At 74.2% G+C, this 56,827-nt stretch carries 50 protein-coding genes and 1 pseudogene (2 of these 51 cut by a window edge); 18 read left to right on the plus strand and 33 right to left on the minus strand.

The window, feature by feature from the left end:
* On the plus strand, positions 1-968 hold the 3' portion of the coding sequence (locus tag ACWDVG_RS02385) for a glycoside hydrolase family 35 protein (protein WP_451695362.1). 781 nt of this gene lie to the left of the window's left edge; only the last 968 of its 1,749 coding nucleotides appear in the window; its start codon lies off the left edge, out of view; the stop codon is at positions 966-968.
* 152 nt (positions 969-1,120) lie between these two features.
* Here ACWDVG_RS02385 and ACWDVG_RS02390 read toward each other — a convergent pair whose 3' ends face one another.
* Positions 1,121-1,906 (minus strand): S1 family peptidase, encoded by a 786-nt coding sequence (locus ACWDVG_RS02390; protein ID WP_451695364.1) that lies wholly within the window; start codon positions 1,904-1,906, stop codon positions 1,121-1,123.
* 193 nt (positions 1,907-2,099) lie between these two features.
* Here ACWDVG_RS02390 and ACWDVG_RS02395 point away from each other — a divergent pair, with 193 nt between their 5' ends.
* Together ACWDVG_RS02395 and ACWDVG_RS02400 are read left to right on the plus strand one after the other, a co-directional pair.
* Positions 2,100-3,155, plus strand: coding sequence for a hypothetical protein (locus ACWDVG_RS02395; protein WP_451695366.1), 1,056 nt, complete (start codon positions 2,100-2,102; stop codon positions 3,153-3,155).
* A gap of 137 nt (positions 3,156-3,292) precedes the next feature.
* Complete coding sequence (locus ACWDVG_RS02400; RefSeq protein ID WP_451695367.1) at positions 3,293-4,777, plus strand: ankyrin repeat domain-containing protein; 1,485 nt, start codon at positions 3,293-3,295, stop codon at positions 4,775-4,777.
* A gap of 6 nt (positions 4,778-4,783) precedes the next feature.
* On the opposite strand, the gene ACWDVG_RS02405 is transcribed toward ACWDVG_RS02400, so the two are convergent.
* From ACWDVG_RS02405 to ACWDVG_RS02435, 7 genes are all read right to left on the minus strand, one after another.
* The gene (locus ACWDVG_RS02405; protein ID WP_451695369.1) at positions 4,784-5,212 is read right to left on the minus strand and encodes a ribonuclease domain-containing protein; all 429 of its coding nucleotides are present in this window, start codon (positions 5,210-5,212) and stop codon (positions 4,784-4,786) included.
* A gap of 74 nt (positions 5,213-5,286) precedes the next feature.
* Entirely contained in the window at positions 5,287-6,912 is a 1,626-nt protein-coding gene (locus ACWDVG_RS02410) for a PE-PGRS family protein (protein WP_451695371.1), read from the minus strand.
* 364 nt (positions 6,913-7,276) lie between these two features.
* Positions 7,277-8,917, minus strand: a complete 1,641-nt coding sequence (locus ACWDVG_RS02415; protein WP_451695373.1) for a DEAD/DEAH box helicase — start codon at positions 8,915-8,917, stop codon at positions 7,277-7,279.
* Positions 8,918-9,050: 133 nt separating this feature from the next.
* On the minus strand, positions 9,051-9,722 hold the full coding sequence (locus ACWDVG_RS02420) for a TetR/AcrR family transcriptional regulator (RefSeq protein ID WP_451695635.1): 672 nt from the start codon (positions 9,720-9,722) through the stop codon (positions 9,051-9,053).
* A gap of 96 nt (positions 9,723-9,818) precedes the next feature.
* A complete protein-coding gene (locus ACWDVG_RS02425) occupies positions 9,819-10,277 on the minus strand; it encodes a pyridoxamine 5'-phosphate oxidase family protein (RefSeq protein ID WP_451695637.1) in 459 nt (152 codons plus the stop codon).
* 234 nt (positions 10,278-10,511) lie between these two features.
* Positions 10,512-10,910 carry a VOC family protein gene (locus ACWDVG_RS02430; protein ID WP_451695375.1) on the minus strand — a complete coding sequence of 133 codons (399 nt, stop codon included), beginning with the start codon at positions 10,908-10,910 and terminating at the stop codon, positions 10,512-10,514.
* An 88-nt stretch (positions 10,911-10,998) separates the two neighbouring features.
* Complete coding sequence (locus ACWDVG_RS02435; RefSeq protein ID WP_451695377.1) at positions 10,999-11,718, minus strand: vWA domain-containing protein; 720 nt, start codon at positions 11,716-11,718, stop codon at positions 10,999-11,001.
* A gap of 168 nt (positions 11,719-11,886) precedes the next feature.
* On the opposite strand from ACWDVG_RS02435, the gene ACWDVG_RS02440 reads away from it, so the two are divergent.
* From ACWDVG_RS02440 to ACWDVG_RS02450, 3 genes are read left to right on the plus strand one after another with little or no spacing between them, the layout of a single operon-like run.
* Complete coding sequence (locus ACWDVG_RS02440; protein WP_451695379.1) at positions 11,887-17,160, plus strand: HD domain-containing protein; 5,274 nt, start codon at positions 11,887-11,889, stop codon at positions 17,158-17,160.
* A complete protein-coding gene (locus tag ACWDVG_RS02445; protein WP_451695381.1) occupies positions 17,157-17,489 on the plus strand; it encodes a hypothetical protein in 333 nt (110 codons plus the stop codon). Before ACWDVG_RS02440 ends, ACWDVG_RS02445 begins: the two co-directional genes overlap by 4 nt.
* The gene (locus tag ACWDVG_RS02450; RefSeq protein WP_451695383.1) at positions 17,486-17,941 is read left to right on the plus strand and encodes a hypothetical protein; all 456 of its coding nucleotides are present in this window, start codon (positions 17,486-17,488) and stop codon (positions 17,939-17,941) included. Before ACWDVG_RS02445 ends, ACWDVG_RS02450 begins: the two co-directional genes overlap by 4 nt.
* Before the next feature lie 153 nt (positions 17,942-18,094).
* Here ACWDVG_RS02450 and ACWDVG_RS02455 read toward each other — a convergent pair whose 3' ends face one another.
* The 3 genes from ACWDVG_RS02455 to ACWDVG_RS02465 all read right to left on the minus strand — a co-directional run bounded on the left by ACWDVG_RS02455 (position 18,095) and on the right by ACWDVG_RS02465 (position 25,457).
* Complete coding sequence (locus tag ACWDVG_RS02455) at positions 18,095-19,555, minus strand: glutamate synthase subunit beta (RefSeq protein WP_451695384.1); 1,461 nt, start codon at positions 19,553-19,555, stop codon at positions 18,095-18,097.
* A complete protein-coding gene (gene gltB / locus ACWDVG_RS02460) occupies positions 19,548-24,113 on the minus strand; it encodes a glutamate synthase large subunit (RefSeq protein ID WP_451695386.1) in 4,566 nt (1,521 codons plus the stop codon). Before gltB ends, ACWDVG_RS02455 begins: the two co-directional genes overlap by 8 nt.
* Positions 24,114-24,728: 615 nt before the next feature.
* Positions 24,729-25,457, minus strand: a complete 729-nt coding sequence (locus tag ACWDVG_RS02465) for a VIT1/CCC1 transporter family protein (protein WP_451695388.1) — start codon at positions 25,455-25,457, stop codon at positions 24,729-24,731.
* Between the two features lie 250 nt (positions 25,458-25,707).
* On the opposite strand from ACWDVG_RS02465, the gene ACWDVG_RS02470 reads away from it, so the two are divergent.
* The 7 genes from ACWDVG_RS02470 (at position 25,708) to ACWDVG_RS02500 (ending at position 33,983) form a co-directional block, all read left to right on the plus strand.
* Positions 25,708-26,703 carry an ADP-ribosylglycohydrolase family protein gene (locus ACWDVG_RS02470; protein WP_451695389.1) on the plus strand — a complete coding sequence of 332 codons (996 nt, stop codon included), beginning with the start codon at positions 25,708-25,710 and terminating at the stop codon, positions 26,701-26,703.
* A 206-nt stretch (positions 26,704-26,909) separates the two neighbouring features.
* The gene (locus ACWDVG_RS02475) at positions 26,910-28,349 is read left to right on the plus strand and encodes an ADP-ribosylglycohydrolase family protein (protein WP_451695639.1); all 1,440 of its coding nucleotides are present in this window, start codon (positions 26,910-26,912) and stop codon (positions 28,347-28,349) included.
* A complete protein-coding gene (locus ACWDVG_RS02480) occupies positions 28,330-29,481 on the plus strand; it encodes an ADP-ribosylglycohydrolase family protein (protein WP_451695391.1) in 1,152 nt (383 codons plus the stop codon). The genes ACWDVG_RS02475 and ACWDVG_RS02480 overlap by 20 nt, the downstream gene beginning before the upstream one ends.
* A complete protein-coding gene (locus tag ACWDVG_RS02485) occupies positions 29,478-31,013 on the plus strand; it encodes an ADP-ribosylglycohydrolase family protein (protein ID WP_451695393.1) in 1,536 nt (511 codons plus the stop codon). The genes ACWDVG_RS02480 and ACWDVG_RS02485 overlap by 4 nt, the downstream gene beginning before the upstream one ends.
* Positions 31,010-31,930, plus strand: a complete 921-nt coding sequence (gene rbsK, locus ACWDVG_RS02490; RefSeq protein ID WP_451695394.1) for a ribokinase — start codon at positions 31,010-31,012, stop codon at positions 31,928-31,930. Before ACWDVG_RS02485 ends, rbsK begins: the two co-directional genes overlap by 4 nt.
* Positions 31,927-33,159, plus strand: coding sequence for a CaiB/BaiF CoA transferase family protein (locus tag ACWDVG_RS02495; protein ID WP_451695395.1), 1,233 nt, complete (start codon positions 31,927-31,929; stop codon positions 33,157-33,159). Before rbsK ends, ACWDVG_RS02495 begins: the two co-directional genes overlap by 4 nt.
* Positions 33,156-33,983 (plus strand): HpcH/HpaI aldolase/citrate lyase family protein, encoded by an 828-nt coding sequence (locus ACWDVG_RS02500; RefSeq protein ID WP_451695397.1) that lies wholly within the window; start codon positions 33,156-33,158, stop codon positions 33,981-33,983. The genes ACWDVG_RS02495 and ACWDVG_RS02500 overlap by 4 nt, the downstream gene beginning before the upstream one ends.
* A gap of 292 nt (positions 33,984-34,275) precedes the next feature.
* On the opposite strand, the pseudogene lgt reads toward ACWDVG_RS02500, so the two are convergent.
* The 11 genes and pseudogenes from lgt to hisI form a co-directional block, all read right to left on the minus strand.
* Positions 34,276-35,094, minus strand: a pseudogene (lgt, locus tag ACWDVG_RS02505) (prolipoprotein diacylglyceryl transferase); the annotation flags it as partial.
* A 93-nt stretch (positions 35,095-35,187) separates the two neighbouring features.
* Positions 35,188-36,006 (minus strand): DsbA family protein, encoded by an 819-nt coding sequence (locus ACWDVG_RS02510; RefSeq protein ID WP_451695399.1) that lies wholly within the window; start codon positions 36,004-36,006, stop codon positions 35,188-35,190.
* Positions 36,007-36,069: 63 nt separating this feature from the next.
* Positions 36,070-36,888, minus strand: a complete 819-nt coding sequence (trpA, locus tag ACWDVG_RS02515) for a tryptophan synthase subunit alpha (RefSeq protein ID WP_451695401.1) — start codon at positions 36,886-36,888, stop codon at positions 36,070-36,072.
* Positions 36,885-38,132 (minus strand): tryptophan synthase subunit beta, encoded by a 1,248-nt coding sequence (trpB, locus tag ACWDVG_RS02520; protein ID WP_451695403.1) that lies wholly within the window; start codon positions 38,130-38,132, stop codon positions 36,885-36,887. The genes trpA and trpB overlap by 4 nt, the downstream gene beginning before the upstream one ends.
* A 197-nt stretch (positions 38,133-38,329) precedes the next feature.
* The gene (gene trpM, locus ACWDVG_RS02525; RefSeq protein WP_451695405.1) at positions 38,330-38,572 is read right to left on the minus strand and encodes a tryptophan biosynthesis modulator TrpM; all 243 of its coding nucleotides are present in this window, start codon (positions 38,570-38,572) and stop codon (positions 38,330-38,332) included.
* 7 nt (positions 38,573-38,579) lie between these two features.
* Entirely contained in the window at positions 38,580-39,389 is an 810-nt protein-coding gene (gene trpC, locus ACWDVG_RS02530) for an indole-3-glycerol phosphate synthase TrpC (protein WP_451695407.1), read from the minus strand.
* A gap of 143 nt (positions 39,390-39,532) precedes the next feature.
* Positions 39,533-40,024: a DUF2752 domain-containing protein gene (locus ACWDVG_RS02535; protein WP_451695641.1), complete on the minus strand. Its 492-nt coding sequence runs from the start codon at positions 40,022-40,024 to the stop codon at positions 39,533-39,535.
* 278 nt (positions 40,025-40,302) lie between these two features.
* Complete coding sequence (locus tag ACWDVG_RS02540) at positions 40,303-40,551, minus strand: HGxxPAAW family protein (protein ID WP_451695408.1); 249 nt, start codon at positions 40,549-40,551, stop codon at positions 40,303-40,305.
* Between the two features lie 138 nt (positions 40,552-40,689).
* Positions 40,690-41,340, minus strand: coding sequence for a TIGR02234 family membrane protein (locus ACWDVG_RS02545; protein WP_451695410.1), 651 nt, complete (start codon positions 41,338-41,340; stop codon positions 40,690-40,692).
* Between the two features lie 26 nt (positions 41,341-41,366).
* Positions 41,367-42,860 carry an anthranilate synthase component I gene (locus ACWDVG_RS02550; RefSeq protein WP_451695412.1) on the minus strand — a complete coding sequence of 498 codons (1,494 nt, stop codon included), beginning with the start codon at positions 42,858-42,860 and terminating at the stop codon, positions 41,367-41,369.
* 11 nt (positions 42,861-42,871) lie between these two features.
* Positions 42,872-43,222, minus strand: a complete 351-nt coding sequence (hisI, locus tag ACWDVG_RS02555) for a phosphoribosyl-AMP cyclohydrolase (protein WP_451695414.1) — start codon at positions 43,220-43,222, stop codon at positions 42,872-42,874.
* 84 nt (positions 43,223-43,306) lie between these two features.
* Here hisI and ACWDVG_RS02560 point away from each other — a divergent pair, with 84 nt between their 5' ends.
* Entirely contained in the window at positions 43,307-43,942 is a 636-nt protein-coding gene (locus ACWDVG_RS02560; protein ID WP_451695415.1) for a TIGR03085 family metal-binding protein, read from the plus strand.
* A gap of 104 nt (positions 43,943-44,046) precedes the next feature.
* Here ACWDVG_RS02560 and hisF read toward each other — a convergent pair whose 3' ends face one another.
* Genes hisF through hisD form a run of 8 tightly spaced genes read right to left on the minus strand, consistent with a single transcriptional unit; the run spans position 44,047 to position 49,817 of the window.
* Positions 44,047-44,802, minus strand: coding sequence for an imidazole glycerol phosphate synthase subunit HisF (hisF, locus tag ACWDVG_RS02565; RefSeq protein WP_451695417.1), 756 nt, complete (start codon positions 44,800-44,802; stop codon positions 44,047-44,049).
* Positions 44,799-45,215 (minus strand): RidA family protein, encoded by a 417-nt coding sequence (locus tag ACWDVG_RS02570; RefSeq protein ID WP_451695419.1) that lies wholly within the window; start codon positions 45,213-45,215, stop codon positions 44,799-44,801. The genes hisF and ACWDVG_RS02570 overlap by 4 nt, the downstream gene beginning before the upstream one ends.
* Complete coding sequence (priA, locus tag ACWDVG_RS02575) at positions 45,212-45,943, minus strand: bifunctional 1-(5-phosphoribosyl)-5-((5-phosphoribosylamino)methylideneamino)imidazole-4-carboxamide isomerase/phosphoribosylanthranilate isomerase PriA (protein WP_451695420.1); 732 nt, start codon at positions 45,941-45,943, stop codon at positions 45,212-45,214. Before priA ends, ACWDVG_RS02570 begins: the two co-directional genes overlap by 4 nt.
* Positions 45,944-45,945: 2 nt before the next feature.
* Positions 45,946-46,593, minus strand: a complete 648-nt coding sequence (gene hisH, locus ACWDVG_RS02580; RefSeq protein ID WP_451695422.1) for an imidazole glycerol phosphate synthase subunit HisH — start codon at positions 46,591-46,593, stop codon at positions 45,946-45,948.
* Positions 46,590-46,754 (minus strand): hypothetical protein, encoded by a 165-nt coding sequence (locus ACWDVG_RS02585; protein WP_451695423.1) that lies wholly within the window; start codon positions 46,752-46,754, stop codon positions 46,590-46,592. Before ACWDVG_RS02585 ends, hisH begins: the two co-directional genes overlap by 4 nt.
* 2 nt (positions 46,755-46,756) lie before the next feature.
* Entirely contained in the window at positions 46,757-47,350 is a 594-nt protein-coding gene (hisB, locus tag ACWDVG_RS02590; RefSeq protein WP_030492957.1) for an imidazoleglycerol-phosphate dehydratase HisB, read from the minus strand.
* Positions 47,347-48,477, minus strand: a complete 1,131-nt coding sequence (locus ACWDVG_RS02595; protein ID WP_451695425.1) for a histidinol-phosphate transaminase — start codon at positions 48,475-48,477, stop codon at positions 47,347-47,349. Before ACWDVG_RS02595 ends, hisB begins: the two co-directional genes overlap by 4 nt.
* Entirely contained in the window at positions 48,474-49,817 is a 1,344-nt protein-coding gene (hisD, locus tag ACWDVG_RS02600) for a histidinol dehydrogenase (RefSeq protein WP_451695427.1), read from the minus strand. The genes ACWDVG_RS02595 and hisD overlap by 4 nt, the downstream gene beginning before the upstream one ends.
* Before the next feature lie 213 nt (positions 49,818-50,030).
* Between hisD and ACWDVG_RS02605 the strand changes: the two genes are divergently transcribed.
* The 4 genes from ACWDVG_RS02605 to ybaK all read left to right on the plus strand — a co-directional run bounded on the left by ACWDVG_RS02605 (position 50,031) and on the right by ybaK (position 54,222).
* Positions 50,031-51,626, plus strand: coding sequence for an oxidoreductase (locus ACWDVG_RS02605; RefSeq protein ID WP_451695429.1), 1,596 nt, complete (start codon positions 50,031-50,033; stop codon positions 51,624-51,626).
* A 178-nt stretch (positions 51,627-51,804) separates the two neighbouring features.
* A complete protein-coding gene (locus tag ACWDVG_RS02610; protein WP_451695430.1) occupies positions 51,805-52,863 on the plus strand; it encodes a hypothetical protein in 1,059 nt (352 codons plus the stop codon).
* 91 nt (positions 52,864-52,954) lie between these two features.
* Entirely contained in the window at positions 52,955-53,692 is a 738-nt protein-coding gene (locus tag ACWDVG_RS02615; RefSeq protein WP_451695432.1) for an LON peptidase substrate-binding domain-containing protein, read from the plus strand.
* A gap of 32 nt (positions 53,693-53,724) precedes the next feature.
* On the plus strand, positions 53,725-54,222 hold the full coding sequence (gene ybaK / locus ACWDVG_RS02620) for a Cys-tRNA(Pro) deacylase (protein ID WP_451695434.1): 498 nt from the start codon (positions 53,725-53,727) through the stop codon (positions 54,220-54,222).
* 95 nt (positions 54,223-54,317) lie between these two features.
* Here the strand turns inward: ybaK and ACWDVG_RS02625 are convergent, their stop codons facing one another.
* The 3 genes from ACWDVG_RS02625 to ACWDVG_RS02635 form a co-directional block, all read right to left on the minus strand.
* Positions 54,318-54,935, minus strand: a complete 618-nt coding sequence (locus ACWDVG_RS02625) for a DUF2567 domain-containing protein (RefSeq protein WP_451695436.1) — start codon at positions 54,933-54,935, stop codon at positions 54,318-54,320.
* Positions 54,936-54,969: 34 nt separating this feature from the next.
* Positions 54,970-55,797, minus strand: coding sequence for an ABC transporter permease (locus ACWDVG_RS02630; RefSeq protein ID WP_451695438.1), 828 nt, complete (start codon positions 55,795-55,797; stop codon positions 54,970-54,972).
* Positions 55,798-55,872: 75 nt separating this feature from the next.
* Positions 55,873-56,827, minus strand: partial view of an ABC transporter ATP-binding protein gene (locus ACWDVG_RS02635; RefSeq protein ID WP_451695643.1) — the 3' portion only. It continues 17 nt past the right edge of the window; 955 of the gene's 972 nt are visible here — the last part of the coding sequence; the start codon falls outside the window, past its right edge; the stop codon is at positions 55,873-55,875.

Below are 56,827 nucleotides of genomic sequence, written 5' to 3' on the forward strand. Positions count from 1 at the left end.
TGGAGTGCGGGGCCTCGGTCAACGTGTACATGGCGCACGGCGGCTCGAACTTCGGGGGCTGGGCGGGCGCGAACCGGGCCGGTGAGCTGCACGACGGGCCGCTGCGGGCGACGGTGACCTCGTACGACTACGACGCCCCGGTCGACGAGGCGGGGCGGCCGACGGAGAAGTTCTGGGCCTTCCGCGAGGTGCTCGCCGCCTACGCGGAGGGGCCGCTGCCCGAGGTGCCGGAACCGCCGGCGCGGCTCGGGGCTCCGGCGGCCGGGGTCCTGGACGGCTGGACGTCGATGGACGGGACGCTGGAGGCGCTCGGCGGCGAGGAGACGGTGACGGGGGTGCCGCCGACCTTCGAGGAGCTGGGCGTGGACCGGGGTCTGGTCCGCTACCGGCTGGCGGTGCCGGGGCCCCGGCAGCCGTACCCGCTCTCCGTGACGGGGCTGCGGGACCGGGCGGTGGTGTACGTGGACGGGCGTCCGGCGGGCGTCCTGGACGCGGAGGACGCGGCGCTCGCCGAGCCGGTGGCGGGTCCGGCGGTCGTGGACCTGTGGGTGGAGTCGCTGGGCCGGGTCAACTACGGGCCGCGGCTGGCCGAGCCCAAGGGCGTCACGGGCGGGGTGCGGCACGAGCGGCAGTACCTGCACGGGGTACGGGCCCGGGGCCTGCGCCTCGACGCCTTCACGGTGGCGGCCGTCGAGAAGGTGCCGTTCGAGGCGGTGCCCGCGGACCGGGGCGCCGGCCTGTACCGGGGGACGGTCGAGGTGGCGGGGGCCGGGGACGCGTGGCTGCGGCTGCCGGGCGGGACCCGGGGCTTCGTGTGGGTCAACGGCTTCTGCGCGGGCCGCTATTGGGCGGTCGGGCCGCAGGACGCGCTGTTCGTGCCGGGTCCGGTGCTGCGGGAGGGGGCGAACGAGGTGTGGGTCCTGGAACTGGAGGGGGCCGGACCGACGGCGGTGGAGCTGCGGACCTGAGGTCGCGGGCGGAGGGGTGGGAAGGCCCGCGGGCGGAGGGGCGGGGCCTGAGGTCGCGGAGGGAGGGGCGGCCGGCCGCGGCCCGGACGGGTACGGGCACGGGCAAGGGCCCCGGGGCGACTGGCCGTCGCCCCGGGGCCCTCACCGTCGGGTCACAGCGTGGCCGCGGCCGACTTGATCGCGGCGGCGAAGGTCGAGACCTCCGTGTAGACGCCGGGGTAGCCGGCCCGGGCGCAGCCCTCGCCCCAGCTCACGATGCCGACCTGGATCCAGGCACCGGCGTTGTCCCTGCGGAACATCGGGCCGCCGGAGTCGCCCTGGCAGGTGTCGACCCCGCCCTGGCTGTACCCGGCACAGATCTCCTCGGACGGGACGAGGTCGCTGCCGTACGAGGCCTGGCAGGAGGCGTCCGAGACGAACGGGACGTTCGCCTTGAGGAGGTAGCGCTGCTGCGCCCCGCCCTCGCGGGCGGCACCCCAGCCGGCGACCGTGAAGGTGCCGCTGTTGTACGCGGTGGTCTCCGCGATCTTGAGCGTGGGCAGGGAGTTGATCGGGCTGGCCAGCTTGATCAGCGCCCAGTCCTTGCCCTTGCCGTTGTAGCCGGGGGCCTGGAGGACCTTGGTCGACCTGACCTTGATGGCGCTGCTCGACTGGAGGTCCACGACACCGGCGGTGGCGGTGATGCTGGTGTTGTTGCCGGAGCCGCTGACGCAGTGGGCGGCGGTGAGCACGATCTGCGGGGTGATCAGCGAGCCGCCGCAGCCCATGGAGAGCCGGACCATCCAGGGGAACTCGCCCTGGGCGGCGCGGGTGCCGCCCACGACGGGCGCGGGGGCGGCGGAGGCCGTGGTGGGCTGGAGGCTCACCGCGGCGAGGACGACGGCGCCGGCCGCGGCGAGTTTCTGGAGGGTGCGGACCAGCCTGTTCTGCTTCTGCATGTGTCTGCCTTCTTCCGTGGGGGGTTCCGGCCTCGTCCGGGCAGCCGTCGGCGATGGCACGCCACCGCTCAATGACATGCGCCCGTCAAGGCATGTCCGGATTATGGACGGCGCCCAACTGCCCCCACAAGAAAGCCTTTTCGGCCAGAAATCGAGGCCTCGGACGTACAGTGGAGAGAAGGGGGAAGCCGGTATGCCGCACCGTTACGAGCGCTCAGGGACCGACGGATCCACGACCGACCGGTCCACCGCCCGACCGACACCGCGCACCGACCGCTCAGCCGACGGAAGCGACGACGGCGAGGGACGCGACGACGGCGACGGACGCGACGACCGCGAGGGGCGCGACGACCGCGAGGGGCGCGACGGAAGCGACGACGGCGGCTACGCGGTCGCCCGCGGCTTCCCGCACCGCGCCACCGTGCACGCCTCGCTCACCGCGCTCCACCGGCGCCTCTCCCCCACCGGGATCGACCGCTACGCGACCTGCGTGCCCGCCGCCGACGTGGCCATCGACCCCGCCGAGGACCTCCACCTCGGCACCCAGCGGGTCGCCCGCGCCCTCGTACGGCACCTGCGGCTGCCCGAGGCCCGGATGGTGGTGAGCTTCCGCCCCCTGGAGCACGCGGCACACGTCGAACTCTCCGCGGGCCCCGAGTACTTCGTCGAACTCCACGACCGGTTCCGCACCCGCCGCAGGGACATCGGTGCCGCGCTCGCCCACGAGATCACCCACGTCCTGCTCCACCGGCTCGGCCTGCGCTTCCCCGGCACCGTCGCCAACGAGCTCCTGACGGACGTGGCGACCTCCTACCTCGGCGCAGGCTGGCTGCTCCTCGACGCCTTCCGCGAGGACGGCGTCGAACGCCAGAAGCTCGGCTACCTGACGCCGGAGGAGTTCGGGTACGTCCTCGCCAAACGGGCCCACCGCTTCGGCGAGGACCCCTCGCCGTGGTTCACCAGCGCGGTGGCGTACGAGGCGTGGGTACGCGGCAGGGCCGAGGCCGACCGGGAGCTGCGGCTCCCGCCGCTCGCCGCCGCCGGCTGGGCGGCGCGCCGGCGGTACGGGCAGGAGCGCCGCAGGGGCCGGGCCGCGCCGGACGCCCCGTACACCTTCGAGGGCGGGAGCCCGGCGACCGCCGTCGCCTTCGCGTGCCCGGTCTGCCGACAGCGGCTCCGCGTCCCCACCGGTCGTGCCCTGCGGGCGCGTTGCGGACTGTGCCGGACCGTCCTGGAGTGCGCCGGATAGCGGCCGCCCGGACAGCGGCGGCTGCGGCGGGGGCTTCGGCCGGGGCTGTGGCGGGAGCTGCGGCCGGGCGCTCCGACGGCGCCGTGGCGCGGGAATCGATTTGCGCCAGGCGGGGGCTCCGGGTCAGGGTCGGGCGCATGAGCACGTTGTTCGACGCGGACCTGTTCGACGTCATCCTGCACGGCGACGAGGACGGGGTCCTCCGCGCCCTGCGCGGCGGAGCCGATCCCGAGGTCCTCGCCGACGGGGAGACCGCGCTGTACCGGGCGGCGGTCGCCGACGAGGCCGGAATCGTACGGATGCTGCTCGCGGCGGGGGCCGACCCGGGGCGGCCGAGCGGCGAGGACGGCGGCGACCTGCCGCTGTGCGGGGCGTCCTGCGGCGGACACACCGAGGTCGTGCGGGCCCTGCTCGCCGGAGGCGCGCGCGCCGACCAGGAGGAGGCGTACGGCTACACGGCGCTCGCCTGGGCGGTCCGGCTCGGGCACGCCGACACCGCGCGGGCCCTCCTGGAGCACGGCGCAGACCCCGACCGGCCGGGACCCGACGGCCTCGTCCCGCTCGTCGCCGCAGCCCGGCGCGGCTCCACCGGCTGCGTACGGGCGCTGCTCGACCACGGGGCGCGGGCCCTGGACCCGGCGCTGCGGGAGGCGCGGCGGTGGATCGGCGTCGACGTCGCGGCGGATCTGCGGCGCGGGCTCGTCGCCGGGAACGAGGGCGGGGAGACGTACGAGGCGGTGGTCCGGCGGATCCGGGAGGACGGCGGGGTGACCGTCGTCGTCGAACTGCTGCGGGAGAACGGCGCCCCGGGGCGCGGGAACGAACGCCAGACCGGCCACGCGGCGATCGCCACCCTCCTGGAGGCGGCGCTGGGGCGGCGCACCCCGCACGAGGAGCTGGCCTCCCGCGCGCTGCGCTGCGCCGACCCGGAGCTCGACGACTGGACGACGGTCGTGGCCGAACTGGCCGGGCGCGCGGACGAGGAGACGTTCGTGTCGGCCGCCGCGTGGTGCGCCTACCGCGATCCGCTGCGGCGGGCCCTCGGCGCCCGGGTCCTGGGCGCGCTGCCCGGTTTCGGGGCGAGCGCCCTGCCGGTGCTGCGCCGGCTGGCGGCGGAGACGGTGCCGCCCGCGCGGGAGCCCGCCCTGTCGGTGGTGACGGCGCTCGGCGCCTGCGGGGATCCGGCGGCCGTGCCCGAACTCCTCGCCGCGGCCCGGCATCCTGACGCGGCGGTGCGGCGGGCGGTGGCGGGCGCGCTGGCCGGGATCGTGCCGCCCGGGCACACGGAGGCGCTCGGGGTGCTCCTCGACCTGAGCCGGGACGGCGACGCGCGCGTACGGGACTGGGCGACGCTCGCCCTCGCCGAACTGCCCGACGACACCCCGCTCGTACGGGAGGGGCTGGCCGAGCGGCTCGACGACGACGATCCGGAGACGGCCGCGGAGGCGGCCCGCGGCCTGGCGATCCGCCAGGACCCGCGGGCGGTCGACGCCCTGGCGGCCATCCTGGCGGACGCGGACCCGGAGGGCGCGCCCCGCGAAACGGCGCTCGCCGCGCTGGAGTTCGTCCGCGACGACCGGATCAGGACCCGGCTGGAGTGGACGTCGCCACGGCGCCGCTGAGCGCGGTCAGCAGGCGTGGTCGATCAGGTCGAAGGACGCGTAGTGGTCGGCGGTGTAGTAGTCCTCCTGCCACGCGGAGCCGGTGACGATCCGGCGGGCCCCGCGGGTGGTGACGCCCGGCGTCTTCACCGTGTACTCGTGGTAGTAGCCGGTGGAGTGGGCCGGCAGGAGCCCTTCCCTGTTCTGGAAGACGGCGCCGTCCTGCCGGTACGGGAAGGGCCCGCCCGCGTCGATGAGGCGGAGGGTGTCGTGGGCCTGGACGGGCAGGTCGGAGAAGCAGATGTCGCCGTACGCCGCGGTGGCCGCGGCCGCCGTGGAGGAGACGGCCACGGGCGCGGGCGCCGGGGCGGCGGTGGCCGGGGCGCCGAGGAGGAGGGAGGAGACGAGGGCTGCGGTGGCACCGCCGGCGAGGGCGATGCGCGTGGGGGTGCGCATGCTCCGATGCTGACGCGCGCGGACGCGCCCGCGGAACCCCGACTCCCGTCCCTTCCCCGGACGTTCACCTCCCCTCACCCGCCGTTCGCGGACCTCCGCAGGGCGGTCACAGGTGTGTCGAGCAGGTCGACGATCCGCCGCGTCACGGGGGCCGGAAGGGCCGGGTTCAGCACCGCGTCCTCGGCGGTGGTCCCGTCCCCGAGGAGCCGCAGCAGGACGCCCCTCGGGAGAGCGGGGTGCCGGGCGGCGAAGGCCCGTACGGAGCGGTCGGGATCGTCGAGAAGCCGGCGAACGGTCTCCGGCCGGAGCCGGGGGTCCCGGGCGGCGTCCTGACGGACCTCCTCCGACGGGTCGCGGCTGAACTCCTCGACGAGCTCCGGGGTGGCGGCGGGGTCGTCGAGGGCGAGACGCCGCAGGCGGGGATCGGGATCGGCGGCGAAGCGCAGCAGCCCGTCGCGGGGGAAGCGCGGGTGAGTGCGGGGGCGGCCGGGGAAGCTGAGGCTGCCCGTCCACCAGCCCCAGACCTCCAGGAGCAGCTCGGGGGGCGCGTCGTCGCAGGACTCGGCGAGGAACAGCCGCACGGCCCGGTGCTCGTCGCGGGCGAGCAGGGCGACCGCGTCCGGCGGGAGGCGGCGGGCGCGGGCCACGCTGCCGCGGACGTACGGGTGGGGGGAGGCGGCGAGGCGGCGCATGGCGTCGGGGTCGTCGTGCAGGGCCGCCACCCACGGCAGGGCGTAGGGCCACCTGGATTCGGTGTCGAGGTGGATCCCGGCGACGACGGCGGCGCGCTCCTCCTCCGTGAGGTCGGGGCGCAGGGCGACCGCCTCGCGCACGCCGTCGTCGGGGTCCTCGGCGAGCCGGGTGACACCGGCGGGCGGCAGGTCCGGGTGGCCGGCGACCCGGTGGCGCACGTCGGGGTCCTCGTGGGCGGCGAGCCGCAGCGCGACCGCGGGCGCGAGGCGGCACTCGGCCAGGCCGCGGAAGCCGTCGCCGCCGAGGGTCGCGAGGCCCTCCTCGCCGAGCGGGTCCTCGCGGTGGCGGGCCGTCAGGGCGGCGGCCGCGACCCGCTCCTCGGGGTCGGCGAGGAGGGCCTCCCGCGCGGCGGGGTCCAGGTGCGGCCAGGCGGGTCCGCAGACGGCGGCCCGCACGGCGGGGACGGGGTCGACGGCGAGGGTACGGAGCAGCCCCGCGGGGAGCCCGGCGAGCCGGGCGGCCTCGGCCCGTACGGCGGGAGCGGGATCGGCGGCGAGACGCGCCAGGGCCTCCGGGGGAAGGGCCACGCGGGCATGGGCGGCGTCCTCGACGAAGAGGGCCCGGCGGACGGCCGTGGGCTCGGCGGCCAGGTGCCGGTCCCACTGGGCCGGAGTCAGCGCGACCCGCGCCTCGCAGAGGACGGCGCGCACGTTGCGGTCCGGGTGGGCGACGGCCGCGTCCACGACGGCCGGCGGCAGGTCGGTCCGGAAGAGCAGGCCCGGGTTGCGCGGCAGCAGGCGGATCAGCAGCTCGTCCGGGAGGGCCCGGTTGAAGGCGATCCGCTCCCACCCGGGCACGTACGCGGCGAGCGGGTGGGGGGCGGGGCCGGGCGGCTCCCCGGCGGGCGCGCGGTCCCCGGGGCCGTCCCCGAGCGGCACGTCGCTCGCCGGGGATGCGACGGCCTCCGCCGCCGTGCCGTCCGGGTCCCGCTGTCCGGCCTCGTCCATGTGCGCGCCGCCCTCCTTCACGTTTCGGCCCCCTCCTGCCCTCCCTCCGTCACGGCCGTGCGGGGGAGGCGCAGGCTCGGCAGGGCCGCCAGTGCGAAGACGGCGGCCGGCGAAGCAGGCGGTGCCGGGGGCGACGCCGAACTGCTGGGTGGGGGAAGACCCCGGAGGCGCCGCGGTCGGCTCGGCGGGGGCGGCCGAGAGGACGATGTTCACGAGCGGGACGACGGGGAGGCCGCGACCGGTACCCGCGACGGCGAGGCCGGGGACAGCGGCCGGGCGCCGGTGTGGGCGGGATCGCCTGTTCCCCGGCGTACCGGCCCCAGCCGCAGCTGATCGGCCCCCCCCGGGGGGGGCCGGTCGGCCGTCAGCCCTCGGTCGGGCGGGTGCCGCGCGAGCGCGTGGCGCTGCGCGAGCGACCCGCGCCGCTCGCGGCCTGGCGGCCACCCGCGGACCGGGCACCCGAGCCGGTACGCGCGCCCGAGCCGCCGCGGCCGGAGGCGGAGCCGCGGCCCGTGCCGGTGCCCGCGCTCCCGCCCGTACCCGTCCCCGTGCTCGTACCGCCCGGGGAGCCGGCGCCGGACGGGCGGCGGCGACGGCGGCCGGAACCGCCGCCCTTCGCGCCGGGCTCCGCCGCCTTGCGGGGCTGCTGGGCCGGCTGCGGGGTCTCGATGACGACCGGGACGCCCGAGGGCTCGCGGGCGCCCGTCAGCCGGGACAGCTCCTCGTCGCTCGACTTGATCTGGGCGGCGCGGGGGCGGATGCCGGCGTTCGACATCAGCTTGCCCATGTCCCGCTTCTGCTCGGGCAGGACCAGGGTCACGACGCTGCCGGACTCGCCCGCGCGGGCGGTCCTGCCGCCCCGGTGCAGATAGTCCTTGTGGTCGGTCGGCGGGTCGACGTTCACGACCAGGTCGAGGTCGTCGACGTGGATGCCGCGCGCCGCCACGTTCGTCGCGACGAGGGCCGTGACCTGCCCGTTCTTGAACTGGTCGAGGGTCCGGTTGCGCTGCGGCTGGGAACGGCCGCCGTGCAGCCCCGAGGCCCGTACGCCGTGGGCGAGGAGCCGCTTCACCAGCCGGTCCACGGACCGCTTGGTGTCGAGGAAGAGGATCGTGCGGCCGTCGCGGGCCGCGATCCGCATCGTCACGGCCTTCTTGTCGGTCTCGTCCATGACGTAGAGGACGTGGTGCTCCATCGTCGTCACCGCGCCCGCCGACGGGTCGACGGAGTGCACGACCGGGTCGTCGAGGAACATCTGCACGAGCCGGTCGATGTTCCGGTCGAGGGTGGCGGAGAAGAGGAGGCGCTGGCCGTCCGGCTCCACCTGCTTGAGCAGCTTCGTGACCTGCGGCAGGAAGCCCATGTCGGCCATCTGGTCGGCCTCGTCGAGGACGGTGACGGCGACCTGGTCGAGGCGGCAGTCGCCGCGGCCGATGAGGTCGTCGAGGCGGCCGGGCGTGGCGATGAGCACCTCGGCGCCGCGGCGCAGCGCGGAGGCCTGCCGGGTGATCGACATGCCGCCGACGACGGTGGTCAGCCGCAGGCGCAGGGCGGCGGCGTACGGGGCGAGGGCGTCGCTGACCTGCTGGGCCAGCTCGCGGGTGGGGACCAGGACCAGGGCGAGCGGCGCGGTCGGCTCGGCGCGGCGGCCCGCCGTGCGGGCGAGCAGGGCCAGCCCGAAGGCGAGGGTCTTGCCGGAGCCGGTACGGCCCCGGCCGAGGACGTCACGTCCGGCGAGCGAGTTCGGCAGGGTCGCCCCCTGAATGGGGAACGGCTCCGTGACGCCCTGGTCGGCGAGCGTCTTCAGGAGCGCGACCGGCATGTCCAGGTCCTCGAACGAGGCCACGGGCGGCAGCGCGGGCGTCACGGTCTCCGGCGGGGTGAACTCCTGCGGCGGAGGGGGCGTGGCGGGGCGACGGCCACCGCGGGAGCCCTTGGGCTGCGAGGTGGTCTTCGCCTGGGCGGTGCGGGGGCCGCGCTTGTGGGGGCGTTCGGAGCGGGTCATGCGTGCCTTCCTGGCCTGTGCGCGGCACGGCCGGGGCCCGCACCCTCGCGAGGGTGCGGGCCCCGGCCGTTTCTACCAGGAACAATAGTGCGCCCCCGGACCTTCCCGCCCCTGCCGCCCGGTCCGCCGCCGGTCACGGCCTCGGGGCGTGACCCGAGTCACAGCCGCTCGGCGGGTTCCCGGCAGGTCGGGCGGGCCGCACGGCGATCCCGTCGAGCACCATCGACAGGTACTGACGGGCGATCTCCTCGGGGCTGTGCCGCCCGCCGGGCCGGTACCAGGACGCGGCGACCCAGACCGTGTCGCGCACGAAGCGGTAGGTGAGCCGGACGTCGAGGTCGACGCGGAAGACGCCGTCCGCGACCCCGCGCTCCAGGGTGCCGAGCCAGGCCTTCTCGAAGCGGCGCCGCGCGTCGGCGAGGTAGTGGAAGCGCGGCTCCTCGGTGAGGCGGCGGGACTCCTTCTGGTAGATGGCGACGGCGGCGCGGTGCCGGTCGATCTCGCGGAAGGACTCGGTGACGAGGGCCTCGACGGTCTCGCGGGGGCCGAGGCGGGCGGCGAGGACGGCGTCGTACCCCTGCCACAGCTCGTCGAGGAAGGTGGAGAGGATCTCGTCGAGCATCGACTCCTTGGAGTCGAAGTGGTAGTAGAGGCTCCCTGCGAGCATCCCGGCGGCGTCCGCGATCCTGCGGACGGTGGTGGCGTCGTACCCCTGGGCGGCGAACACCTCCGCGGCGATGTCCAGGAGTTCTCGGCGCCGCTCGGGCGCGGCAGCCGTCCGGGGCTTCTTCTTGCTGGGGCTCAGGGGGGTCTTCGGCACGCGCCCATTCTCGTCCCAGGGGTCCCTGGCCCGAGACCCCTGGGACGGGACCTCGCGCCACGCGACGTCCACGGCACAGCCTCACGCGTCCTCGCGCGGCGGGCTGTCGTCGTTGCCGCGCCGCAGGGTGCGGGCCGGGCGGCCGGGGCGCCAGGTGCGGAAGCAGATCTCGTCGCCGTCCACCCAGACGCGTACGACCTCGGTCGGCTCCACCCGGAAGAGGTGGAACGGCAGCGGGGCGCCCGCGTCGGCCGCGTGCCGCGCGACGGCCTCCCGGTCGGTGATCTCCACCGCCCGCCCGGAGACGCGGACGTCCCCGCCGCCCATGCCGGTGCCCTCGCCGGGGTTGGCGAGCAGCGCGAAGCGGGGGTCGCGCCGCAGGTCGAGCGCCTTGAGCGAGTTCGGCATCATGCCGAGCCACAGCTCGCCGAAGCGGAAGTCCACCTCGATGCCGCTGAGCCGGGGCGAGCCGTCCTTCCGCACGGTGGCGAGCGCGTGGTGGGGGTGCTGCCCGAAGCGCTCCCGTACGGTCGCCGCCAGCTCGGGCTCGGCGGCCGCGAAGGCCGCCCAGGTGGTTCCGGTGTCCGCCGTCGTCTCGGCGTCCGTCGTGGTTCCGGTGTCCGCCGTCGTCTCGGCGTCCGTCGTGGTTCCGGTGTCCGTCGTGGTTCCGTCTCTCGTGGTCACGGCACCAGGGAACACCGGATACCCGACATCTTCTGTCCGGATTTCTCCGGCCGCTCCGCCGGCCTCAGGAAGCGGCTTCAGGAACCAGCGTCAGGAGGCGGCGGCGGGAGCGGCGCCGGCCGCCCGCTCGGCGGCGCTGCGCTCGACGCAGAACTCGTTGCCCTCCGGGTCGGCCAGGGTCGCCCAGCCCGTCCCGTCCGCGTTCCGCCGGTCGTCGAGCAGGGTGGCGCCGAGGCCGATGAGCCGGTCCACCTCCTCGTCGCGGGTGCGGTCCTGCGGCTGGAGGTCGAGGTGGACGCGGTTCTTGACCGCCTTCGGCTCGGGGACCTGGATGAAGAGGAGACCGGCGCCGGGCGACTCGACGAGCGCCTCCTCGTCGCCGGGCTTGTCGTCGTCGGAGAGCTTGGCGCCGAGCGCCTTCGCCCAGAAGCCGGCGAGGGCGTAGGCGTCGGCGCAGTCGATCGTCACGTGTCGTACGAGAGAGGTCATGGCGTCATGATCTCCCGCACCGGAACGCCGGGCCACCCCCTCCGCCCCGGCCCCGGCCCAGGCCCCAACCCCGACCCCGACCCCGGCCTCAGGAGCGGACGATGCCCTGGGCCCGCGCGGCGGCGAGCCAGGCCGGGAACTCGGAGACCAGCCGGTCGTACAGCTCCTCGTCCGAGACCCGGCTCGGGTCCTGACCGGCGTGGAAGAAGCCGGAGTTGTCGACCGGGCGCTTCGCGGGCACGGCCAGTTCGTCCAGCCGGCGCAGGAAGTCGAACTGCTTGCTGCCGGGGTCGCCGAAGCCGACGAACTGCCAGAAGAGCGGCAGCCTGGCCGCCTTGCACACGTACCGCTCGGCGGCGAGCCGGTTGATCGGGCCTCCGTCCGTCTGGAAGACGACGAGCGCGGGCGCGGTGGAGCCGCTGTCGAGGTAGTGGTCGATGACGGCGTCCATCGCGAGGTGGTAGCTCGTCTTGCCCATGTGTCCGAGCCCGGCGACGATCCGCTCGATCCGCCCGACGTGGTCGTCGACCCGGATGTCGGTCTCGGCGTCGACGTCCGTCGAGAAGAACACGACCGGCACCCGCCCGTCGTCGTCGAGCTGCGCGGAGAGCCCGAGCACCCGGTCGGCCAGGGCCTGCACGCTGCCGTTGTTGTAGTACGGCTTCATGGACCCCGAGTAGTCGACGACGAGGTACACCGCGACCCGCTGCCCGTCGATCCCGTGCTTCCGCAGCGAGACCCCCGCCTGCTTGTACAGGCTCACCAGCGCGGGCGCGGTCTCCTCGACCTTCTGCAGGCTCAGTGCCATGGACGGTTCCCCCTCGTTCCTTCGACGTGCTCGGCGCACGCGACGTGCTCGGCGCGCTGTCGAAGATACGGCCGATCGGGGCTGCCCGGTTCCCGTATGACCATCCGTCAGTCCGTGGAATCATGACGTTCTCGGGGCGGAGCGGACGGAGAGCGGGGGCGCGGGCGCGTGAGCACGACGACGGGGGCCGGTGGTACGCGGGCGGACACCGGTTCGGGTTCCGGTACGGGGACGAACGCGGATCCAGGCACGAATCCAGGGACGGATCCGGGGACGGATCCGGGCTCGGGCACAAGCACGGGAACGGGTGGCGTTCGCAGGGCCCTCCTGATCGGCATCGGGGACACCGAGTACCTGGCCCGCAACCCGCGCCTCGCCGCCGCCTACCCGCCCCTGCCCTGCGTCGACGAGGACGTACGGCGCGTCGAGGCGGCGCTGCGGGCGTCCGAGTACGAAGTGACGTCCCTGCGTCCGGGCCACCCGGACGAGGAGCGCCGCGACACCAGCAAGGACATGATCGTCGCGGCCATGGTCGACTTCTTCGCCTCCTGCGCCGCCGGGGACACCGCCCTCGTGTACGTCTCCGGACACGGCGTCGTGATCGACGGTCAGGACTACGTTCTCCCGTGGAGCGCCCGCGCCAGCGCCGGCGGCACCCTGATCCCCGGGACGCTCATCGAGACGGTCGCCCCCGAACTCCTCGGCAGCGTCCCCGAGGGCGTGTCGGTCGTCGTCTGCCTGGACACCTGCCGGACGGAGAGCGCCGGTTCGGTGGGGGCCAAGGGGCCCAAGCCCCTCGTGGGCGACGAGTACGACGACGTGGTGTGGCTGCGGGCCGGCAGCCGGGGGCAGGCGGCGTTCGCCGACCCGAAGCGGGGCAGCCACTTCGGCTTCGCCCTCTCCGAGGCGCTGTCGCCGGAGCGTCCCCCGCAGACCCTCGGGGAGGTCGCCGCCTTCGTCCGGACCCGTGTCAGGTCCCTCACGCAGAAGCTGGGCGTATCGCGGCCCGACGTCGTGCTCAAAGCCGCCCGGGGGCGCGAGGACTGGGCCCGGGACCTGCGCCTGTGCCAGGGCTCCGAGGAGACCGACCGCTGGGCGGAGGTCCTGAGGACGTCCGGGCTCTGGACGTACACCTCGGGAACCCCGGAGGTGCACGCGCGGGTGAAGGAGGCGCTGGCGGAGCTGGCCGCCGAGGTCGCCAGAAGCCGCACGGACACGCAGTCGGAGCTCGCCACCCCCTGGCACGACCCCCGCTACCTGGAACGGGTCGTCCACGTCCTCGAACGGCTCGTCGAGGACGCGCGGCTCCAGCCTCGCGATCACCTCTCCCCCGCCGAGACGGCCGCCCTCCTCGCCGCTCCGCTGCTTCACGAGGGCGTCGTGGCCGTCGCGCTCGGCGAGCTCGCCTCCCTCCGCCCGGACCGACTCGACCGCATCGAGGACAACCGGGGCCGGGACCCCGAGGACGGCCACGACCGGCTGGTGTGCGACGCCGCCGCCGACGTCTGCCGGGCGCACTCGCGCGTGACCGTCACCGCCGAGACCCTGCGGAGGCGCAAGGAGGACGGCGCCGCCAGGGCCGCCGACCACTGGCTGCGCCACCGCTTCATCGCGGACTGGGACCGGCTGTGGGACCGGAGCCACGACGACTACGGGAGCATCCACCGGCTCCTCGACATGGTCGTGAACGCCGTCGCCGCCGGGGCGGTCGGCACGAGCACCGACCTCGTCACCGTGGACCAGCACGTCCGCCGGGTGCTCCCCCACATGACGGTCGCCCCCGGGTCGGGCCCGCGCATCGACGACACCGGCAGCCCGAAGTGGAGCCGTACCGAGAAGCCCGTGCCCGGCAACGCCTGGCGGGACTTCGAACTCGCCTACCTCCTGTGGCTGGCGGCTCTCCTCGCCGCCGACCCGCGCCGCATGTCCAGCGTGCTCGTCGACCACCTGGGCGCGCACGTGCCGCTCGCCCCCGCCGACGTGGTCGACGCGCTCGCCCGGACCGACTGGGAGAGGGAGGTGCGCGACGGCCTCACGCACCCGCAGTACGCGCTCCGCCTCTCCTGCCCGCACCCCGCGCTGCACGCCGCGCTCGAAGAGCTGGCGGCCACCGCCGACGCCTCCGTGCGCGACCACCACCAGCGCGTGCGGGACACCGGGCAGCCCGCGCCCGACCTGCTCAGGGGCATTCCGCTGCGGGTGACCACCGACCACCTCAAGCCGGTCGACCGCACCGCGTACAGCAAGCCGCTGGAGCGCTTCCGTCTCGCCGAGGACGAGATCCGCCCGCTGCTCATGGGCACCCAGCTGTACGGCGACCGGATGCTGGCCGTGCGCGAGCTGTACCAGAACGCCCTGGACGCCTGCCGGTACCGGAAGCAGCGGACCGCGTACGGCCGCAGCCGGGAGGCGTTCCGCAGCGCCGACCCCGACCTCAGGATCACGTTCCGCCAGGGGTACGAGGGCAACCGCGCGTACATCGAGTGCGAGGACAGCGGCGCGGGCATGAGCCGCGAGAAGCTCACCTCGATGTTCGCCCGCGCGGGCAAGCGGTACGCGCAGGACCCCGACTACGTGCAGGAGCGGCGCGACTGGCGGCGGGCCGGGATGCAGCCCGTCCCGTTCAACAGCCGCTTCGGCATCGGCGTCTTCAGCTACTTCATGCTGGCGGAGGAGGTCACGGTCGACACCGCCGCCGTCGACCGCCACGGCAACCTCGCCCGCTCGGTCCTCCCCCTGCACGCCACCGTCCAGTCGGGCTCCGGCCTCCTCCAGGTCCGCGAGGTCGAGGGCGGCGAACCGAAGGACGGCGGCACGGTCGTGCGCCTCTACCTGAGCGCGGAGCAGGACGGGGAGCAGTCGCCGTCGGTGGTGGAGACGCTGCGGCGGCTGCTGTGGGTCAGCGACTTCCACGTGACGGCGGAGGAACGGGACCGCGACGGCAACCTCGTCCGCTCGGAGAACTGGGAGCCGGGGGTCCTGCGGGCGCCGGAGCACCGTACCGAGGACTGGTACGGGAAGCCGGTGAAGGCCGGCGAGGTGAGCTGGATCGTCCAGGGCCCGGGGCAGCTGCTCCTCGACGGCCTGCTCGTGGAACAGGCACCCTCTGTCTACGGCTACGTGTTCAACCTGCAGGAGAGGCATCGACCGGAGCCCAGCGTGAACCGCAACTCTTTGATCAGTTATGCGACAAAAACCGTCAGAGAGGACCTGCTGGGCGCAGTAAGGCTCGCGGCCCCTCAGCTCGACGCGCTGTCACTGGACTGGCTGTGGGACTTGGCCGAACGCGAACCCCAGCTGGCGCTCCGGTTGCTTCAGCACGCGTCGCCGGAAGCCGAAGGCGTCATCGGCATGGACACGACCGACCACGTCGTGGCATCCGACCACGTCGCCCTGCGCCGTACGGGCGTGCTCGCGCTGGACGCCACCTGCCTCGGAGACGGGCACTATCCCTTCGCCTGGCCTCGGGGCGGCGCCGCGGAGCGCACCCTGCTGCGGAGATGGCGCGCCACCGTACTGGGGGTGGCGAGCCGCGACGAGGAGCCGTTCGCGCCCAAGGGCTACCCCGACCCCACTGGTCTGGACTCACTGCTCTTTTCCCGGGCCGCCTTTCAAAGCGAGTGGTCGTCTCCGCTGACGGCGGCCGCGAGGGCGAACGTGCCTTTGGCGGACGCCCTCAGGGCGCTCCGCAGGTACGCGATCACCGGTGTGCGCGTACCTGCGGTCCCGAGCATCCGGGGACTGGCCGAAATCGGAGCGCCCACACTCCGGATGGAGACTCTCCACCGGACCTACGACCTGGCAGCGCGGGCCGCGGAGCCGCCCAACCCCGACTTTCCCGCCGCCCACGCCCCTCTCGTCGCCGTGGCGGCCGACCACGAGGTGCCCCTCTCCCACCTCTTGGACGACGTGGATGCTCTGGCCCGCATCGGCATCGAGATCCCGGACCGGGGCCCTCTGCGCTCGGCCGACCTCGACATGAAGCTCCTCGCTTCCGAGGCCACGCTGCTGGCGAAGCGTTCGTCCGAGGGGGAAGCCTGGCGCGACGGAGTGGTCCATCCCGCCGACCTCCTGGCACGCACCGAGGCGCCTGCGCAGCGGCGTCGGCTGGCCGAGTGCATCCGAGCGCTGCGGCCACTCGGCTTCGCACTGTCCGAGGCCGTGAGCGAGGAGACCCTCGACCACCGCGCGCTCACCCCTGTGGAGCAGAAGACGGTCTCCCTCGACATCGACGGAATGGCCCCATGGCTCGCCGCAGGCCCTCTCACCATGTGGCAGCTCATCGATCGGGCATCGGTGTTGAACCGCCCCCTCGGCACGATGGCGGACGAGGTGAACGCACTCGCGCCCGTCACCGGCATTTCCGCGCCGGTCGTGCCGGCGGAGTGCCGGAACTGGGTGCCGTCAGCGTGGATCCACAACCCCTGGGGGCTCCCCGTCTACCGGGCTCCCTCGGTCGAAAGTCGGCGCGGGGACTGGCGCCTGGTCTTCGGCGCCCACCGGGCGGAACCACGACCGTCTCCGCAGGAACTGCGGACGGAACTGTCCCAGCTGGAAGCCTGCGGAGTGCTGACGGCGTCGATCGACGATCTGGTGGAGCAGATCGGCGACATCGCCCCCATCCTCGCCACGCTGCTCGGCGAGGCGTTCCCCCAGTGGCCGCTTCAAGAACCATCGTGGACGCTGGCCGACGGAGGGCTCTCCTGGCCGTTCCTGCTCAGGCTCGCCGCCGGTCGGCATGCCGTTCTCGGTGCTCTGTTCGACGAACTGGTAGCGGCCGGCACCCGGCTTCCGCTTCATCTGCCGGACCTGCCGGAGCAGGCGCGATCCATCAGGCCGGTGGAGGCGGAGCTGACGCGCGTACTTCATCACTCACCCACAGGTGAGCCGTCCTTCAAGGCCACCCTCGCCGTCCGGGACCTCCTCGCGCTCGCCCGTTCCCGCCGCTGCACCCTCCGCCAGGCCGCCGACGCCCTCGGCGCGTACCGCTGTCTCGGCGGGCCGGAGCTGCCCGGGGTCCTGGGGGACGGGCCGCTCGCCGACCTCGAACCCACGCTTTTCGACCTCGTGGCCTTCGAGGAGAGCCTGCTCGGGCCCGGCGTCCTCGGGCCGCTCGAACTGGTCCTCGTCGCGGGCCGGTTCGGCCGGCCGCTCGGCGAGGTGTACGACCGGTACGCGCCCTTCGAGGCGCTCGGGCTGTCGGTCCGGGTCGAGCCGAAGGGCGAGGAGCGGGACATCGTGCCCGGCTGGGCCGATGTCGTCGTGCTCACCGAGCAGTTGACCGGGCGGTCGCCGGCGCTCTCGGGAACCGTGACGGCGGAGCACGTCGTTCTGTGTGCGGAGGAGACGGAGCGCACCGAGGACGAGGTCCTCGGCCTGCTGCAGCCCTACGTGCGACTGTTCGAGCTCGACCTTCCCGAAGCCGGAGGACCGCGTCCATGAGTGCCACCGCGCAGTACAACGAGGACGACCGGCCGCCGGACCAGGCCCTCACCACCTTCCTGTGGGAGGTGCTGGCGCCCGACCGGGTCGAGGCCACGGGAGAGTGCCCGCAGTGCCGGTGCGCGCTCACCCTGTCCTGGACGCCCGTGCAGTACGTCACCAAGGGGCCGGGCAGGCCCGACCGGCGGACGTTCGACAACGGGGAGCCGAAGTCCGTCGTGTGCGAGTGCCGGGCCTGGCACGTGGGCCGGCCCGCCTCGGTCCCCAGCGGCTGCGGGTACCTCTTCTACGTCGCGATGCCTCCGCGGCGCCTGGGCGTCTCGTGGTGAGCCCGGAGTTCACCCCGGACCAGATCCGCGAGGCCCAGCGGCGCGTACGGGCGATGGAGGAGCCGCCCGAGCGGTTGCGGGCGGCTCTGCGGCAGGCGGAGGGGTACCGGAACTTCCTGACCTCCCTCACCGGCCTGCTGACGGTCGTCTTCGTGCTCAAGGGGCAGGAGAACCTGAGCAAGATGACCACCGGCCCTCGGTGGTGGGTGATCGGACTGCTCGCCGGGGGGTTCCTGCTGCTGCTCGTGGCGTCCTGGCTGATGGTCTCGGCCGTCCACGAGCCGCCGGGGCGGAAGCTGCCCGCAGGCGGGGAGTACCTCCTCCGGTACGAGAAGGACCGCGCGAAGTCCGTCGTCCTCATGACGGCCTGGTCCCGCTGGATGGCGGCCATCGGCGTCCTCGCGGTCTCGGCGGCGTCGCTGATCACCTGGATCTGCCCCGGCGAGAGCTGACCTCGGCCGACACACCGCGCGGAACGCCCCCCCGCGGGCCTCCTCCGAACGCGCCGCAGCGCCCCCAAGTCGTCCGGTCGGGGACATTCGGGGGGCGCTGCGCTCAGTTCCGCACGTCGTTGTACGGGACGTTCAGGGGGTGATCCGGCGGGATCAGACCGTCAGTGCGCGGTCCGTCGGGCGGATCGGGGCCGGCAGGGAGCTGGCGCCGGTCAGGTAGCGGTCCACTCCGCGGGCGGCGGAGCGGCCCTCGGCGATGGCCCACACGATGAGGGACTGGCCGCGGCCGGCGTCGCCGGCGACGAAGACGCCATCGACGTTGGTGGCGAAGTCCGCGTCACGGGCGATGTTACCGCGCTCGTCCAGCGCCAGGCCGAACTGGGCGACCAGGCCGTTCTCCACGTCCGTGCCGGTGAAGCCCATCGCGAGCGTGACCAGCTGGGCGGGGATCTTGCGCTCGGTGCCCGGCTTCTGGGTCAGCTTGCCGTCGACGAACTCGACCTCGACGAGGTGGAGGAACTGGACGTTGCCGTCCTCGTCGCCCTCGAAGTGGGTGGTGGAGACGGAGTAGACCCGCTCGCCGCCCTCCTCGTGGGCCGAGGTGACCTTGTACAGAATGGGGAAGGTCGGCCAGGGCTGACCGGGGTTCCGCTCGTCGCCCGGCTTCGGCATGATCTCCAGCTGCGTGACGGAGGCCGCGCCCTGGCGGTGGGCCGTGCCGACGCAGTCGGCGCCGGTGTCGCCGCCGCCGATGACGACGACGTGCTTGCCCTCGGCGGTGATCGGCGGGGCCACGAAGTCGCCCTCGACGACCTTGTTGGCGAGCGGCAGGTACTCCATCGCCTGGTGGATGCCGTTCAGCTCGCGGCCCGGCACGGGCAGGTCGCGGGCGGTGGTGGCGCCGGCGGCGATGACGACCGCGTCGTACCGGTTGCGCAGCGCCGTCGCCGGCATGTCGCGGCCGATCTCGACGCCGGTGCGGAACTTGGTGCCCTCCGCGCGCATCTGCTCGATGCGGCGGTTGATGTGCCGCTTCTCCATCTTGAACTCGGGGATGCCGTAGCGGAGCAGTCCGCCGATGCGGTCGGCCCGCTCGTAGACGGCGACGGTGTGGCCGGCCCGGGTGAGCTGCTGGGCGGCGGCGAGTCCGGCGGGGCCGGAGCCGATGACGGCGACGGTCTTGCCGGAGAGGCGCTCGGGCGCCTGCGGCTTGACGTCACCGCCGTCCCAGGCCTTGTCGATGATGGAGACTTCGACGTTCTTGATCGTGACGGCCGGCTGGTTGATGCCGAGCACGCACGCGGCCTCGCACGGAGCCGGGCACAGGCGGCCGGTGAACTCCGGGAAGTTGTTGGTGGCGTGCAGCCGCTCGGACGCCGCCGACCAGTCCTCGCGGTAGGCGTAGTCGTTCCACTCGGGGATCAGGTTCCCGAGGGGACAGCCGTTGTGGCAGAACGGGATGCCGCAGTCCATGCAGCGGCCGGCCTGCTTGCTGATGATCGGCAGCAGGGAGCCGGGAACGTAGACCTCGTTCCAGTCCCTGACGCGCTCGCCCACCGGCCGGGTCTGGGCGACTTCGCGCCCGGTGGTCAGGAAGCCCTTGGGGTCAGCCATGGGTCGCCGCCTCCATCATCTTCTCGGTGGTCTCGGCCTCGGAGAGACCGGCGAGCTCAGCGGCGTCCTTGGCGGCGAGCACGGCCTTGTACGTGGTGGGGATGATCTTGCTGAACCGGGCCGCGGAGGCGTCCCAGTCGGCGAGGAGCCTCTCGGCGACCGTGGAGCCGGTCTCCTCGTGGTGGCGGCGCACGACGTCGTGCAGCCACGCCTTGTCGGTGTCCGACAGGGCCTCGATCGCCTCCAGGTTGCCGGAGTTGACGTTGTCCCGGTCGAGGTCGATGACGTAGGCGACGCCGCCGGACATGCCGGCCGCGAAGTTGCGGCCCGTCTCGCCGAGGACGACGGCCCGGCCGCCGGTCATGTACTCGCAGCCGTGGTCGCCCACGCCCTCGGAGATGACCAGGGCGCCGGAGTTGCGGACGCAGAAGCGCTCGCCGGTGCGGCCGCGCAGGAACAGCTCGCCGCCGGTGGCTCCGTACGCGATGGTGTTGCCCGCGATGGTGGAGTACTCGGCCAGGTGGTCGGCGCCCCGGTCGGGGCGGACGATCACGCGGCCGCCGGAGAGGCCCTTGCCGACGTAGTCGTTGGCGTCGCCCTCCAGGCGGAGGGTGACACCGGCCGGCAGGAAGGCGCCGAAGGACTGGCCCGCGGAGCCGGTGAAGGTGATGTCGATGGTGTCGGCGGGCAGGCCCGCGCCACCGAAGCGCTTGGTCACGTGGTGGCCGAGCATCGTGCCGACGGTGCGGTTGATGTTGCGGATGGCGACCTGGGCGCGGACCGGCTGGGCCTCCTCGGCGGAGGCGGCGTTCAGGGCCTCGGCGGCGAGCTGGACCAGCTCGTTGTCGAGGGCCTTCTCCAGGCCGTGGTCCTGCTCGATCAGGGCGTGGCGGACCGCGCCCTCGGGCAGCTCGGGCACGTGGAAGAGGGGCTCCAGGTCGAGGCCCTGCGCCTTCCAGTGGGTGACGGCGCGGCTGGTGTCGAGCAGCTCGGCGTGGCCGACGGCCTCTTCGAGGGTGCGGAAGCCCAGCTCGGCGAGGAGCTCGCGGACCTCCTCGGCAATGAACTCGAAGAAGTTGACGACGTACTCGGCCTTGCCCGAGAAGCGGTCGCGCAGGACCGGGTTCTGGGTGGCGATGCCGACCGGGCAGGTGTCGAGGTGGCAGACACGCATCATGACGCAGCCGGAGACGACGAGCGGCGCGGTCGCGAAACCGAACTCCTCGGCGCCGAGCAGCGCGGCGATGACGACGTCGCGGCCGGTCTTCAGCTGGCCGTCGGTCTGGACGACGATCCGGTCGCGCAGACCGTTGAGCAGCAGGGTCTGCTGGGTCTCGGCGAGGCCGAGCTCCCAGGGGCCGCCCGCGTGCTTCAGTGAGGTGAGCGGCGAGGCGCCCGTGCCGCCGTCGTGGCCGGAGATGAGGACGACGTCCGCGTGGGCCTTGGAGACACCGGCGGCGACCGTGCCGACGCCGACCTCGGAGACCAGCTTCACGTGGATGCGGGCGACCGGGTTGGCGTTCTTGAGGTCGTGGATCAGCTGGGCCAGGTCCTCGATGGAGTAGATGTCGTGGTGCGGCGGCGGGGAGATCAGGCCGACGCCGGGCGTCGAGTGACGCGTCTTGGCGACCCACGGGTAGACCTTGTGGCCGGGCAGCTGGCCGCCCTCGCCGGGCTTGGCGCCCTGGGCCATCTTGATCTGGATGTCGTCGGCGTTGACCAGGTACTCGCTGGTGACGCCGAAGCGGCCGGAGGCGACCTGCTTGATCGCGGAGCGGCGCGCCGGGTCGTAGAGGCGCTCCGGGTCCTCGCCGCCCTCACCGGTGTTGGACTTGCCGCCCAGCCGGTTCATGGCGATGGCGAGGGTCTCGTGCGCCTCCTGGGAGATGGAGCCGTACGACATGGCGCCGGTGGAGAAGCGCTTGACGATCTCGGAGACCGGCTCGACCTCGTCGACGGGGATGGGCGTGCGGCCCTCGGTGGCGAAGCCGAAGAGTCCGCGGAGCGTCATGAGGCGCTCGGACTGCTCGTTCACCCGCTCCGTGTACTTCTTGAAGATGTCGTACCGCTTGTTGCGCGTGGCGTGCTGGAGGCGGAAGACGGTCTCCGGGTCGAACAGGTGCGGCTCGCCCTCGCGGCGCCACTGGTACTCGCCGCCGATGTCCAGGGCGCGGTGCGCCGAGGGGACGCCGGAGACGGGGTACGCCTTGGCGTGGCGGGCGGCGACCTCCTTGGCGACGACGTCGAGGCCGGCGCCGCCGATCTTGGTGGCGGTGCCGTTGAAGTACGTGGCTACGAAGGTCTCGTCGAGGCCGACGGCCTCGAAGACCTGGGCGCCGCGGTAGGAGGCGACGGTGGAGATGCCCATCTTGGACATGACCTTGAGGACGCCCTTGCCGAGGGCGTAGATCAGGTTCCGGATGGCCTGCTCGGGCTCCATGCCCTCGATGAAGGTGCCGGCGCGGACGAGGTCCTCGACGGACTCCATGGCGAGGTACGGATTGACCGCCGCGGCGCCGTAGCCGATGAGCAGGGCGACGTGGTGGACCTCGCGGACGTCACCGGCCTCGACGAGCAGGCCCACCTTGGTGCGCTGCTTGGTGCGGATGAGGTGGTGGTGGACGGCCGCGGTGAGGAGCAGCGACGGGATGGGGGCGTGCTCGGCGTCGGAGTGCCGGTCGGAGAGCACGATGAGGCGGGCGCCGCCCTCGATGGCGGTGTCGGCCTCGGCGCAGATCTGCTCGATCCGGGCGGCGAGGGCCTCGCCGCCGCCGGAGACGCGGTAGAGGCCGGAGAGGGTGACGGCCTTCATGCCGGGCATGTCGCCGTCGGCGTTGATGTGGATGAGCTTGGCCAGCTCGTCGTTGTCGATCACCGGGAAGGGCAGGGTGACGCTGCGACAGGACCCGGCGGTCGGGTCGAGCAGGTTGCCCTGGGGACCGAGGGAGGAGCGGAGCGAGGTCACGAGCTCTTCGCGGATGGCGTCCAGCGGCGGGTTGGTGACCTGCGCGAAGAGCTGGGTGAAGTAGTCGAAGAGGAGCCGCGGGCGGGAGGACAGGGCCGCGATCGGGGAGTCCGTGCCCATGGAGCCGATCGGCTCGGCGCCGGTGCGGGCCATCGGGGCGAGGATGACGCGGAGCTCTTCCTCGGTGTAGCCGAAGGTCTGCTGGCGGCGGGTGACCGAGGCGTGGGTGTGCACGATGTGCTCGCGCTCGGGGAGGTCGGAGAGCTCGATCTCGCCGCTCTCCAGCCACTCCGCGTAGGGCTTCTCGGCGGCGAGGGCGGCCTTGATCTCGTCGTCCTCGATGATGCGGTGCTCGGCGGTGTCGACGAGGAACATCTTGCCGGGCTGGAGGCGGCCCTTGCGGACGACCTTGGCGGGGTCGATGTCGAGGACGCCGACCTCGGAGGAGAGGACGACGAGGCCCTCGTCGGTGACCCAGTAGCGGCCGGGGCGCAGACCGTTGCGGTCGAGGACCGCGCCGACCTGGACGCCGTCGGTGAAGGTGACGCAGGCTGGGCCGTCCCAGGGCTCCATCATCGTGGAGTGGTACTGGTAGAAGGCGCGGCGGGCCGGGTCCATGGAGTCGTGGTTCTCCCACGCCTCGGGGACCATCATCAGGACCGCGTGCGGCAGCGAGCGGCCGCCGAGGTGGAGCAGCTCCAGGACCTCGTCGAAGGAGGCGGAGTCGGAGGCGTCCGGGGTGCAGACGGGGAAGATCCGCGAGAGGTCCTTGCCCGCGCCGAAGACGTCGGAGACCAGCTGGGCCTCGCGGGCGGTCATCCAGTTCCGGTTGCCCTTGACGGTGTTGATCTCGCCGTTGTGGGCGACGAAGCGGTACGGGTGGGCCAGCGGCCAGCTCGGGAAGGTGTTGGTGGAGAACCGGGAGTGGACGAGGGCCACGGCGGAGGCGCAGCGGCGGTCCGACAGGTCCGGGAAGAAGGGCTCCAGCTGGCCGGTGGTCAGCATGCCCTTGTAGACGATGGTGCGGGCGGAGAGCGACGGGAAGTACGTCGCGGCCTCGCGCTCGGCGCGCTTGCGCAGGACGAACGCCTTGCGGTCGAGGGCGATGCCGGTGTTCTCGCCGTCGGCGACGAAGAGCTGGCGGAAGACCGGCATGGTGGAGCGGGCGGTGGCGCCGAGGAGCTCGGGGGCGACGGGGACCTCGCGCCAGCCGAGGACGGTGAGGTCCTCCTCGGCGGCGATCGTCTCGATCTTCGAGACGGTCTCGTCCGTGCCGTCCTCGGGGAGGAAGGCGATGCCGACGGCGTACGCGCCGGCCTCGGGGAGGGCGAATCCGGCGACCTCGCGGAGGAAGGCGTCGGGAACCTGGAAGAGGATGCCGGCGCCGTCGCCCGAGTCGGGCTCGGAGCCGGTGGCGCCGCGGTGTTCGAGGTTGCGCAGTACGGTCAGCGCCTGCTCGACCAGCTCATGGCTGGCTACACCGGTGAGGGTGGCCACGAACCCGACACCGCAGGCGTCGTGTTCGTTACGGGGGTCGTACATGCCCTGGGGGGCGGGGCGACCGTCCATGGGCGACCAGGCGTCGGAACGCATCGGCTCTCCCGTCGTCGTCGTGGCATATGCAGCTGCCGAGGGACGACGTTGGCCCTCCGCGAAATTTCGTGCAGGTTACATGATGGCTGGCTTCTCGCGAAGCGGATAGCTCATTCCAGCATGCGGACACCTCCGACACGGAGCGGTGGTGTGCGTTCACCTGTGGGGTGCGGGAACAGGGGGTGTCCCGCGGGGGGCGGATCGGGGGTCCGGTGGATGGCCCGGAGACCCGGTGGTCCGCCTCTGTGTGGGTGGGCGTCGTTGCCCAGAGACGCTCATGCCTCATTCCCGTTGGTCACGGATTCGAAACCGCCGGGTAACCGGCTACATATGTGGCGTCCTGCATAGTGTCTCACCGCTGCGGCGATTCGGACCAGGGATATTCGTCACAGCATATGCGCACCTTTTGTCATGAAAAGGTGCCCGGAAATGCCTGAAAGGCCCCCTGAGGGGCCTCTCGGGCTGCGGCGCCGGGCACGGAATCCGTTCCGGGGCGGGGCGGTGTCGTACGGGAGCGGGGGCGGCTGCGGGCGGCGGCGGGGTCGGCCGGGTCGACTCGCCGGCTCGCCGAGTCGGCCGGGTCGCCGGCCGGCCGGGGTCCGGGGGCGGGCGGCGCTAGAGGGCGGCGCCGAAGAGCATGCCGAGCCCGTACGTGACGGCCGCCGCGGCCCCGCCGAGCAGCAGCTGCCGCACTCCGCTGAACCACCAGCTGCGGGCGGTCACCCGGGCCACGAGCGCGCCGCAGGCGAAGAGCCCGAGGAGCGCGAGCAGCACGGCCGGCCAGAGGGCGGTCGCGCCGAGCAGGTACGGCAGGACGGGCAGGAGCGCGCCGAGGGCGAAGGAGCCGAAGGAGGAGACGGCGGCGACGGTCGGCGACGGCAGGTCGTCCGGGTCGATGCCGAGCTCCTCGCGGGCGTGGATCTCCAGCGCCTGCTCGGGGTCCTTCGACAGCTGCGCGGCGACCTGGCGGGCCAGCTCGGGCTCGACCCCGCGCGAGACGTAGAGGGCGGCCAGCTCCTCCATCTCGTCGACCGGGTGCTTGCGCAACTGGCGGCGCTCGACGTCCAGTTCCGCCTGGACGAGTTCGCGCTGCGAGGCGACGGACGTGTACTCGCCCGCCGCCATGGAGAAGGCACCGGCGGCCAGGCCGGCCAGGCCGGTGATGACGATCGTCTGCGAGGAGACCGCGCCGCCGGCGACGCCGGTCATCAGGGCCAGGTTGGACACGAGTCCGTCCATGGCGCCGAACACCGCGGGCCGCAGCCAACCGCCGTTGACGTCACGGTGCGTGTGGTTGTCGCGGTGTGCCTCGTGCAGTGGTGCCTGGGCTTCGATGATGGACATAGCTCTCCCCTCGTACCGGCGGGACAGGGTTGCGCCCGCCGCCCCCAACACCTCGAAAATACGCGCGATGTAAGGGGCTCGCCAGCAAGGCAGGCCGTACTTACTAAGGCCGTCCTCACTCCGCGTGCCCGGCTGGCGGAGTGTCACGCGGGTGACAGAGACGTTTCTTCGGCGAGTTCGCGGCCCGTGGTGGCAGAGATCCAGCATCGGGGTGCCATCGGCGCCCCACCACGGAGGAAGGGGCGCGGAGATGGTGACCACGACATGCGAGACGCGCGAACGGGCGAGGGGGGCACTCCTCGGCCTCGCCGTCGGCGACGCGCTCGGCGCACCCGCCGAGAACATGCGCCCCTCCGAGATCCGCCGCCGCTGGGGCCGCATCGAGGGCTTCGTCACCGACAGCCCGGCCGGGACCGACGACACCGAGTACGCCATCTTCTCGGCGCTCCTGCTGGCCCGGCACGGCTCCGCGCTCACCGTCGGCCACGTCGAACGGGCCTGGCACCACTGGATCGCCGACCTCGACGAAGGCCCGTTCCGCGGGGCGGGGTTCTCGGAGCGCGGCACCCTGGAGAACCTGCGCAGGGGCCTGGCCGCCCCGATCTCGGCCCAGCACCGGCACGCGTGGAGCGACGGACTCGCCATGCGGGCCGCGCCGTTCGGGGTCTTCGCCGCGGGGCGCCCCGCGGAGGCCGCCCGTCTGGTCGCCATCGACGGCAGCGTCAGTCACGACGGCGAGGGCATCTACGGGGGCCAGGCCGTCGCGGCGGGCGTGGCCGCGGCGATGGCGGGCGCGGGGGTGGCGTCGGTCGTCGCGGCGGCCCTCTCCGTCGTCCCGATGGACTCGTGGACGGCCCGCTCCCTGCGCCGCGCGGTCGTCGCGGCGCAGCGGATCCAGCCGGACCCCCTCACCCGGGAGCGCCAGGTCCGCTCGGCGGTCGTCATCGGCGGCTACCCGTGGACGGACCTCGCCCCGGAGGCGGTCGGCCTCGCCTTCGGTGCCTTCGCCGCGGCCCGCGGCGACTTCCGCACGGCGGTCCTGACGGCGGTCAACATGGGCCGCGACGCCGACACGACGGCGGCCGTGGCGGGCGCCCTGGCGGGCGCGATGTCGGGCGTCTCCGCCATCCCGGAGGAATGGTCCACGGCCATCGCCCCGGTCACCGGCAGCTGCCTGCCCTCCATGCGCGGCTACCACGTCCTGGACGTGGCCGACCTCCTGACCCCGGAGGACGACGCGGCATGACCCCGAACCCCACTCCCACCGCCGACAACTCCGCCGCCGCCTCACCTCCCGCCACTCCCCCCGACCACGACGGCCGCGCCCACCCCTCACCCCCGGGCCGCGCGGCCGAGGCCCCCGCTGCGCCCACGAGGCCGGCCACCACCGCCGCCGGCGCCCCCGCCGCGCCCACGAGCCCAGGCACCGCCACCGCCACCGATGCTCCCGCTGTGGGCAGTCGTCCCGCTGGGCGGGACGGGTGGGCACAGCCCACGAAGCCGGGCGCCGACCCGGCGACCGCCACCCCCCGGCACCCCACCCCGAAGCCGGGCACCACTGCGGGCCCCCGCGACACCGGGGACGGATGGACCCAGCCCCCGAAGCCGGCCACCGCGGCCACCCCCACCGCCGTGGGCGAGCGCCCCGCAGCGGGCAACGGGTGGCCGCACGCCACCGTGCCGGGTTCCGGGCCCCTGTGCGGGCAGGAACGCCCGGGGGCGGCCCCACCGCCGACCACCGGGCCCCGGCCCGGCCGCGACGCCGTCGAGGGCCTGCTCCTCGGGATCGCCGCGGGCGACGCCGCCGGCTGGCCCGCCGCCAAGCACCGCGCCTCCCGCATGCCGGAGTGGACCCGCCGCCTCACCCGCGAGCTCGACACCTTCGCGGAGCAGAACGCCACGACCACCCTCCCCGTCCCCCTCGCCCTCAACCAGCCCCCCGAGCCCCTCCGCCTCGGCCCCTCCGACGACGCCGAGTGGGCGGTGTTCACTGCCGAGGCGATCCTCGCCTCCGCCGGCGAGGTGTTCGCCACGCTCCCGCCGGAGCGGCGGCTGCGCGCCGCCGTGGACCTCGCCTGGAACGCCCTGGCGAGCCAGGTCGCCGCCGCCGCGGACCGCGCCCCCGAGGTGGAGTCCGCCGTGCTGCCGCTCCGCGCCCGGATCTCGGTACGGGCGGGCCTCGGCAATCTCGCCACCGGCCTGCGCCCGCCGGCGACGGGCCACGACAACCCGCACTTCTTCGACGACGCGGCCTGCGTCCGCGCCGCCGTCCTCGCGATCGTGCACTCCGGGGACCCCCGGGCCGCCGCCGAACTCGCCGAGTTCGACGCGCGGTACACCCAGGACGGCGACGGTGTGCACGGCGCCCGTGCGACGGCGGCGGCGGTCGCGGCGGCCCTCGGCGGCGCGGGCGTCGACGCCGCCGTCGACGCCGCCCTCGCCGAACTCCCCCCGGTCACCGAGATCGGCCGCAACGCCCGGCACGCCGTGAAACTGGCGCGTGCGGCGGACTCGGCCTTCGAACTGGTGCCGCTCCTGGAGCACCAGATCGTCGACCACGTCTACAGCTACGGCATCGCCGCCGCCGAGACCGTCCCGGTGGCCCTCGCGCTGGCGACCGCCGCCCGGGGCGAGGCGACGGCGGCGGTGCCGGCCGCCGCCTGCCTGTCGAGGGTGGCCGACTCGGCGCCCGCGCTGGTGGGGGCGCTCACGGGCGCGCTGGGCGGCGGCCGTTCGCTGCCGGGGACGTGGCGGGACGCCTGCCGACGGCTCGCGGGCTGCGCGCTGCCCCGGCTCGCGGGGACGGACCTGGTGGAACTCGCCGGGCTGCTCGGAGCCACGGAACCGGCCACCCCAGGTGGACAATTCCGACATGACACCCACACTGGATGACCGGATCACCGGCAGTCTCCTCGGGGCCGCCGTCGGCGACGCCCTCGGCGGCCCCGTCGAGGGCTACACCCCGGAGCAGATCCTGGAACGCCACGGCGGCCGCGTCACCGGCATCGTCGGTCCCTGGAACGGCGGTTCCTGGCGCACGGCCCGCCCCATCGCCCCGTACCACAAGGGCGACGGGCACGTCACCGACGACACCCTCATGACCCACGCCCTGATCCGGGTGTACGAGAAGGTCCGCGACCACCTCGACGCGTACGCGGTCGCGGACCACCTCGTGCCCGAACTCATGGCGTCCCCCGTCTGGATCCCCGAGCTGGAGGCCGAGGCGCTGCCCCTCCAGCGGATCTTCCTCGCCGAGAAGTGGATCGTGGCCCGGCTCCACTACGGGCACGTCGACCCGCGCGAGGCGGGCACCGGCAACATCGTCAACTGCGGTGCGGCGATGTACATGGCCCCCGTCGGCCTCGTCAACGCCGCCCATCCGGCGGGCGCCTACGCCGAGGCGCTCGACGTCACGGGCGCGCACCAGTCCTCGTACGGCCGCGAGGCGGCGGGCGTCTTCGCGGCGGCCGTGGCGGCGGCCTGCACGCCCGGCGCGACCCCGCACTCGGTCGTCGAGACGGCCCTGTCCCTCGCGAAGGACGGGACGCGCGCGGCCATCGAAGCCGTCGCCGAAGTCGCCGCCCGGCACCGGGACTTCGAGTCGGCGCTCGCCCCGCTCCGGGCGGCCGTCGCCCCCTTCGACTCGGTCGGCCCGGACTACCGCTCCCCCTCCCTGGGCGCCCGCCGCCCCTCCCGGCTGCACGCGATCGAGGAGCTGCCGATCGCGCTCGGCATGCTGCTCGTCGGCGAGGGCGACTTCCGCCGTACGGTCCTGGGCGCCGTCAACTACGGCCGCGACTGCGACTCGATCGCCACGATGGCCGGTGCGATCACGGGCGCCCTGCACGGGGAGTCCGCCGTCCCCGCCGACTGGGCGAAGCGGGTCGCCGAGGCGAGCCGCCTCGACCTCCACGCCCCGGCGGTGGCGCTGACGGCGGTCGCCCAGGAGGTCTTCGCCCGGGACACGGCCCGGCGCCGGGCCCACGAGTCCGCGTACGCGGAGCTGACGGGCGCGCCCCGATGAGCGTTCCCGCCCGGCACCCCGCGCTCCCGGCAACCCCAACCCCGGACCGGGGGCCCGCCCCGCCGACGAACGCCACCGCCGACGCCCCGGAGCCGACGGACCGCGCGGCCACCCCGCCGACCAGCACCACCGCCGACGCCCCGCCGACAGCCGCCCAGCCCCCCGGGGCCCCGGCCCCGGGCGCGGGCGCCGTCCGCCTCACCTGGGTGCAGCCGGAGGACCTGGTGGGCCACGAGCTGCGGCAGGCGGCCGAGGACGGCCGGGACGCCCGTGCGCTCGCCGCCCGTTGGTACGCGGCGGGGGGACCGCCCGCGCCCGAGGCGGCCGGGGCCTCCGCCGTCCCGCGCCCCGACCTGCGGCCCCTGGCGGAGGAACTCCTGGACGCGCTCACGGCCCTCCCCTCCCCCCTGTCGGGCGACGAACCGGCCGCCCCGCCCCGTCCCGGGCCCCGCACGAGGCCGGGCCGCGAGGACCCGGCGCTGCGCGACCGGCTGCACGCCGCCTGGCTCGGACGCGCGGCCGGGTGCCTGCTCGGCAAGCCCGTCGAGAAGCTGCCCCTGCCCGCCATCCGGGCCCTCGCCCGCGCCACCGGCAACTGGCCGCTGGGTGACTGGTTCACGGCCCGCGGCGTGCCGCCCGAGCTGCTGGCCGCGCACCCGTGGAACCGGCGCTCCGCCGCGACCTCGCTCGCCGAGAACATCGACGGGATGCCCGAGGACGACGACCTCAACTACCCCCTCCTCAACCTGCTCCTCCTCCAGCGGTACGGCCGCGACTTCACCACCGCCGACGTCGCCCGCCTCTGGCTCGACGAACTGCCCGCCGGCCGCACCTTCACGGCCGAGCGCGTCGCCTACCGCAACCTCCTCGACGGCGTCGAGCCCCCGCTCACCGCCGTCCGCCGCAACCCGTTCCGCGAGTGGATCGGCGCCCAGATCCGGGCCGACGTCCACGGCTGGACGTGCCCCGGCGCCCCCGAAGCCGCCGCCGCGCAGGCGTACAGGGACGCGGCCCTCACCCACACCGCGAACGGCGTCTACGGCGCCCTGTTCGTCGCCGCCACGACCGCCGCCGCCGCGAGCGGCACCGCCGACGTCCACCAGGCCCTCGCCGCCGGACTCGGCGTCGTGCCCCCGCGCTCCCGCCTCGCGGCGGCCGTACGACTCGGCATCGCCGCCGCCCGGACCACGGCCGACTTCGACGCGGTCGTGGACCGACTGCACGCCGAACTCGGCGGGTACCACTGGGTCCATGCCGTCCCGAACGCGGCGCTGCTCGCCGCCGCGCTCACCCACGCCGACGGCGACTTCACGCGCTCGATCTGCGCGGCGGTCTCCGGCGGCTGGGACACCGACTCCAACGGCGCCACCGCCGGCTCCGTCGCCGGTCTGCTCGCCGGGCACCCCGACCGGCTGCCCGACCGCTGGACCTCCCCCCTCAAGAACCGGCTGTCGACCTCGGTCGCGGCCTTCGACGGCATCGGCTTCGACGCCCTGGCCGACCTGACCCACCTGGAGGCAGTACGCCCATGACCAGCATCGTGGTACTCGGCAGCACCAACATGGACCTGGTCGCCTACGTACCGAAGGCCCCGGCCCGCGGCGAGACCGTCACCGGCCGCGCGTTCCGTACGATCCCCGGCGGCAAGGGCGCCAACCAGGCCGTCGCCGCCGCCCGTGCCGGTGCCGAGGTCGCCATGATCGGCGCGGTCGGCGCGGACGACTTCGGCCACCGGCTCCGGGACGCCCTGGAGCACTGCTCGGTCGACACCGACCTGCTGCGCACCGCCGAGGGCCCCTCGGGCACCGCCCACATCGTCGTCGACGACGAGGGCGGCAACGCGATCGTCGTCGTGCCCGGCGCGAACGCCACCGTCACCTCCCTCACCCATGGCGACGAGGCCCTCATCTCCACCGCCGACGCCCTGCTCCTCCAGCTCGAACTCCCCCTCCCCGTCGTCGTCGAGGGCGCCCGGCACGCCCGCGGTCTCGGCGTCCGCACCGTCCTCACCCCCGCCCCCGCGCAACCCCTTCCTCCCGAACTCCTCGCCTCCACCGATCTGCTGGTGCCCAACGAGCACGAGGCCGCCGCCCTCACCGGCCGCACCGACCCGCGCGCCGCCGCCGAGGCGCTGCTGCGGGACGTCCCCGAGGTGGTGATCACCCTCGGTGCGGCCGGCAGCCTCTACGCGGCGCGCGGCGCCGAGCCGCTGACCGTGCCCGCGCCCCGCGTCCGGGCCGTGGACACCACCGCCGCGGGTGACACCTTCGTCGGCGCCCTGGCCGTCGCCCTCGGCGAGGGACGGCCGGTCCCTGAGGCGCTGGCCTGGGCGCAGGCCGCCGCCGCCCTCTCCGTCCAGCGGGAGGGCGCGTCGACGTCGATGCCGTACCGCGCCGAGATCGAGACGGCCTTCCGCTCCCCCGACTCCCTGGAGGCCGACCCCGTATGAGCGCCCGCACCACCACCCCCACCGCGCCCCCCGCCGCTCCCACTGCCGCGCCGCTGCAGGGTCTGCGCGTCCTCGATCTCGCGACGCTCTTCGCCGGGCCGCTCGCGGCGATGATGCTGGGCGACTTCGGCGCCGACGTCGTCAAGGTCGAGCACCCCCGCAAGCCCGACCCGTCCCGCGGCCACGGCCCGGCCAAGGACGGCATCGGCCTCTGGTGGAAGGTCCTCGGCCGCAACAAGCGGACCCTCACCCTCGACCTCTCCTCCCCCGGCGGCCGTGACACCCTTCTGCGGCTGGCCGCCGACGCCGACGTGATCGTGGAGAACTTCCGCCCGGGCACCCTTGAGCGCTGGGGTCTGGGCTGGGAGGAGCTCTCCACCGTCAACCCGCGGCTCGTCCTCGCCCGGGTCACCGGCTTCGGCCAGTTCGGCCCGTACGCCCACCGGCCCGGCTTCGGCACCCTCGCCGAGGCGATGAGCGGCTTCGCCGCGATCACCGGCGAGCCCGAGGGCCCGCCGACCCTGCCCCCCTTCGGCCTCGCCGACTCGATCGCCGCCCTCGCCACCGCGTACGCCGTGATGACGGCGCTCACCGCCAGGACGACGACCGGCCGCGGCCAGGTCGTCGACATGGCGATCATCGAACCGATGCTCTCCGTCATCGGACCCCACCCCCTCTGGTACGACCAACTCGGCTACGTCCAGCCCCGCACCGGGAACCGCTCCCGCAACAACGCCCCCCGCAACACCTATCGGACCCTGGACGGCTCCTGGGTCGCCGTCTCCACCTCCGCCCAGTCCATCGCCGAGCGCGTCATGCACCTCGTCGGCCGCCCGGAGCTGATCGACGAGCCGTGGTTCGCCGACGGCACGGGCCGTGCCGCGCACGCGGACGTCCTGGACGAGGCGGTCGGCTCCTGGATCGCCCGTCGCACCCGCGACGAGGCCATGGCGGCGTTCGAGAAGGCCGAGGCGGCCATCGCCCCGGTCTACGACGTCCGGGACGTGGTCACCGACCCCCAGTTCCAGGCGCTCGGCACCGTCACCGAGGTGCAGGACCCGGAGCTGGGCCCGATCAAGATGCAGAACGTGCTGTTCCGCCTCTCCGAGACACCGGGCGCCATCCGCTGGTCCGGCCGCCCCCACGGCGCCGACACCGCCGCCGTCCTCGCCGAACTCGGCCTCACCGCCGCCGAGATCGACGCCCTGCGCGACCAAGGAGCGGTATGAGCACGACCACCACCGGTCCCCACCGGGTCCGCACGCCCCTCACCTGGCTGTACGCACCCGGCGACCGCCCCGACGTGGTCGCCAAGGCGCTGGCCTCCGGCGCCGACGTCGTCATCGTCGACCTGGAGGACGCGGTCGCCCCGCACCGCAAGGCGTACGCCGTGGACGCCACGGTCGATCTCCTCGCGGACGTCCTTCCCGTCCCGGTGCACGTCCGCGTCCACACCCCGCGCGTCATCCCCACCCTGGCCCCCCTCCCCGGCCTCTGCGGTCTTCGTGTTCCCAAGGTGACACACGCCACTGACATCCACCGGATCGCCGACCTCTGCCCGGGCCTCCCCCTCCACCCCCTGCTGGAGAACGCCCTCGCCGTGGAGCACGCGTACGCCATCGCCACCGCCCATCCGGCCGTGCGCGGCCTCTCCCTCGGCGAGACGGACCTCCGGGCCGACCTCGGCGTACGGGACGACCGCGGCCTCGACTGGTCGCGCGGCCGGGTCGTGGTGGCCGCCCGCGCCGCGGCCCTGCCGCCCCCGGCCCAGTCCGTCCACCCCGACCTCGGCGACCTGGACGCCCTGGCCGCCGACTGCGCCCGCGGCCGGGCCATGGGCTTCCTCGGCCGGGCGGCGATCCACCCCCGCCAGCTGCCGGTCATCGAACGCGCCTACCTCCCCACCCCGGAGGAGGTCGACGCGGCCCGCGAGGTCGTCGAGGCCGCCGCGACGGAGCAGGGCGCCCTCGCCCTCCCGGACGGCCGTTTCGTGGACGCGGCGGTCGTGGCGGGCGCCCACCGGGTCCTCGCCCTCGCCGCCCGCGCCCGCTGACCGACCCGGGAGCACGGAAAGGGCCGCCGGAACCTCTCGGTCCCGGCGGCCCTTTCCGTATGCGGTGGGATCAGCCCTTGGCGGCCGACCCGGCGCCGTTCCCGGCCCCGTGCTCCACGTCCTCGTTCTCGTCCTTCTCCGAGTCCTCGTCCGATTTCTCGTCCGCGTCCTCGGCGGCCTTGTCCGTGTCCTCGGCGGCCTCGTCCGTGTCCCCGGCGGTCCTGCCGGCGGAAGCACCGCCCTCGGACTCGGCCGAGGACGCGTCCCCCTCCGAGGCGTCCCCCTTCGGAGGGGTGACGGCCTTCGGCTCCACGATCTCCTCGCGGCCCGGGCGCGTCCGCGCCGAGACCACCATGTAGAGCACGGCGAGCGAGAAGACGACGATCGCGGTCCACACGTTGAGGCGGAGGCCCAGGATGTGGTGCGCCTCGTCGACCCGCATGTACTCGATCCAGCCGCGGCCCGCGCAGTACGCGGCCACGTACAGCGCGAAGGCCCGCCCGTGGCCGAGCGTGAAGCGGCGGTCTGCCCAGACGACGAGCAGGGCGACACCGACGCACCAGAGCGACTCGTACAGGAAGGTCGGGTGGTAGAGGCCGGCCTCGCGGTTGGCGCTCTCGGTGATCTTCAGGGCCCAGGGCAGGTCGGTCGGCTTGCCGTACAGCTCCTGGTTGAACCAGTTGCCCCATCGGCCGATGGCCTGGGCGAGGGCGATGCCGGGCGCGATGGCGTCCGCGTACGCCGGGAGCGGGATGCCCCGGCGCCGACAGCCGATCCAGGCGCCCACCGCGCCGAGCGCGATGGCGCCCCAGATGCCGAGGCCGCCCTCCCAGATCTTGAAGGCGTCGACCCAGTTCTCACCCTCGCTGAAGTACAGCTGGTAGTCGGTGATCACGTGGTAGAGGCGGCCGCCGACGAGGCCGAAGGGCACCGCCCAGACGGCGATGTCGGCCACGGTGCCGGCGGTGCCGCCCCGGGCGATCCAGCGCTTGTTGCCGTACCAGACGGCGACGAAGACACCGATGATGATGCAGAAGGCATAGCCGCGCAGCGGGATCGGTCCGAGGTTGATCACGCCGGTCGACGGGCTGGGAATGTAGGCAAGGTCCATGGCAGGACCGACGCTACCCTGCCGGGCGGGCGGGACGGCAGCCCACCCGGCAACGTATGCGTAACTAACCCCGGCGACACCGAGAAGGGACGGCTAGCCCGCCGAGGGGGAGGCCGTGCCGGGCTGCTTGCCCTTGTTGGCCTCGGCGACCCACTTCTTCAGGTTCTCCGGGGAGATCTGCTCGTTCCCCTTCGTCGGGAAGATCGATTCTCCGTTGAGGAGGACGGTGGGCGTGCCGCGGAAGCCGCCGTTCTGGAAGGCCTCGTTCGACTTCCCGATCCAGCTGTCGTGCGTGCCGTCCTCGACGCAGGAGCGGAAGGCCGGCGTGTCGAGGCCGGGGACCTTCGCGGCCAGTTCCAGCAGCTTGGCGTTGTCGCCGAAGGCGTCGTCCGTCTCCTGCGGCTGGTTGACGTAGAGCGTGTCGTGGTACGGGGTGAACTTCCCGGCGTCCTGGGCGCAGGCGGCGGCGTTCGCCGCGCGCAGCGAGCCGCTGCCCCCCATGTTCCCGTCGATGAGGGTGGCGAGGTGGTACTCCGTCTTGAGGGCGCCCGCCGCCTCCAGCTCGTGGATGGTGTCCCGGAAGGCGTTCTCGAAGGAGGCGCAGGCGGGGCAGCGGAAGTCCTCCCAGATCGCGAGCGTGGACGGGGCGTCCGCCCGGCCCGTCGGGATCGCGGGCTTGTCGCCCTCCACGGCTCCGGTCGGGGCCACGACCGGGCCCGCCTTGTCCGAGCCGCCGTCCTTGTCGCCGCTCGCGGCGATCACGCCGACGACCGCGGCGAGGCCGAGGACGCCGACCACCGCCGCCGACACGATCAGGACGCGTCGCTGCTTCTCGCGGGACTTCTCCCGCTCGCGCTGCTCCTTGAGGCGCTCCCGGGCGTTCTGCGTACCGTTTCGCTTGTTCTCGCTCACGTCCCGGAAACGAACCGGGGAGGCACATCCGCGCCTCCCCGGTCCCAGATCCACCCGAACGGGCTACGGAAGGCGGCGGACGCCCTCCGCGAGTTCGGCCGCCAGTTCCTTTACGGCGGCGAGTCCAGCGGTCTCGTCGCCCTCGGCGTCGAGGATCCGCTTCACGAAGGCCGAGCCGACGATGACGCCGTCGGCGAAGCCGGCGACCTCCTTCGCCTGTGTGGCGTTGGAGACGCCGAGACCGACGCAGACCGGGAGTTCGGAGGTGGCGCGGGTGCGGCGGACCAGGTCGGCCGCCTGCTCGCCGACCGACTCGCGGGTGCCGGTGACGCCCATGAGGGAGGCGGCGTAGACGAAGCCGGAACCGGCCGCCGTGATGGTGGCGAGCCGCTCGTCCCTGCTGCTGGGAGCGACGACGAAGACGGTGGCGAGACCGCGCTTGTCGGCGTGCTCGCGCCAGACCGCGGACTCCTGGACCGGCAGGTCGGGCAGGATGCAGCCCGCGCCGCCGGCCGCGGCCAGCTCCTCGGTGAAGCGCTCGATGCCGTAGCGGTCGATCGGGTTCCAGTACGTCATGACGAGGACCGGCTTGCCGGTGGCCTCGTGGGCCTCGCGGACCGTCCGCATGACGTCGGCGATCTTGACGCCGCCGCGCAGGGCGATGTCGTCGGCGGTCTGGATGACGGGGCCGTCGAGGACCGGGTCGCTGTGCGGGAGACCGACCTCGACCACGTCCGCGCCGCCGTCGAAGACGGCCTTGATGGCGGCGATGCCGCCGTCGACGGTCGGGAAGCCGGCCGGCAGGTAGGCGATGAGCGCGGCCCGGTCCTCCGCCTTCGCCTTCGCCAGGGTGTCGCTCAGGAGCTGGATGTTGCCGGTCACTTGGAGCCCCCCTCGGCGCCGTTGTCGTAGAGCCCGAAGTAGCGGGCGGCCGTGTCCATGTCCTTGTCGCCGCGCCCGGAGAGGTTCACGACGAGCAGGCCGTCGCGGCCCAGCTCCTTGCCGACCTCCAGGGCTCCGGCGAGGGCGTGCGCCGACTCGATGGCCGGGATGATGCCCTCCGTACGGGAGAGCAGGCGCAGCGCCTGCATGGCGGCGTCGTCGGTGACGGCCCGGTACTCGCCGCGGCCGCTGTCCTTGAGGTAGGCGTGCTCGGGGCCGATGCCGGGGTAGTCGAGGCCGGCGGAGATCGAGTACGGCTCGGTGATCTGGCCCTCCTCGTCCTGGAGGACGTAGCTCCGGGAACCGTGCAGGATGCCGGGCTCGCCCGCGGTGAGGGTGGCCGCGTGCTCGCCGGTCTCGACGCCGTGGCCGGCCGGCTCGCAGCCGATCAGGCGGACGCCCGCGTCGGGGACGAAGGCGTGGAAGAGGCCGATGGCGTTGGAGCCGCCGCCGACGCAGGCGACGGCGGCGTCGGGCAGGCGCCCGGCGCGCTCCAGGATCTGGCGGCGGGCCTCGACGCCGATCACCCGGTGGAAGTCGCGGACCATGGCGGGGAAGGGGTGCGGGCCCGCGACGGTGCCGAACAGGTAGTGGGTGGAGTCGACGTTGGCGACCCAGTCGCGGAACGCCTCGTTGATGGCGTCCTTGAGGGTGCGGCTGCCGGACTTCACGGCGATGACCTCGGCGCCGAGCATCCGCATCCGGGCCACGTTGAGGGCCTGGCGCTGGGTGTCGATCTCGCCCATGTAGATGGTGCAGTCGAGGCCGAACAGCGCGCAGGCGGTGGCGGTCGCGACGCCGTGCTGGCCGGCGCCGGTCTCGGCGATGACCCGGGTCTTGCCCATGCGCCTGGTGAGCAGGGCCTGACCGAGGACGTTGTTGATCTTGTGCGAGCCGGTGTGGTTGAGGTCCTCGCGCTTGAGGAAGATCCGGGCGCCACCGGCGTGCTCGGCGAAGCGCGGCACCTCGGTGAGGGCGCTGGGGCGGCCCGTGTAGTCGACCATCAGGTGGTTGAGCTCGCGCGCGAACTCCGGATCGGCCTTGGCCTTCTCGTACTCGACGGCGACCTCGTCGACGGCGGCGACGAGGGCCTCGGGGATGAACGTGCCGCCGAAGGCGCCGAAGTAGCCGTCGGGGGTGGGGACCTGGCCTTCCAGGTCCGGGATGAAGAACTCGCTGGACATGCGGATGCTCCTCGCGGGGCGGGTGCCCCGGGTGACGTGCGGTTGGGGGTCACGGTATGCGCGCGACGCCCTCACGTACGGCAACGCCGGTCCCGTTCGTCGTGGGCACCCGTCCGCCAGGGCGGCGGGACGGGTGGGCACGGCGGACGGCGGCCCGTGCGGGAAGCCAGGGCGCCCGCAAGGGCGCCGTCCGGGGGTTACGGCGTCGTCGTGGAGGTGCGCGCGGGGCGCGGGCGCCATCGCATGCCGTTGACCTGGCCCGGCTCGTCCCCGATCACGTACCGCACCCGGCGGCCGTGGACACGGCGGGCGGGCGCGCGGCAGCCGCGCGGGCGGCAGCCGCGGGCGAGCGGGGCGTGGCGCCGGTCCTCCGCGGGCGCGCCGACCGCGCCCCGGGCGGCGGGGCCCGGGACGTGCGGCGTGGCGCGGCGGGAGGACACGGGGGCGTCAGCTCCTGCCGTGGCGCAGGGCGGGGTGGGCGCCGGCGGCGACGAGGTCGGCGACGGCGGCCTTGGGGTCGCGGCCGGTGACGAGGGACTCGCCGACCAGGACCGCGTCGGCGCCCGCGTTGGCGTACGCGATGAGGTCGTGCGGGCCGCGGACGCCGGACTCGGCGACCTTGACGACGCCGGCCGGGATCTCGGGGGCGACGCGCTCGAAGGTGGAGCGGTCGACCTGGAGGGTCTTGAGGTTGCGGGCGTTGACGCCGATGATGCGGGCGCCCGCGTCGACGGCGCGCTCGACCTCGTCCTCGTCGTGGACCTCGACGAGCGGGGTGAGTCCGATGGACTCGGCGCGCTCGATGAGGGAGACGAGGGCCTCCTGCTCCAGGGCGGCGACGATCAGGAGCGCGAGGTCCGCTCCGTACGCCCGTGCCTCCCACAGCTGGTAGGCGGTGACGATGAAGTCCTTGCGCAGGACCGGGATGTCGACCCGGGCGCGGACGGCTTCGAGGTCGGCGAGCGAGCCGCCGAAGCGGCGCTGCTCGGTGAGCACGGAGATGACGGCCGCGCCGCCCGCCTCGTAGTCGGCGGCGAGCCCGGCGGGGTCGGCGATCGCGGCGAGGGCGCCCTTGGACGGGCTGGAGCGCTTGACCTCGCAGATCACCTTGACGCCGTCGCCGCGCAGCGCGGCGACGCCGTCCTTGGCCTGCGGCGCCTTGGCGGCGCGCTCCTTGAGCTCGTCGAGGGAGACCCGCGCCTGCCGCTCCGCGAGGTCGGCGCGCACGCCCTCGATGATCTCGTCGAGCACACTCACGCGAGAGGCCCCCTTCCGGGACGGTGACGGTGTTGATGAACCAGGTTCAGCCACTTCGATCCTATCCGCAGGAGAGCTCGGTACTCGCATCGGCCGGAGCCGCGTCCCACCTGCTGGGACTGCCGGGGCGGTCCGGGGGCACGTCAGGGGGCCAGGGCGGAGCCGAAGGGGAGGTTCCGGACCAGAGTGAAGACAGCGAGGAGGGCGCCGAGGCCCCAGCCCCAGAGGGGCGGGATCACGATGCGCAGGGGGAGGCCGCGGGCGGCGCGAACCAGCCAGAGGACGACGACGACGGCGAAGAGGCCGTAGGCGGCGACGGCGAGGGCGTTGGCGCCGAGGGCGGTGGCGAGGTCGCCGTGCGCGACGGCGTGGGCGCTGCGGAGCCCGCCGCAGCCGGGACAGTAGACGCCGGCGAAGCGGAGGAGGGGGCAGACGGGGTAGTGGCCCGGTTCGTTGGGGTCGACGGCCCCGACGTACGCGAAGGCGCCGACGGCTCCGGCCAGGGCCCCGAGGGGCGCGAGCAGCCGCAGGGCGAGCGGCCTGGGCCTGCGCTGCGGTGGCGGCGGTACGGCTCCGGGGGCGACGCCCCAGCCGGGCGGCACGGCCCCGTGGGGGGCGTACCCGCGGGGCGGCACGGGCCCGAAGGCGCCCTCACCGGGCGGCACCGGCCCGGCCGCGCGCCCGCGCGACGGTACGACCCCGGAAGCGTCCGTGCCCGCCGGTACGGCACCCGGGGTACCCGGGGCGCCCCGGTCGACCGGGCGGGCGGGGGTGTCCGGGGCGGGGCCGGGGCCGGGCGCGTCGGGGGTGGTTCCGGGCGTCGGGTGCGTGGTCACCCGGTGATTGTCGCCCGGGACGCGCGAGGGCGCAGCCCGGCAACGCCGGGCCGCGCCCTCGGGCAGGTCGCGGTGCGTCAGGAGTGGACCTGGGCGGTCGCGGCCTCGCGGGCCGCGACGACGGCCTCCGACTCCTTCGGCATGCCGAGTCCGGCGATCTTCATCGCGCCGCCGACGATGCCGCCGAGCACGATGACGCCCATGCCGGCCCAGAAACCGGTCACGTTGGCGGCCACCATGAAGACCCCGGCGATGCAGAAGCCGATGAAGGAGATGATGACACCGGTCCAGGCGGCCGGGGTGTGTCCGTGGGCGCTGCCCGCCATGAGTTGCTCCTCGTTGCTGTTGCTCGGTGGTGAGGTCCCGCGTGCGCGGACACTCGGTCTTCATTGTCCCGCACACGGGGGCGGGCGCATGAATCGGGGGTCCGGGACGATCACGCGGCGGGGAGGCCCGCGGCGTGGTCAGTCGCCGCGCGTGGGGTCCTCGCCGCGGTCGATGGCCTTCCAGAGGTCCTCGGGCCGGTCGGGGTCCACCGCGGGCGCCTTCCGGGCGCGGGGGCCCGCGGCGCGCTCGTAGCGGCCTCCCATGGCGGGCCAGCTCTTGCCGAAGCGGAGGGCGAGGAGGCCGGCGAGCAGGATGAGGAGGGCACCGCCCGCGGTGACGTAGGGCCAGGCGGTGTGGGTCAGGCCGGCCACGGCGGCGGCCGTGTCGCCGCTGACGCGGGCGGCCTCGGTGTCGAGCGCGGCGCGGTCGGAGGCGCCGAGGAAGGCGGCGAGCGCGGCTCCGGCGCCGCTCAGCGCGAGGAGCGCGGAGACGAGGGTGCGGCCGGTGCGGCGGACGGCGAAGACGGCGACGAGCGCGGCGAGGCCGACGACGGCGAGGGCCGTCGGGACGCCGGTGACGGCTCCGCCGTCGGCCTCGACGGGGACGGTGCCGCCGCCGACGGACGCGGTGCCCTCGGCCCAGATCTGGCCGGCGGAGAGCAGTACGACGGTGGCTCCGAGGGCGCCGAGGAGGAGGGCGACGGCCAGACTGCGCCGGCCGCCGGCGGTGACGGCCGCCGGGCGGGCGGCTCGGGGCTGGGGTACGGGTACGGCACTCACGTACCCCACTATCCCCTACGGCCCCGGAAGGCGTTTCATCCGGTCGTGGTCATCCGGTTGGCCGTGTGGACGGCCCGGAGGACCGCGGCGGCCTTGTTGCGGCACTCGTTGTCCTCGGCGACCGGGTCGGAGTCGGCGACGACCCCGGCGCCGGCCTGGACGTAGGCGGTGCCGTCGCGCAGCAGGGCCGTACGGATGGCGATGGCCGTGTCGGAGTCGCCCGCGAAGTCGAGGTAGCCGACGCAGCCGCCGTACAGTCCGCGCCGGGAGGGTTCCAGCTCCTCGATGATCTGCATGGCGCGGGGCTTGGGGGCGCCGGAGAGGGTGCCGGCGGGGAAGCAGGCGGTGAGGACGTCGAAGGCGGTCCTCCCCTCGGCGACCTTGCCGGTCACGGTGGAGACGATGTGCATGACGTGCGAGTACCGCTCGATCGACATGAAGTCGACGACCTCGACGGAGCCCGGTTCGCAGACGCGGCCGAGGTCGTTGCGGCCGAGGTCGACGAGCATGAGGTGCTCGGCGCGCTCCTTGGGGTCGGCGAGCAGCTCCTCGGCCAGGTCGTGGTCCTCCTGCGGGGTGGCGCCGCGGTGCCGGGTGCCGGCGATGGGGTGGAGCATCGCGTGCCCGTCCTCGACCTTGACCAGCGCCTCGGGCGAGGAGCCGACGACGTCGAAGCCGTTCTCGAAGCGGAAGAGGTACATGTACGGGGACGGGTTGGTGGCCCGCAGGACCCGGTAGACGTCGAGCGCGGAGGCGGCGCAGGGGGTCTCGAAGCGCTGGGAGGGGACGACCTGGAAGGCCTCGCCCGCGCGGATGCGCTCCTTGATGTCCTCGACGGCGTCCTGGTAGGCGGGGCCGCCCCAGAGCGCGGAGAACTCGGGGAGCTCGGAGGAGGGCAGGGCGGCGGGGGCGGAGGCGACGGGCCGGGCCAGGTCGGCCTCCATCGCGTCGAGGCGGGCGACGGCGTGGGCGTACGCCTCGTCGACTCCGGTGTCGAGGTCGTTGTGGTTGATCGCGTTGGCGATCAGCAGGACCGTGCCGTCCCAGTGGTCGAGGACGGCGAGGTCGCTGGTGAGGAGCATGGTGAGCTCGGGGAGCCGCAGGTCGTCGCGGCCGTGCTCGCCGATGCGCTCCAGGCGGCGGACGATGTCGTAGCCGAGGTAGCCGACCATGCCGCCGGTGAAGGGCGGCATCCCGGACGCGAGGTCGCGGGGGGTGTGGAGGGTCTCGATGGTGGCGCGCAGGGCGTCGAGCGGGTCGCCGTCGACGGGGACGCCGACGGGCGGGGTGCCGAGCCAGTGCGCCTCGCCGTCGCGCACGGTGAGGGTGGCGTCGCTGCGGACGCCGATGAAGGAGTAGCGCGACCAGCTGCGCCCGTTCTCCGCGGATTCGAGGAGGAAGGTGCCGGGGCGTTCGGCGGCGAGCTTGCGGTAGAGCCCGACCGGGGTGTCGCCGTCCGCGAGGAGCCTGCGGCTGACGGGGATGACGCGGCGGTCGGCCGCCAGCTTGCGGAAGGTCTCGAGATCCATGGCGCCAGACCCTACTCGGATGCGAGGAGCACGTCGGCGTCGAAGCAGGTGCGGGCGCCGGTGTGGCAGGCGGCGCCGACCTGGTCGACCTTGACGAGCAGCGTGTCGGCGTCGCAGTCGAGGGCGACGGACTTGACGTGCTGGACGTGCCCGGAGGTGTCGCCCTTGACCCAGTACTCCCGGCGGCTGCGCGACCAGTAGGTGCAGCGGCCGGTGGTGAGGGTGCGGTGCAGGGCCTCGTCGTCCATCCAGCCGAGCATGAGCACCTCGCCGGTGTCGTACTGCTGGGCGATGGCGGGGACGAGTCCGTCCGGGCTGCGCTTGAGCCGGGCGGCGATGGCCGGGTCGAGATTGCTGCTCATGGCGCCATTGTGCCGTGACGCGCGGGGGTGTCCGGGACGGTGTCCACTGGGCGGACGGGGCGCGGCGGTCGTACGCTGGCGGGCATGTCGACCCATGCCAAACGTGAACGGCTTCTCCTCGCCGATCTGTTGGAGGCGGCCGGTCCGGACGCCCCGACGCTCTGCGAGGGCTGGCTGACCCGTGACCTGGCGGCCCATGTGGTGGTGCGCGAGCGGCGCCCGGACGCGGCGGCGGGCTCGCTGGTGCCGGCCCTGAAGGAGCGGCAGGAGCGGGTGCAGGCGGAGTTCGCCGCGAAGCCGTACGAGGAACTGGTCCAGCTGATCCGTACGGGCCCGCCGAGGTTCTCGCCCTTCACCATCAAGCAGGTGGACGAGGGGGCGAACGTCGTCGAGTTCTACGTCCACGCGGAGGACGTGCGGCGGGCGCAGCCCGACTGGTCGTCGCGCGAGCTCGATCCCGTCTTCTCGGACGTCCTGTGGTCGCGCCTGGAGCGCACGGCCCGGCTGCTCGGCCGGAAGGTGCCGGTGGGCCTCGTTCTGCGCCGCCCGAACGGCCAGACGGTGGTGGCGCACCGCGGCACGCCGGTGGTGACGATCTCCGGCGAGCCGGGCGAGCTGACGATGTACATGTACGGGCGCCAGGACACGGCGAAGGTGGCGCTGGACGGCGAGCCGGACGCGATCGAGCGGCTGAGCGAGACGAAGCAGCTGGGGCTCTGAGCGGCGACGGGCCCGGGGCGCCGCGCGCTCCGGGCCCGGCCGCACGCACGGGCGCGTACGCAGAAGGGGCCCCGAGGGGCCCCTTCCCGAAGCGGAACGTCGCGTCAGCGGACCGCGTGGCCCGCCTTCCGCAGCTCGTCCTTGACCTCGCCGATCCGCAGGTCGCCGAAGTGGAAGACCGAGGCGGCGAGCACCGCGTCCGCGCCCGCCGCGATCGCGGGCGGGAAGTCGGAGAGCTTGCCGGCGCCGCCGGAGGCGATGACCGGCACGGTGACGTGCTTGCGCACCGCCGCGATCATCTCCGTGTCGTAGCCGTCCTTGGTGCCGTCGGCGTCCATCGAGTTGAGCAGGATCTCGCCCGCGCCCAGTTCGGCGGCCCGGTGCGCCCACTCGACGGCATCGATGCCGGTGCCCCGGCGGCCGCCGTGGGTGGTGACCTCGAAGGAGCCCGACTCGGTGCGGCGCGCGTCCACGGAGAGGACGAGGACCTGGCGGCCGAAGCGCTCCGCGATCTCCTGGATCAGCTCGGGGCGGGCGATGGCGGCGGTGTTCACGCCCACCTTGTCCGCGCCGGCCCGCAGCAGCTTGTCGACGTCCTCGGCCGCGCGGACGCCGCCGCCCACGGTCAGCGGGATGAAGACCTGCTCGGCGGTGCGGCGCACCACGTCGTAGGTGGTCTCCCGGTTGCCGGAGGAGGCGGTGATGTCGAGGAAGGTCAGCTCGTCGGCGCCCTCGGCGTCGTACAGCTTGGCCATCTCGACGGGGTCGCCCGCGTCCCGCAGGTTCCGGAAGTTGACACCCTTGACGACCCGGCCGTTGTCCACATCCAGGCAGGGGATCACGCGTACGGCGAGGCTCATGCCGCACCGCCTGCCCGGCCGGCCCGGGGGTGGAAGGCCTCGACCTCGACCTCGACGACCAGGCGGGGGTCGACGAAGCCGGAGACGATGATCATCGAGGCGGCGGGGCGGACGGCGCCGAACAGCTCCTTGTGGGCGCGCCCGACCTCGTCCACGTCGCGGGCGTGGGTGAGGTACATCCGGGTCCGCACCACGTCGTCGGCGGTGAGGTCCAGCTGCTTCAGGGCCGCGAAGGCGACGTTGAACGCGTTGACCGTCTGTTCGTACGGGCCGCCGTCGGCGATCTGCCCGTCGACCACCGACGTGCAGCCGGAGACCAGGACGGTCCCGTTGGGCAGCTCGACCGCGCGGGAGTAGCCGAACTGCTCCTCCCAGGGGGCGCCGGTGACGACCTTGCGCACGGAATCGGTCATGCCGAGGCCACCGCCTCCAGGGCCTCTTCCAGGGTGAAGGCCTTGGCGTAGAGCGCCTTGCCGACGATGGCGCCCTCGACGCCCAGCGGGACGAGGCCCGACAGGGCGCGCAGGTCGTCCAGGGAGGAGACACCGCCGGAGGCCACGACGGGCTTGTCGGTGGCCGCGCAGACGTTCTTCAGGAGCTCCAGGTTGGGGCCCTGGAGGGTGCCGTCCTTGGCGATGTCGGTGACGACGTAGCGGGAGCAGCCCTCGGAGTCGAGGCGGGCGAGCGTCTCGTACAGGTCGCCGCCGTCGCGGGTCCAGCCGCGGCCGCGCAGGGTGGTGCCGCGCACGTCGAGGCCGACGGCGATCTTGTCGCCGTGCTCGGCGATGACCTTGGCGACCCACTCGGGGGTCTCCAGGGCCGCGGTGCCGAGGTTGACGCGGGTGCAGCCGGTGGCGAGGGCGGCGGCGAGCGAGGCGTCGTCGCGGATGCCGCCGGAGAGCTCGACCTTGATGTCCATGGCCCGGGCGACCTCGGCGATCAGCTCGCGGTTGTCGCCGGTGCCGAAGGCGGCGTCCAGGTCGACGAGGTGGAGCCACTCGGCGCCGGAGTTCTGCCAGGCGAGGGCGGCCTCCAGCGGGGAGCCGTAGGAGGTCTCGGTGCCGGACTCGCCGTGCACGAGGCGGACCGCCTGCCCGTCGCGGACGTCGACGGCGGGGAGGAGTTCAAGCTTCTGAGCCATGATCAGAGGGTCTCGATCCAATTGGTGAGGAGCTGGGCTCCGGCGTCGCCGGACTTCTCGGGGTGGAACTGGGTGGCCCACAGGGCGCCGTTCTCGACGGCGGCGACGAACGGCTCGCCGTGGGTGGACCAGGTGACCTTGGGGGCGCGGATGTTGGGGTTGCCGACCTCCAGGGTCCACTCGCGCACCGCGTAGGAGTGCACGAAGTAGAACCGGGCGTCGGCGTCGAGGCCGGCGAACAGCTCGCTGTCCTCGGGGGCGTCGACGGTGTTCCAGCCCATGTGGGGGACGACGGGGGCGTTCAGCGGCTCGACGGCGCCGGGCCACTCGTCGAGGCCCTCCGTCTCGACGCCGTGCTCGATGCCGCGCTCGAAGAGGATCTGCATGCCGACGCAGATGCCCATGACCGGGCGGCCGCCGGAGAGCCGGCGGCCGACGATCCAGTCGCCGCGGGCCTCCTTGAGCCCCTGCATGCAGGCGGAGAAGGCGCCGACGCCGGGGACGAGGAGTCCGTCGGCGTTCATCGCCTTCTCGTAGTCGCGGGTGATCTCGACGTCGGCGCCGACGCGGGCGAGGGCGCGCTCGGCGGAGCGGACGTTGCCGAAGCCGTAGTCGAAGACGACGACCTTCTTGCCGGTCGCCGCGCTCATGCCCACACGTCCAGTCGGAGCACGCCGGCGGCGAGGCACATGGCCGAGCCGATGGCGAGGACCACGATCAGGCCCTTGGGCATCTGCTGCTTGGCGAAGGAGTAGATGCCGCCGAGCAGGAAGAGGCCGACGACGATGAGGATGGTGGAGAGGCCGTTCACGACTAGAGGGCGCCCTTCGTGGAGGGGAGGATGCCGGCGGCGCGCGGGTCGCGCTCGGAGGCGTAGCGCAGGGCCCGGGCGAGCGCCTTGAACTGGCACTCCACGATGTGGTGGGCGTTGCGGCCGTAGGGCACGTGGACGTGCAGCGCGATCTGGGCCTGGGCGACGAAGGACTCCAGGATGTGGCGGGTCATCGTCGTGTCGTACGAACCGATCATCGGCGCCATGTTCTCGGGCTCGGTGTGCACGAGGTACGGGCGGCCGGAGAGGTCGACGGTGACCTGGGCGAGGGACTCGTCGAGCGGCACGGTGCAGTTGCCGAAGCGGTAGATGCCGACCTTGTCGCCGAGGGCCTGCTTGAAGGCGGCGCCGAGGGCGAGGGCGGTGTCCTCGATGGTGTGGTGGGAGTCGATGTGGAGGTCGCCGTCGGTCTTGACGGTCAGGTCGAAGAGCCCGTGGCGGCCGAGCTGGTCGAGCATGTGGTCGTAGAAGCCGACCCCGGTCGACACGTCGACCTTTCCGGTGCCGTCGAGGTCGATCTCGACGACGACGGAGGTCTCCTTGGTGGTGCGCTCAACGCGGCCTACGCGGCTCATCGCTTCTGCTCCTTCATCAGTTCACGGACCGCGTCGAGGAACGCGTCGTTCTCTTCGGGGGTGCCGGCGGTCACCCGCAGCCATCCCGGTACGCCGTTGTCCCGGACCAGGACGCCCCGGTCGAGGATCCGCTGCCAGGCCTCGTGCGAGCCGCGGGCGCCGTCGAAGCGCCCGAACTGGAGGAAGTTGGCGTCGGAGTCGGTGACCTCGTAGCCGATGGCCCGCAGCTCGTCGACCAGGCGGTCGCGCTCGGCCTTGAGCTGCTCGACGTACCCGAGGAGGGTGTCGGTGTGCTCCAGGGCGGCGAGCGCGGTGGCCTGGGTGACGGCCGAGAGGTGGTACGGCAGGCGGACGAGCTGGACGGCGTCGACCACGGCCGGGTGGGCGGCGAGGTAGCCGAGGCGGAGCCCGGCGGCGCCGAAGGCCTTGGACATGGTCCGGGAGACCACCAGGTGGGGGCGGCCCTCGAGGAGGGGCAGCAGCGAGTCCCGGTGGCTGAACTCCACGTACGCCTCGTCCACGATCACCAGCGAGGGCTTGGCGGCCTGGGCCGCCTCGTACAGGGCGAGGACGGTCTCGGCCGCGACGGCGGTGCCGGTGGGGTTGTTGGGGGAGGTGACGAAGACGACGTCGGGCCGGTGCTCGGCGATCGCCTTCTCCGCCGCCTCCGTGTCGATCGTGAAGTCCTCGTTGCGCGGCCCGGAGATCCAGCCGGTGCCGGTGCCGCGGGCGATGAGGGCGTGCATCGAGTACGAGGGCTCGAAGCCGATCGCGGTGCGGCCGGGGCCGCCGAAGGTCTGGAGCAGCTGCTGGAGGACCTCGTTGGAGCCGTTGGCGGCCCAGACGTTCCCGGTGGTGACCGGGTGCTTGCCGGTGCGGGTGAGGTAGCGGGCCAGCTCGGTGCGGAGCTCGACCGCGTCCCGGTCGGGGTAGCGGTTGAGGCCGCGGGCGGCCTCGGCGACGCGCTCCGCGATCCGGGCCACCAGCGGCTCGGGCAGCGGGTAGGGGTTCTCGTTGGTGTTCAGCTGGACGGGGACGTCGAGCTGGGGCGCGCCGTAGGGGGACTTGCCCTTCAGCTCGTCGCGGATCGGCAGGTCGTCGATCCCGGTGGTGTCGTACGCGTTCACTTGCTCTCGGGCACCTTCCAGCCGAACCTTGCCTTGATCGCGGCGCCGTGGGCCGGGAGGTCCTCCGCCTCGGCGAGGGTGACGACGTGGTGGGCCACGTCGGCGAGGGCGTCGCGCGTGTAGTCCACGATGTGCACGCCGCGCAGGAAGGACTGCACGGAGAGGCCCGAGGAGTGGCAGGCGCAGCCGCCGGTGGGCAGCACGTGGTTGGAGCCCGCGCAGTAGTCGCCGAGGGAGACCGGCGCCCAGGGACCGACGAAGATCGCGCCGGCGTTGCGGACGCGGTCGGCGACGGCGGCGGCGTCCCGGGTCTGGATCTCCAGGTGCTCGGCGCCGTACGCGTCGACGACCGTGAGGCCGTCCGCGAGGCCGTCGACGAGGACGATCGCGGACTGCTTGCCGGAGAGCGCGGGGACGATCCGCTCGTCGACGTGCTTGGAGGCGGCGACCTGGGTCTTCAGCTCCGCCTCGACGGCCTCGGCGAGCGCCTCGGAGTCGGTGACGAGGACGGAGGCGGCCATCGGGTCGTGCTCGGCCTGGCTGATCAGGTCGGCGGCGACGTGCACGGCGTCGGCGGTGTCGTCGGCGAGGACGGCGATCTCGGTCGGGCCGGCCTCGGCGTCGATGCCGATGCGGCCCTTGAGGAGGCGCTTGGCGGCGGCGACGTAGATGTTGCCGGGGCCGGTGACGAGGTTGACGGGGGCGCAGCCGGGCGCCTGCTCGGTGTCCTCGGTGCCGTACGCGAACATGGCGATCGCCTGGGCGCCGCCGGCCGCGTACACCTCGTCGACGCCGAGGAGGGCGCAGGCGGCGAGGATCGTGGGGTGCGGCAGGCCGCCGAACTCCTTCTGCGGGGGCGAGGCGACGGCCAGGCCCTCGACGCCGGCCTCCTGGGCCGGGACGACGTTCATCACGACGGAGGAGGGGTAGACGGCGCGGCCGCCCGGGACGTAGAGGCCGACGCGGTCGACCGGGATCCACTTCTCGGTGACCGTGCCGCCGGGGACGACTTGGGTGGTGTGGGTGGCGCGGCGCTGCTCGCGGTGGACGAGGCGGGCGCGGCGGATGGACTCCTCGAGGGCGGCGCGGACGGCCGGGTCGAGCTCTTCGAGGGCGCGGGTGATCGCCTCGGCGGGGACCCGGAGGCCGGCGACGCGGACGCCGTCGAATTTCTCCCCGTAGTCGATCACCGCGGCCGCGCCATGATGCCGTACGTCCTCGCAGATCGGCCGCACCTTCTCCAGGGCGGCTTCCACGTCGAACTCGGCACGGGGCAGCAGGTCACGCAGGGCGGCACCCTCGGGGAGGGCCTCGCCGCGCAGATCGATTCGAGAGATCACGGGTCAATTCTCGCAGACGGCCCACGACGCCGGACGTCCGTATCACCTGCTGATACATGCCAATCGCTGACTGATACGCGTCACACTGGCGTCTTGTCGCCACTCCTGACCGTTAGCGTTCAGCCCGTCACTCAACGGGAAGAACGGCTGTACGAATCCACGGAACCCGGGGCGGAATCGGGGCCGAGGATCGTGGGAAGCGAGGGGGCGGCAGTGACCGAGCCGCACGAGGACGGGATGCCGGACGGTCTCACGGGGACGGAGCGCGCCATGTGGCTGGCGTTCCGGGTGGGCCGGACGTGCGATCTGACGGAGGGGGTGCCGGACCGGGACGACCCGTTCGGGCCGCACCTGTGGGGGCCGGAGCGGAGCGTGCGCGCCGAGGTGGTGGCGCTGCTGCTGCTCGACGGGCCGCCGGCCAGGTCAGGGCGCGTCGCGGCCCTGAAGCTGCGCGGGGTGCGGATCACGGGGGTGCTCGATCTGGCGGGCGGCACGATAGGGCCGTACGTGGAGCTGACGGGGTGCCGGTTCGACGGGGAGGTCGCGCTGCCCGAGACCCGGTTCGGGACGCTGCGGATGGTCGAGTGCGCCATTCCCCGCCTGGAGGCCGCTCGGCTCCACACGGAGGGCGATCTCCATCTGCCGCGCTGCCGGGTCCGGCACGGCATCCGGCTCACCGACGCCCAGATCGGGACGGACCTGCTCATCAACGAGATCCAGGTGTGGCCGGACCGGCGGGGCCGGGCGATCACGGCGGACGGCATGGTGGTCGCGCAGGACCTCCAGGCCGAGCTGATCGAGACGCACGGGGAGCTGAGCCTGCGCGGCGCGAAGGTGGGCGTCTCGCTCAGCCTCCGGGGCAGCGTCCTGCGCGGCGCCCAGCAGCGCCGCGCGCTGAACGCCCCGCAGCTGACGGTGGAGCGCTCGCTCTATCTGAACGCCGCCTGGGTGTACGACGGGTCGGGGCACGCGACGGCCACCCCGCCGTACGGCACGGCGCCGTTCCGGGACGCCCGCCGCAAGCCCGTGGAGTTCCACGGCGGGGTGCGGCTCGACGACGGCCGCTTCGGCGACGCGGTGGACCTGCACCACGCCCGGTTCCTGCTGGACGGCGCGCGGCGGGAGGAGGTCTCGCTGCGCCGGATCGCCACGCCGGAGCTGCGGTTCAACGGGGAGCGCCCGGACGAGGGGCGGGTGGTGCTGAACGGCGCGAAGGTGGTCACCCTGATCGACCTGCCGGCCAGCTGGCCGGGCCCGGGCGGCCTGGCGATGGGCGGCTTCGTCTACGAGAACCTCGTGCCGTACGAGCGCTTCCCGCTCGCCCGGCGCCTGGAGTGGGTGGCGGCGGCGACCCCGGAGTACGCCCCCGAGCCGTACGAACGCCTGGCGGCCGTGCTGCGCAGCAGCGGGGAGGACGCGGACGCGCGGGAGGTGCTGCTCGCCAAGCAGCGGCGCAGACGGGAGACCCTGCCCGTGGCGGGGAAGCTGTGGGGGTACCTCCAGGACTGGACGGTGGCGTACGGGTACCGGCCGGGCCGCGCCGCGCTGTGGATGGCCGTGCTCTGGGCGGCCGGGACGATCGCCTTCTCCCGCTACCGGCCGGTCCCCCTCAAGGGCGAGGAGGCGCCCGACTGGAACGGGCCCCTGTACGCGCTGGACCTGCTGCTGCCGGTGATTAACCTCGGGCAGGACGGCTACTGGCGGCTCGAAGGGCTCTGGCAGTGGGCGGCCGCCGTGCTGATCCTGATCGGCTGGATCCTCGCGACGACGGTCGCGGCGGGGGCGACGCGGCTGCTGCGGCGGGGCTGACGGGCGCCGGGGTCAAGGGAGGGCCAAGGGCGGTGGGGCTGAGGGCGGCGGGGGGCGGGGGGCGGCCTTCTCGCGGCCGGTGGACGGGGGCGCTCTGCGGGGGCTCGGTGAGACGGGGGTGAAGGGCCTGGGCAGACGGCCCTGAACGGACCGGTGCAATGGGAAACTGTGACGCACCATGTCCATGCTTCGCGCCCTGTGGGGCACCGCGATCGGCACCGTCCGAGCGGCCCGGCACGCCCCGCGGCTCGCCGCCGGGCTCGTGCCGGACGACGACGTGCTGCTCGACGCCCCCGACGAGCGGCTCGCGCCCGCCCTGGTCGCCGCCGCCCTCGCCGACCCGGAGCCCGCGGCGAAGCTGCTCGCCACGACCCGGGACGCCGGCGAGTGGGAGGACCGCGACCGGTACGTGGTCCGGCTCGCCACCTTCGCGTACAGCAGGGACGGCTGGCTCACGGAGTGGCTCGCCGCCGCGCCGGGGGACCCGGACGCCCTGCTCGTCACGGCGCAGCTCGCCGTGCGCAGGGCCTGGGGGTCCCCGGCGCGCGCCGAGCGGCTGCGCGAGCTGGGCCCGCTGATCCAGGACGTCGCGGAGGCCGCGCCGCACGATCCGGTGCCGTGGCGGCTCGCCCTGGACCACGCGCGCGGGGCGCACGCCGGGCACGCGGAGTTCGAGTCGCTGTGGGAGCGAGCCCTGCGCCGCTCCCCGCACCACTACGGCTGCCATGTCGCCGCGCTCAAGTACCTCTCCGCGCAGTGGTACGGCTCGCACCGGGCCGCCTTCGACTTCGCCGAGCAGGCCGCCGACGACGCCGCTCCGGGCTCGCTCGTCCGCGCGCTGCCCGTCCGCGCCGCCTACGACGGGCTCCGCGGGCTGCCGGGCTCCCCGGCCCCGGCGGACGGGGGCGGCCCGGCGGACGGGGGCCCGGCGGACGGGGGCCTGGCCGACCGGGCGGCGGACCGGGGCCTCGCCCTGTCGGCGGCGTTCCCCGCGGGCGATCCCTGGCCGGCCGAGGTGCGCAACCTCCTCGCGTACGTCCTGGTGCAGCGGGGCCGCGAGGAGGAGGCGCTCGCGGAGTTCGGCCGGATCGGCGCGTACGCCACGTCCTTCCCCTGGGGCGCCGAAGGGGAGGACCCGCTGCGTCGATTTCTCGCCGCGCGGGATGGCGCACGGGCCGCCGTCGGCCGCCGTACCCCGCTGTGGGAAGGCGGAGGCGGGCGCTCCGCGGCCATCTGAGGCGGCGAAAGGCGACGAAAGGCCGCGAACCCGGTCCCCACGGCCCCGGGCGGCGGATCGGTGTCCGACCCGCCCATTAGGCTTGGCCGCTGTGACCACCGCTCGCCTGCCCCTCTTCCCGCTCAACGCGGTGCTGTTCCCCGGCCTCGTGCTGCCGCTGAACGTCTTCGAGGAGCGTTATCGCGCCATGATGCGCGAGCTGCTGACGATCGACGCGTCGCAGCCGCGCCGCTTCGCCGTCGTCGCCATCCGGGACGGGCACGAGGTCGCGCCGACGGCCCCCGGGCTGCCGGACCAGACGGCGCTGCCGGAGAAGGGCCCCGCCGCGGGCTTCGGCCCGGACCCCCTGTCGGCGTTCCACCGGGTCGGCTGCGTGGCCGACGCCGCCACCATCCGGGAGCGCGGCAACGGCAGCTTCGAGGTGATGGCCACCGGCACGACCCGGTTCGAGCTGCTCTCCGTCGACGCGAGCGGCCCCTTCCTCACCGCCGAGGTGAAGGAGCTCCCCGAGGAGCGGGGCGACGACCCGGAGAGCCTCGCCGAGGGGGTGCTGCGCGCCTTCCGCACGTACCAGAAGCGGCTCGCCGGGGCGCGGGAGCGGTCGATGACCACGAGCGAGCTGCCCGACGACCCGTCGGTGGTGTCGTACCTGGTGGCGGCCGCGGCCGTGCTCGACACCCCGGCGAAGCAGCGGCTGCTCCAGGTCCCGGACACCGCGACCCGGCTGCGCGAGGAGCTGGCGCTGCTGCGGGCGGAGACGGCGGTCCTGCGGCATCTGCCCTCGGTGCCGGCGGTGGACCTGACGAAGGGCCCCACGAACCCCAACTGACCGGACGAGCCGAACCGAGGAAGAGCGAGCGCGTGGCGAAGAAGCAGAAGAAGAACGGCGGGGGCACGCCCGCGACGGTGGCGCTGACGGCGGCCGGCACTCCGTTCACCCTGCACGCGTACGAGCACGACCCGGCCTCCCCCTCGTACGGCGAGGAGGCCGCGGAGGCCCTCGGCGTCTCCCCCGACCGGGTCTTCAAGACCCTGGTGGCGGACGTCGACGGCGAACTGACGGTGGCCGTGGTGCCGGTGGCGGGCCAGCTCGACCTGAAGGCGCTGGCCTCGGCGGTCGGCGGCAAGCGGGCGGCGATGGCCGACCCGGCGGCGGCGGAGCGCACCACGGGTTACGTCCGGGGCGGCATCTCCCCGCTCGGCCAGCGCAAGCGGCTCCGTACGGTCCTCGACGCCTCGGCCTCGGACCACGCGACGATCTGCATCTCGGCGGGCCGCCGGGGCCTGGAGGTCGAGCTCTCCCCCGCCGACCTGGCCTCGCTCACGGCGGCGGTCGTGGCCCCGATCGGCCGGGGCTGACCGGCGGCTCACCGACGCGGGAGACACCGGACCCGGCAGCCAGGAGGGCCCGGCGGTGGACGACCGCCGGGCCCTTGCGCGTCACCGTGTCCGGCTCAGTCGGCGTACGGGGACGCCCAGGGCTCCGGCTCGGGGTCGCGGGGCCCGAAGGCCGCCGTCAGGGCCAGGTGGACGACGGTCGCCGCGAGCGGCCAGGCGAGCATCGCGGCCGCGGCCATGTTCAGTTCGAGCGGCGCCTCGAAGGCGACGTCGGGTCCGACCGCCTTCGCACGGGCGACGACGTCGCTCGTCGGCCCGAGGGAGGAGCCCACCCACCAGGCGAGGAGCGAGCCCGCGACACCGCCGACCGCCAGACCGAGCACGAGCGGCACCCCGCCCGTGCGGCGCAGCAGGAAGACGACGAGCGCGGCGGCCGCGCCGAAGGCGAGGGCGAGCAGGACGAAGGTGCCGTCCGCGCCGATCGCCGCCTCGCCCTCGGAGTCGCTCAGGAAGACGGCCTTGCCGTCCGAGACCAGCAGCGTGCGCGGGGCCTGCCAGAGCCAGAGCAGCCCGAGGAGTCCGCCCGCGACCGCGGAGGCGACCGTCACGACGACCCCCTGGAGGACCTCGGCCGCGGTGATCGGGTCACCGGCCGGTCCGCCGAGCGGCGGGGGCGGCGGCCATGCGGGGTCGTTCGGCGGGGGCTGGTGCGACGGAGTCAGGGGTGCGGTCACCCCGCCATCGTGCCAGGTGTCCCCGTGGGCCGCCTCAGCGGACCGCGGCCCGCCGGTACGCCCAGGTGGCGAGGGCCAGCGAGACCACGCCGACCGCGCCGCAGACGGCCAGGTCCACGGCGACGGCCGTCCAGTCCGGGCGGGGTTCGAAGGTACGGGCCAGGGCCTCCACGCCGTACGTGGAGGGGAGCAGGTCCCGCGCCCAGCCGATGGGCCCGGGCAGCCGCTCCGGCGGCAGCACGCCGAGGAGCAGCGCGGCGGACATGCCGAGCTGTCCGAGGAGCGTGGCCAGTTCCTGGCGGGGCGCGAGCAGGCCGAGCGCCGCTCCGAGTCCGGCGAGCGCCGCCCCCGCGAGGGGGACGACGGCGCCGAGGATCCACAGCTGGCCGAGGGGCAGCCCGAAGAGGACGGAGCCGGTGACGGCGGTGACGAGGGTGCCGGGCACGGTGAAGGAGGCGTACGCCCCGGCGGCGCCGAGCACGACGGCCGCGGGCGGCACCGGCAGCGTGGCGTAGTGGTCGAGGCCGCCGCCCGCCCGCAGCTGGCCGAAGTACTGGGCGAGGAGGTTGAGGGCGACGAACGCGACGACCAGGACGGAGGACCCGGCGACGACCGCGCGCGCCTCGGAGCCGCCGTCGACGACCCCGCGCATGAGGATCATGATGCCGACGGACTGGAAGGTCGCGACGAAGAGGAGCGGGATGCGGGCGACCCGGGCGCGCGAGAGCTGGGCGCGGTAGACGGCCGCCATGGAGGGCAGCAGCCGGGCGCGCGGGGCGAGGGCCGCGGCGGCCCGGTCCGCGTCCCCGGGCGGGGTGGGGAGCGCCCCGGTCGTCAGGGCCTCGGCGGGCACGGTGCTCACTGCGTACGGCTCCTGAAGGTCACGGGCGGGTCGTGGGGGGTCGTCACGGACGGGTGGCGGGGGATCATGCGGCACTCACGCCTTCACCAGTCCCTCGGTCGCGCCGCCCAGGGCGAGGTACACGTCCTCCAGGCTGGGCGTGGCGAGGGTGAAGTCGTCGAGCGCGGCGAAGGCGGCTCCGCCGGTGACGGCGGCGACGGCGGCGCGGGCCGCGTCGGGGGCGAGCCGGAGGACCCAGCGGCGCCCGGACTCCTGGGCGAGGTCGCGCAGCGCGGCGACCTCGGGGAGGTGGAGGGGGGCGGACTCGCGCCACACCAGGTCGACGCGGACCTCGCCGGCGACGCGTTCCTTGAGCCCGGCGGGGGTGTCGCAGGCGATGACCCGGCCGCGGTCGAGGACGGCGACCCGGTCGAGGACGGTCTCGGCCTCGATGACGTTGTGGGTGACGAGGAGCACGGTGGTGCCGTGCTCGGCGCGGCGCCGGTCGACGGCGGCCCAGACGGCACGGCGGGCGACGGGGTCCATGCCGGTGGTGGGTTCGTCGAGGACGAGGACGGGGCGGCGGCCGACGAGGGCGGCGGCGAAGCAGGCGAGGCGCCGCTGGCCGCCGGAGAGCTTCTTGAGGGGGCGGGCGGCGAGCGCGCCGAGGCCGAGCTCCTCCAGGACGTGGTCGCGCTCGGCGCGGGCGTCGGCGGCGGTGAGGCCGCGGAGCCGTCCGGTGGTCTCGGCGGCGAGGGAGACGGTCAGCTCGTCCAGGGCGGTGGACTCCTGGCCGAGGTAGGCGAGGAGGCGGGCGGCCCGTTCGGGGTGGCGGACGAGGTCGTGGCCGAGGAGTTCGACGGTGCCGGAGTCGGGCCGCATGAGGCCGGTGAGCTGGCGCACGAGGGTGGACTTGCCGGCGCCGTTGGGGCCGAGCAGGCCGAAGACCTCGCCGCCGCGCACGTCGAGGCTGATGCCGTCGGTGGCCCTGACCTCGGGGGTCGCGGGCGCGCCCCGCCTGCCGCGCGTGGCGGGGTACGTCTTGACCAGA

Source organism: Streptomyces sp. NPDC003327, from assembly GCF_053589515.1.

Coding starts and splice junctions, on each gene's coding strand:
- ACWDVG_RS02455 (WP_451695384.1), bottom strand. CDS start 19,555: ATGGCTGACCCCAAGGGCTTCCTGACCACCGGGCGCGAAGTCGCCCAG.
- hisB (WP_030492957.1), bottom strand. CDS start 47,350: ATGAGCCGCGTAGGCCGCGTTGAGCGCACCACCAAGGAGACCTCCGTC.
- ACWDVG_RS02410 (WP_451695371.1), bottom strand. CDS start 6,912: ATGGACGAGGCCGGACAGCGGGACCCGGACGGCACGGCGGCGGAGGCC.
- ACWDVG_RS02400 (WP_451695367.1), top strand. CDS start 3,293: ATGAGCACGTTGTTCGACGCGGACCTGTTCGACGTCATCCTGCACGGC.
- ACWDVG_RS02480 (WP_451695391.1), top strand. CDS start 28,330: ATGACACCCACACTGGATGACCGGATCACCGGCAGTCTCCTCGGGGCC.
- ACWDVG_RS02415 (WP_451695373.1), bottom strand. CDS start 8,917: ATGACCCGCTCCGAACGCCCCCACAAGCGCGGCCCCCGCACCGCCCAG.
- hisI (WP_451695414.1), bottom strand. CDS start 43,222: ATGAGCAGCAATCTCGACCCGGCCATCGCCGCCCGGCTCAAGCGCAGC.
- ACWDVG_RS02405 (WP_451695369.1), bottom strand. CDS start 5,212: ATGCGCACCCCCACGCGCATCGCCCTCGCCGGCGGTGCCACCGCAGCC.
- ACWDVG_RS02550 (WP_451695412.1), bottom strand. CDS start 42,860: ATGGATCTCGAGACCTTCCGCAAGCTGGCGGCCGACCGCCGCGTCATC.
- ACWDVG_RS02390 (WP_451695364.1), bottom strand. CDS start 1,906: ATGCAGAAGCAGAACAGGCTGGTCCGCACCCTCCAGAAACTCGCCGCG.
- ACWDVG_RS02610 (WP_451695430.1), top strand. CDS start 51,805: ATGTCCATGCTTCGCGCCCTGTGGGGCACCGCGATCGGCACCGTCCGA.
- ACWDVG_RS02395 (WP_451695366.1), top strand. CDS start 2,100: ATGCCGCACCGTTACGAGCGCTCAGGGACCGACGGATCCACGACCGAC.
- ACWDVG_RS02470 (WP_451695389.1), top strand. CDS start 25,708: ATGGTGACCACGACATGCGAGACGCGCGAACGGGCGAGGGGGGCACTC.
- ACWDVG_RS02485 (WP_451695393.1), top strand. CDS start 29,478: ATGAGCGTTCCCGCCCGGCACCCCGCGCTCCCGGCAACCCCAACCCCG.
- ACWDVG_RS02570 (WP_451695419.1), bottom strand. CDS start 45,215: ATGACCGATTCCGTGCGCAAGGTCGTCACCGGCGCCCCCTGGGAGGAG.
- ACWDVG_RS02560 (WP_451695415.1), top strand. CDS start 43,307: ATGTCGACCCATGCCAAACGTGAACGGCTTCTCCTCGCCGATCTGTTG.
- ACWDVG_RS02540 (WP_451695408.1), bottom strand. CDS start 40,551: ATGGCGGGCAGCGCCCACGGACACACCCCGGCCGCCTGGACCGGTGTC.
- hisF (WP_451695417.1), bottom strand. CDS start 44,802: ATGAGCCTCGCCGTACGCGTGATCCCCTGCCTGGATGTGGACAACGGC.
- ACWDVG_RS02500 (WP_451695397.1), top strand. CDS start 33,156: ATGAGCACGACCACCACCGGTCCCCACCGGGTCCGCACGCCCCTCACC.
- rbsK (WP_451695394.1), top strand. CDS start 31,010: ATGACCAGCATCGTGGTACTCGGCAGCACCAACATGGACCTGGTCGCC.
- ACWDVG_RS02430 (WP_451695375.1), bottom strand. CDS start 10,910: ATGACCTCTCTCGTACGACACGTGACGATCGACTGCGCCGACGCCTAC.
- ACWDVG_RS02465 (WP_451695388.1), bottom strand. CDS start 25,457: ATGTCCATCATCGAAGCCCAGGCACCACTGCACGAGGCACACCGCGAC.
- gltB (WP_451695386.1), bottom strand. CDS start 24,113: ATGCGTTCCGACGCCTGGTCGCCCATGGACGGTCGCCCCGCCCCCCAG.
- trpB (WP_451695403.1), bottom strand. CDS start 38,132: ATGTCCAGCGAGTTCTTCATCCCGGACCTGGAAGGCCAGGTCCCCACC.
- priA (WP_451695420.1), bottom strand. CDS start 45,943: ATGGCTCAGAAGCTTGAACTCCTCCCCGCCGTCGACGTCCGCGACGGG.
- ACWDVG_RS02445 (WP_451695381.1), top strand. CDS start 17,157: ATGAGTGCCACCGCGCAGTACAACGAGGACGACCGGCCGCCGGACCAG.
- hisH (WP_451695422.1), bottom strand. CDS start 46,593: ATGAGCGCGGCGACCGGCAAGAAGGTCGTCGTCTTCGACTACGGCTTC.
- ACWDVG_RS02435 (WP_451695377.1), bottom strand. CDS start 11,718: ATGGCACTGAGCCTGCAGAAGGTCGAGGAGACCGCGCCCGCGCTGGTG.
- ACWDVG_RS02495 (WP_451695395.1), top strand. CDS start 31,927: ATGAGCGCCCGCACCACCACCCCCACCGCGCCCCCCGCCGCTCCCACT.